General features: G+C 67.9%; 60 protein-coding genes and 1 pseudogene (2 of these 61 only partly in view). 20 read left to right on the top strand and 41 right to left on the bottom strand.

Annotated elements, in window-relative coordinates; all coding sequences use genetic code 11:
• Positions 1-115, bottom strand: partial view of a phosphotransferase gene (locus ABT313_RS21320; RefSeq protein ID WP_350856338.1) — the beginning only. The gene continues 185 nt to the left of window position 1, outside the view; only the first 115 of its 300 coding nucleotides appear in the window; the start codon lies at positions 113-115; its stop codon lies off the left edge, out of view.
• 746 nt (positions 116-861) lie between these two features.
• Here ABT313_RS21320 and ABT313_RS21315 point away from each other — a divergent pair.
• Both ABT313_RS21315 and ABT313_RS21310 read left to right on the top strand, forming a co-directional pair.
• On the top strand, positions 862-1,641 hold the full coding sequence (locus tag ABT313_RS21315) for a class I SAM-dependent methyltransferase (protein WP_350856335.1): 780 nt from the start codon (positions 862-864) through the stop codon (positions 1,639-1,641).
• Positions 1,595-2,383 (top strand): class I SAM-dependent methyltransferase, encoded by a 789-nt coding sequence (locus tag ABT313_RS21310; RefSeq protein ID WP_350856333.1) that lies wholly within the window; start codon positions 1,595-1,597, stop codon positions 2,381-2,383. The genes ABT313_RS21315 and ABT313_RS21310 overlap by 47 nt, the downstream gene beginning before the upstream one ends.
• Before the next feature lie 21 nt (positions 2,384-2,404).
• On the opposite strand, the gene ABT313_RS21305 is transcribed toward ABT313_RS21310, so the two are convergent.
• The 7 genes from ABT313_RS21305 to ABT313_RS21275 form a co-directional block, all read right to left on the bottom strand.
• Positions 2,405-3,127, bottom strand: coding sequence for a class I SAM-dependent methyltransferase (locus ABT313_RS21305; protein ID WP_350856330.1), 723 nt, complete (start codon positions 3,125-3,127; stop codon positions 2,405-2,407).
• Between the two features lie 66 nt (positions 3,128-3,193).
• The gene (locus ABT313_RS21300; RefSeq protein WP_350856327.1) at positions 3,194-3,691 is read right to left on the bottom strand and encodes a GNAT family N-acetyltransferase; all 498 of its coding nucleotides are present in this window, start codon (positions 3,689-3,691) and stop codon (positions 3,194-3,196) included.
• Positions 3,688-4,134: a hypothetical protein gene (locus tag ABT313_RS21295; protein WP_350856324.1), complete on the bottom strand. Its 447-nt coding sequence runs from the start codon at positions 4,132-4,134 to the stop codon at positions 3,688-3,690. The genes ABT313_RS21300 and ABT313_RS21295 overlap by 4 nt, the downstream gene beginning before the upstream one ends.
• Positions 4,135-4,173: 39 nt before the next feature.
• On the bottom strand, positions 4,174-4,668 hold the full coding sequence (locus ABT313_RS21290) for a DinB family protein (protein WP_350856321.1): 495 nt from the start codon (positions 4,666-4,668) through the stop codon (positions 4,174-4,176).
• A gap of 2 nt (positions 4,669-4,670) precedes the next feature.
• Positions 4,671-5,369, bottom strand: a complete 699-nt coding sequence (locus ABT313_RS21285; protein WP_350856318.1) for a class I SAM-dependent methyltransferase — start codon at positions 5,367-5,369, stop codon at positions 4,671-4,673.
• Between the two features lie 18 nt (positions 5,370-5,387).
• Complete coding sequence (locus tag ABT313_RS21280; protein WP_350856315.1) at positions 5,388-5,843, bottom strand: GNAT family N-acetyltransferase; 456 nt, start codon at positions 5,841-5,843, stop codon at positions 5,388-5,390.
• Positions 5,844-5,892: 49 nt separating this feature from the next.
• Complete coding sequence (locus tag ABT313_RS21275) at positions 5,893-6,678, bottom strand: helix-turn-helix domain-containing protein (RefSeq protein ID WP_350856312.1); 786 nt, start codon at positions 6,676-6,678, stop codon at positions 5,893-5,895.
• 108 nt (positions 6,679-6,786) lie between these two features.
• Between ABT313_RS21275 and ABT313_RS21270 the strand changes: the two genes are divergently transcribed.
• A complete protein-coding gene (locus ABT313_RS21270; RefSeq protein WP_350856310.1) occupies positions 6,787-7,197 on the top strand; it encodes an Ohr family peroxiredoxin in 411 nt (136 codons plus the stop codon).
• Here ABT313_RS21270 and ABT313_RS21265 read toward each other — a convergent pair.
• The 11 genes from ABT313_RS21265 to ABT313_RS21215 all read right to left on the bottom strand — a co-directional run bounded on the left by ABT313_RS21265 (position 7,187) and on the right by ABT313_RS21215 (position 16,173).
• Positions 7,187-7,804 (bottom strand): HAD family hydrolase, encoded by a 618-nt coding sequence (locus ABT313_RS21265; RefSeq protein WP_350856307.1) that lies wholly within the window; start codon positions 7,802-7,804, stop codon positions 7,187-7,189. The genes ABT313_RS21270 and ABT313_RS21265 overlap by 11 nt on opposite strands.
• Positions 7,797-8,192, bottom strand: a complete 396-nt coding sequence (locus ABT313_RS21260; protein WP_350856304.1) for a VOC family protein — start codon at positions 8,190-8,192, stop codon at positions 7,797-7,799. Before ABT313_RS21260 ends, ABT313_RS21265 begins: the two co-directional genes overlap by 8 nt.
• Positions 8,189-8,332 carry a hypothetical protein gene (locus ABT313_RS21255; protein WP_350856301.1) on the bottom strand — a complete coding sequence of 48 codons (144 nt, stop codon included), beginning with the start codon at positions 8,330-8,332 and terminating at the stop codon, positions 8,189-8,191. Before ABT313_RS21255 ends, ABT313_RS21260 begins: the two co-directional genes overlap by 4 nt.
• On the bottom strand, positions 8,332-8,676 hold the full coding sequence (locus ABT313_RS21250) for a VOC family protein (RefSeq protein WP_350856298.1): 345 nt from the start codon (positions 8,674-8,676) through the stop codon (positions 8,332-8,334). The genes ABT313_RS21255 and ABT313_RS21250 overlap by 1 nt, the downstream gene beginning before the upstream one ends.
• A gap of 85 nt (positions 8,677-8,761) precedes the next feature.
• Positions 8,762-11,122: an ATP-binding cassette domain-containing protein gene (locus tag ABT313_RS21245; RefSeq protein WP_350856295.1), complete on the bottom strand. Its 2,361-nt coding sequence runs from the start codon at positions 11,120-11,122 to the stop codon at positions 8,762-8,764.
• A 24-nt stretch (positions 11,123-11,146) separates the two neighbouring features.
• Entirely contained in the window at positions 11,147-11,557 is a 411-nt protein-coding gene (locus tag ABT313_RS21240; RefSeq protein WP_350856292.1) for a VOC family protein, read from the bottom strand.
• Between the two features lie 9 nt (positions 11,558-11,566).
• Entirely contained in the window at positions 11,567-12,010 is a 444-nt protein-coding gene (locus ABT313_RS21235) for a helix-turn-helix transcriptional regulator (protein ID WP_350856289.1), read from the bottom strand.
• A gap of 71 nt (positions 12,011-12,081) precedes the next feature.
• Entirely contained in the window at positions 12,082-12,528 is a 447-nt protein-coding gene (locus ABT313_RS21230; RefSeq protein WP_350856286.1) for a DinB family protein, read from the bottom strand.
• Positions 12,525-13,460 carry an endonuclease/exonuclease/phosphatase family protein gene (locus ABT313_RS21225; RefSeq protein WP_350856283.1) on the bottom strand — a complete coding sequence of 312 codons (936 nt, stop codon included), beginning with the start codon at positions 13,458-13,460 and terminating at the stop codon, positions 12,525-12,527. The genes ABT313_RS21230 and ABT313_RS21225 overlap by 4 nt, the downstream gene beginning before the upstream one ends.
• Positions 13,461-13,550: 90 nt before the next feature.
• A complete protein-coding gene (locus tag ABT313_RS21220) occupies positions 13,551-15,122 on the bottom strand; it encodes a hypothetical protein (RefSeq protein ID WP_350856281.1) in 1,572 nt (523 codons plus the stop codon).
• Between the two features lie 67 nt (positions 15,123-15,189).
• Entirely contained in the window at positions 15,190-16,173 is a 984-nt protein-coding gene (locus tag ABT313_RS21215) for an NAD(P)H-binding protein (RefSeq protein WP_350856278.1), read from the bottom strand.
• Between the two features lie 71 nt (positions 16,174-16,244).
• Here ABT313_RS21215 and ABT313_RS21210 point away from each other — a divergent pair, with 71 nt between their 5' ends.
• From ABT313_RS21210 to ABT313_RS21195, 4 genes are all read left to right on the top strand, one after another.
• Entirely contained in the window at positions 16,245-17,180 is a 936-nt protein-coding gene (locus tag ABT313_RS21210; protein ID WP_350856275.1) for a helix-turn-helix domain-containing protein, read from the top strand.
• A gap of 10 nt (positions 17,181-17,190) precedes the next feature.
• Complete coding sequence (locus tag ABT313_RS21205; RefSeq protein WP_350856272.1) at positions 17,191-17,610, top strand: VOC family protein; 420 nt, start codon at positions 17,191-17,193, stop codon at positions 17,608-17,610.
• A 6-nt stretch (positions 17,611-17,616) separates the two neighbouring features.
• Complete coding sequence (locus ABT313_RS21200) at positions 17,617-18,495, top strand: AraC family transcriptional regulator (RefSeq protein ID WP_350856269.1); 879 nt, start codon at positions 17,617-17,619, stop codon at positions 18,493-18,495.
• A 70-nt stretch (positions 18,496-18,565) separates the two neighbouring features.
• Positions 18,566-19,327, top strand: coding sequence for an SDR family NAD(P)-dependent oxidoreductase (locus ABT313_RS21195; RefSeq protein ID WP_350856266.1), 762 nt, complete (start codon positions 18,566-18,568; stop codon positions 19,325-19,327).
• Here ABT313_RS21195 and ABT313_RS21190 read toward each other — a convergent pair.
• The 3 genes from ABT313_RS21190 to ABT313_RS21180 all read right to left on the bottom strand — a co-directional run bounded on the left by ABT313_RS21190 (position 19,315) and on the right by ABT313_RS21180 (position 21,820).
• Positions 19,315-20,253: a small ribosomal subunit Rsm22 family protein gene (locus ABT313_RS21190; RefSeq protein WP_350856264.1), complete on the bottom strand. Its 939-nt coding sequence runs from the start codon at positions 20,251-20,253 to the stop codon at positions 19,315-19,317. The genes ABT313_RS21195 and ABT313_RS21190 overlap by 13 nt on opposite strands.
• Before the next feature lie 248 nt (positions 20,254-20,501).
• Complete coding sequence (locus ABT313_RS21185; RefSeq protein WP_350856261.1) at positions 20,502-21,086, bottom strand: 4a-hydroxytetrahydrobiopterin dehydratase family protein; 585 nt, start codon at positions 21,084-21,086, stop codon at positions 20,502-20,504.
• Positions 21,083-21,820, bottom strand: coding sequence for a DinB family protein (locus ABT313_RS21180; protein WP_350856258.1), 738 nt, complete (start codon positions 21,818-21,820; stop codon positions 21,083-21,085). Before ABT313_RS21180 ends, ABT313_RS21185 begins: the two co-directional genes overlap by 4 nt.
• Positions 21,821-21,937: 117 nt before the next feature.
• Here ABT313_RS21180 and pyrH point away from each other — a divergent pair, with 117 nt between their 5' ends.
• Positions 21,938-22,645 (top strand): UMP kinase, encoded by a 708-nt coding sequence (gene pyrH, locus ABT313_RS21175; RefSeq protein ID WP_350856255.1) that lies wholly within the window; start codon positions 21,938-21,940, stop codon positions 22,643-22,645.
• 159 nt (positions 22,646-22,804) lie between these two features.
• Positions 22,805-24,769, top strand: coding sequence for a GTP-binding protein (locus tag ABT313_RS21170; RefSeq protein WP_350856252.1), 1,965 nt, complete (start codon positions 22,805-22,807; stop codon positions 24,767-24,769).
• On the opposite strand, the gene ABT313_RS21165 is transcribed toward ABT313_RS21170, so the two are convergent.
• From ABT313_RS21165 to ABT313_RS21155, 3 genes are read right to left on the bottom strand one after another with little or no spacing between them, the layout of a single operon-like run.
• Entirely contained in the window at positions 24,754-25,518 is a 765-nt protein-coding gene (locus ABT313_RS21165; protein ID WP_350856249.1) for a putative protein N(5)-glutamine methyltransferase, read from the bottom strand. The genes ABT313_RS21170 and ABT313_RS21165 overlap by 16 nt on opposite strands.
• A gap of 8 nt (positions 25,519-25,526) precedes the next feature.
• Positions 25,527-26,474: an SDR family NAD(P)-dependent oxidoreductase gene (locus ABT313_RS21160; RefSeq protein ID WP_350856246.1), complete on the bottom strand. Its 948-nt coding sequence runs from the start codon at positions 26,472-26,474 to the stop codon at positions 25,527-25,529.
• A 34-nt stretch (positions 26,475-26,508) separates the two neighbouring features.
• Positions 26,509-27,399 (bottom strand): LysR family transcriptional regulator, encoded by an 891-nt coding sequence (locus ABT313_RS21155; protein ID WP_350856244.1) that lies wholly within the window; start codon positions 27,397-27,399, stop codon positions 26,509-26,511.
• Between the two features lie 71 nt (positions 27,400-27,470).
• On the opposite strand from ABT313_RS21155, the gene ABT313_RS21150 reads away from it, so the two are divergent.
• The 8 genes from ABT313_RS21150 (at position 27,471) to ABT313_RS21115 (ending at position 34,527) form a co-directional block, all read left to right on the top strand.
• Positions 27,471-28,496 (top strand): hydroxyacid dehydrogenase, encoded by a 1,026-nt coding sequence (locus ABT313_RS21150; RefSeq protein ID WP_350856241.1) that lies wholly within the window; start codon positions 27,471-27,473, stop codon positions 28,494-28,496.
• An 11-nt stretch (positions 28,497-28,507) separates the two neighbouring features.
• Positions 28,508-29,650 (top strand): mandelate racemase/muconate lactonizing enzyme family protein, encoded by a 1,143-nt coding sequence (locus tag ABT313_RS21145; protein ID WP_350856238.1) that lies wholly within the window; start codon positions 28,508-28,510, stop codon positions 29,648-29,650.
• 8 nt (positions 29,651-29,658) lie between these two features.
• The gene (locus tag ABT313_RS21140; RefSeq protein WP_350856234.1) at positions 29,659-30,981 is read left to right on the top strand and encodes an ABC transporter substrate-binding protein; all 1,323 of its coding nucleotides are present in this window, start codon (positions 29,659-29,661) and stop codon (positions 30,979-30,981) included.
• Positions 30,982-30,986: 5 nt separating this feature from the next.
• The gene (locus ABT313_RS21135) at positions 30,987-31,940 is read left to right on the top strand and encodes a carbohydrate ABC transporter permease (protein WP_350856231.1); all 954 of its coding nucleotides are present in this window, start codon (positions 30,987-30,989) and stop codon (positions 31,938-31,940) included.
• Complete coding sequence (locus tag ABT313_RS21130; RefSeq protein WP_350856228.1) at positions 31,930-32,781, top strand: carbohydrate ABC transporter permease; 852 nt, start codon at positions 31,930-31,932, stop codon at positions 32,779-32,781. Before ABT313_RS21135 ends, ABT313_RS21130 begins: the two co-directional genes overlap by 11 nt.
• Positions 32,782-32,784: 3 nt before the next feature.
• A complete protein-coding gene (locus ABT313_RS21125) occupies positions 32,785-33,567 on the top strand; it encodes a sugar phosphate isomerase/epimerase family protein (RefSeq protein ID WP_350856225.1) in 783 nt (260 codons plus the stop codon).
• Positions 33,568-33,658: 91 nt separating this feature from the next.
• Positions 33,659-34,102, top strand: a complete 444-nt coding sequence (locus ABT313_RS21120; protein WP_350856222.1) for a carboxymuconolactone decarboxylase family protein — start codon at positions 33,659-33,661, stop codon at positions 34,100-34,102.
• 71 nt (positions 34,103-34,173) lie between these two features.
• Positions 34,174-34,527, top strand: coding sequence for a YciI family protein (locus tag ABT313_RS21115; RefSeq protein ID WP_350856219.1), 354 nt, complete (start codon positions 34,174-34,176; stop codon positions 34,525-34,527).
• 629 nt (positions 34,528-35,156) lie between these two features.
• On the opposite strand, the gene ABT313_RS21110 is transcribed toward ABT313_RS21115, so the two are convergent.
• Positions 35,157-36,206 carry a LacI family DNA-binding transcriptional regulator gene (locus ABT313_RS21110; RefSeq protein ID WP_350856216.1) on the bottom strand — a complete coding sequence of 350 codons (1,050 nt, stop codon included), beginning with the start codon at positions 36,204-36,206 and terminating at the stop codon, positions 35,157-35,159.
• 57 nt (positions 36,207-36,263) lie between these two features.
• Positions 36,264-36,971 (bottom strand): SDR family NAD(P)-dependent oxidoreductase, encoded by a 708-nt coding sequence (locus ABT313_RS21105; RefSeq protein ID WP_350856213.1) that lies wholly within the window; start codon positions 36,969-36,971, stop codon positions 36,264-36,266.
• Between the two features lie 54 nt (positions 36,972-37,025).
• Between ABT313_RS21105 and ABT313_RS21100 the strand changes: the two genes are divergently transcribed.
• Both ABT313_RS21100 and ABT313_RS21095 read left to right on the top strand, forming a co-directional pair.
• Positions 37,026-37,556, top strand: a complete 531-nt coding sequence (locus ABT313_RS21100) for a MarR family winged helix-turn-helix transcriptional regulator (protein ID WP_502884007.1) — start codon at positions 37,026-37,028, stop codon at positions 37,554-37,556.
• Between the two features lie 91 nt (positions 37,557-37,647).
• A pseudogene (locus ABT313_RS21095) lies at positions 37,648-39,907 on the top strand (ATP-binding cassette domain-containing protein).
• Here the strand turns inward: ABT313_RS21095 and ABT313_RS21090 are convergent.
• The 11 genes from ABT313_RS21090 to ABT313_RS21040 all read right to left on the bottom strand — a co-directional run bounded on the left by ABT313_RS21090 (position 39,908) and on the right by ABT313_RS21040 (position 51,783).
• On the bottom strand, positions 39,908-40,723 hold the full coding sequence (locus ABT313_RS21090) for an SRPBCC family protein (protein WP_350856207.1): 816 nt from the start codon (positions 40,721-40,723) through the stop codon (positions 39,908-39,910). It abuts the pseudogene before it with no gap.
• A 32-nt stretch (positions 40,724-40,755) separates the two neighbouring features.
• Positions 40,756-41,745 carry a winged helix DNA-binding domain-containing protein gene (locus ABT313_RS21085; RefSeq protein WP_350856204.1) on the bottom strand — a complete coding sequence of 330 codons (990 nt, stop codon included), beginning with the start codon at positions 41,743-41,745 and terminating at the stop codon, positions 40,756-40,758.
• 115 nt (positions 41,746-41,860) lie between these two features.
• Complete coding sequence (locus tag ABT313_RS21080; RefSeq protein WP_350856201.1) at positions 41,861-42,646, bottom strand: SGNH/GDSL hydrolase family protein; 786 nt, start codon at positions 42,644-42,646, stop codon at positions 41,861-41,863.
• Between the two features lie 125 nt (positions 42,647-42,771).
• Entirely contained in the window at positions 42,772-43,812 is a 1,041-nt protein-coding gene (locus tag ABT313_RS21075) for a mandelate racemase/muconate lactonizing enzyme family protein (protein WP_350856198.1), read from the bottom strand.
• Between the two features lie 4 nt (positions 43,813-43,816).
• Positions 43,817-45,136, bottom strand: a complete 1,320-nt coding sequence (locus ABT313_RS21070; protein WP_350856195.1) for an ABC transporter substrate-binding protein — start codon at positions 45,134-45,136, stop codon at positions 43,817-43,819.
• 22 nt (positions 45,137-45,158) lie between these two features.
• Entirely contained in the window at positions 45,159-46,241 is a 1,083-nt protein-coding gene (locus tag ABT313_RS21065) for a mandelate racemase/muconate lactonizing enzyme family protein (RefSeq protein ID WP_350856192.1), read from the bottom strand.
• Positions 46,242-46,243: 2 nt separating this feature from the next.
• Positions 46,244-47,098 (bottom strand): carbohydrate ABC transporter permease, encoded by an 855-nt coding sequence (locus tag ABT313_RS21060; RefSeq protein ID WP_350856189.1) that lies wholly within the window; start codon positions 47,096-47,098, stop codon positions 46,244-46,246.
• Positions 47,088-48,041, bottom strand: a complete 954-nt coding sequence (locus ABT313_RS21055; RefSeq protein ID WP_350856186.1) for a carbohydrate ABC transporter permease — start codon at positions 48,039-48,041, stop codon at positions 47,088-47,090. The genes ABT313_RS21060 and ABT313_RS21055 overlap by 11 nt, the downstream gene beginning before the upstream one ends.
• A gap of 4 nt (positions 48,042-48,045) precedes the next feature.
• On the bottom strand, positions 48,046-49,473 hold the full coding sequence (locus ABT313_RS21050) for an NAD-dependent succinate-semialdehyde dehydrogenase (protein ID WP_350856183.1): 1,428 nt from the start codon (positions 49,471-49,473) through the stop codon (positions 48,046-48,048).
• Between the two features lie 27 nt (positions 49,474-49,500).
• Positions 49,501-50,730 (bottom strand): iron-containing alcohol dehydrogenase, encoded by a 1,230-nt coding sequence (locus ABT313_RS21045; RefSeq protein WP_350856180.1) that lies wholly within the window; start codon positions 50,728-50,730, stop codon positions 49,501-49,503.
• A gap of 33 nt (positions 50,731-50,763) precedes the next feature.
• The gene (locus tag ABT313_RS21040; RefSeq protein WP_350856178.1) at positions 50,764-51,783 is read right to left on the bottom strand and encodes an Ldh family oxidoreductase; all 1,020 of its coding nucleotides are present in this window, start codon (positions 51,781-51,783) and stop codon (positions 50,764-50,766) included.
• 135 nt (positions 51,784-51,918) lie between these two features.
• On the opposite strand from ABT313_RS21040, the gene ABT313_RS21035 reads away from it, so the two are divergent.
• Positions 51,919-52,638, top strand: coding sequence for a GntR family transcriptional regulator (locus ABT313_RS21035; protein WP_350856175.1), 720 nt, complete (start codon positions 51,919-51,921; stop codon positions 52,636-52,638).
• Here ABT313_RS21035 and ABT313_RS21030 read toward each other — a convergent pair.
• The 3 genes in view from ABT313_RS21030 to ABT313_RS21020 are tightly spaced (at most 40 nt apart) and all read right to left on the bottom strand, a layout consistent with a single transcriptional unit that may run on beyond the window.
• On the bottom strand, positions 52,596-53,366 hold the full coding sequence (locus tag ABT313_RS21030) for an energy-coupling factor ABC transporter ATP-binding protein (protein ID WP_502884006.1): 771 nt from the start codon (positions 53,364-53,366) through the stop codon (positions 52,596-52,598). The genes ABT313_RS21035 and ABT313_RS21030 overlap by 43 nt on opposite strands.
• A gap of 40 nt (positions 53,367-53,406) precedes the next feature.
• Positions 53,407-54,165, bottom strand: a complete 759-nt coding sequence (gene cbiQ, locus ABT313_RS21025; protein WP_350856169.1) for a cobalt ECF transporter T component CbiQ — start codon at positions 54,163-54,165, stop codon at positions 53,407-53,409.
• A protein-coding gene (locus tag ABT313_RS21020) for an energy-coupling factor ABC transporter permease (RefSeq protein ID WP_350856166.1) crosses the window boundary here: on the bottom strand, positions 54,162-54,772 show its 3' portion. It continues 409 nt past the right edge of the window; 611 of the gene's 1,020 nt are visible here — the last part of the coding sequence; its start codon lies beyond the right edge, outside the window; the stop codon is at positions 54,162-54,164. Before ABT313_RS21020 ends, cbiQ begins: the two co-directional genes overlap by 4 nt.

Here is a 54,772-nt window from a genome sequence, read left to right as displayed (position 1 = left end):
GTCCTTCATCGACCATCACGTTGGACCCGTGCAGATCACCATGTACGAGAACGGGCTCATCGGCGGCGAACAACCGCAGCCGCTCCCGAACCCAGTCGGCAACGTCGGCAAGCATGGGGGAGTCATGCCCGGGTAGCCGCCGAGCAGCCTCGACCCGTTGGAGCGCCGCACTCACCACCGCCGCGCATGCGGAACCTCAGTGCCCGCCAGCAGGCTGACAATTCTGGCCTCATGACGATACGAGTCACGAAACCGCCCAGTACTCACACGTACGACGTATTCATCACCAACCAACACGCGACTGACCCAGCCGACCTTCGCAACCGCCCAGTAACCCGCCAGCCCAGCAGCCGCCAACATCCTCACCAAACCGGATCGACAGCCACCGCGCAGTCGCACACCAGCAAACCCCACACCACACCGTTCCCACAGCAGGAGAGCCCTCCGAAACCCGCTAGTTGACATAATGTCCATTATCGGCACTTAAGACAGATCCCACAGAAGACCTTCCTGCCCACCAAGCAGACGGTCACCTCAGCGAACTCGAGCAGCACCTCGGTGCCATCGTCGTGGCACGAGCCCACGGATGAGCGTGGCCGACCAGGAGGTGACCCAGTTGCTCGGCCATGTGGTGGTCCAGGTCGACGGGCCGGCGCGTCCACGGGTACGTACCGGCGTACTCCTGGAAACGGCGCGGGACGCGGCACCGGCGAACAGGGCCCTCGATGGGTCTTCCGCAGTTACTCCCCCGGACGACACATCCACGGCTCCAGCCTGTGGGAGAGGTGTGCGGGTGCGTCGATAAGCCGTGGAGTGGTCTCGGTTTGATCGAGACAATGGTCCAAAGGAGGGTGCGACTCGATGAGCGCGCAGTTCTACTCGGACGCGAGACTGTACGACCGGTTGTTTCCCGGAGGCGAACGCGCCGTCGACTTCTACAGGGCCGAGGCGGATCGGCAAGGTGGTTCTGTCTTGGAACTCGGGTGTGGGACCGGGCAGAAACTGATCCCGATCGCGTCCGACGGGCATCCGTGCACCGGCCTGGAGCTCTCGCCGGACATGCTTGCCGAAGCTCGGCGCAAGGCGGTCGAGAGCGGCGTGGGGCTGGAACTGGTGCAGGCCGACATGCGCGAGTTCGACCTGGGCCGAACTTTCGACCTGGTGTTCATCGCCGCTAATTCACTGCTCCATCTGCATGAGGCTGAGGACTTGGTGGACTGCTTTCGGTCAGTGCGAAGGCACCTGGCACCCGGAGCGCGGCTCATCTTCGACGTGTTCAACCCGAGCGTGCACATGCTTGCCCAGGCGGACGGCGTTCGACGCCGACGCGACGCGTTGTCGTTCGTGGATCCGGATCGTGGCGTTGTTCATGTCGATGTCGCGGAGACCTACGACGCGGCTGCGGAGGTGACTCGCGGGCGGTGGTACTTCTCGACCGATGCCGAGACCGACTTCCTTGTCGCGCCGCTTGAGATGAGGAGCATCTTCCCCCAGGAGTTGCCGCTGCTGCTGTCGCTCGGCGGTCTCCGGGTTGTCGAACGCTTCGGCGACTGGTCCCGTGCCCCACTCACCACAGATGCGGCGCTCCAACTCTGTGTCTGCGAACCGGACTGTGCCGGAGGTAGTTATGACGAGCTATAACACGCTTGCTGAGGTGTACGAGTGGCTCATCTCGGATGCAAAGCTGGCCCCGGCCGAGTTCGCTGCGTCGTTCGACGACGTACTCAGTCTCCTGCCGTCGAACGCTCACGTCCTCGATTGTTCGTGCGGAACCGGACAGCTGGCGGTCGGCCTCGCCGGTCGTGGCATGCAGGTGGTCGCAACTGACGCCAGCGAAGCGATGGTTCGTCGGACTGCAGAGTTGTCTGAGGAGTACGGGGCATCCGTTCGGGCGGTGCGGGCGAACTGGGACGAGTTGCCTGACCATTTCGAGGACGACACGTTCGACATGGTGTTCTGCGTTGGCAACTCGCTGCACCACGCCGAGGGCGCGACAGGCAGAGTTGCTGCTCTGGAGTCGATGTCACGGCTTCTGCACCCTGGCGGGCACTTGGTGCTCACCTCCCGCACCTGGGAACTCGTGAGGTCTCGAGGTTCCCGGCTCGACATCAGCGACCGTCTTGTCCGCCGGAACGGTCGCGATGCCGTCGTGGTCTACCGCTGGGAGATTGCGTCACAGTGGGAGGAGGAGCACCACATCGAGATTGCGATCGCGCAAGTTGACGCGGCTGGGTCGGTTCTTGTCCGCTCGGAACTGCTGTCGTGCTGGCCCTACCGGTACGACGAACTCGCAGCCGAGTTGCACCAGGTCGGACTCCGGACGGAGCGGAGCACGTACGACCCTGAGGCCGAGAACTACACGGTGGTGGCGAGAAAGGGGTAGCCACCCGCCGCTCCCAGTTGGCTAATGGGATGCCTCGAGCGTGAAGAAGAGGAAGCCGATGAAGCGGGTTGGGTCGTAGTCGCTTGGGGGCAGGAGTTCGGGTGGCGTGTCTGGTGATACCGGTGGCTCGGTGATTGCGGAGATCCTGAAGCCTGCGGCGGTGAACGACTCCGACATTGCGCTCAGCGAGCGGTACCAGATCGTGAGTGTTGCGGAGACGCCGTCGAAGTCGTACTCCTCTTTGTTCGCCACGGTCGCGAAGTAGTCGACCTCGGGGTACAGCACCGGCGGGATAACTGGGTGGTTGACCACCACGACCAACCGGCCGCCAGGCCTCAGTACCCGGCGCAGCTCGGTCAGCGGGCCCGACCAGTCCTCGAGGTAGTGTAGGACGAGCACGGCCAACGCGTCGTCGAAGGCCTCGTTGTCGTACGGAAGCGGCCGGGTCAGGTCGGCAACAGTCAGGTCGGCGTCGTCTCCGAGCCGCTCGCGGGCGAGCCGGATCATCGCAGGGCTCGCGTCGAGCCCGGCCACGTTCGCTCCTCGCTCCTTCAGGTCGGCGAAGAGCGGCCCTGAACCGCAGCCGACGTCCAGGATCCGGCGCCCGGCGACGTCACCCAGCAGGTCCAGCACCGCCGGCCGGGCGTACCACCGGTTGAAGAGGCCGTTCTCGTTTTCGCGCGCATACGCCTCGGCGAACCCGTCGTAGTGATCCGGTTGCTGCTCGGCGGTCTCAGGGGTCATGCCGAGCCAGTCTGCCAGACCCGATGCACTGCCGAGAGGTTGTCGGCCAAATCTGGGTTGAGGGATCTACGGCCGGTGTACGAAGCCGACGTACGGTGCGTCGGCTGGGCCTGGGCGGGAGGTTCCGTCTTGGGTCCAGCCGTGGTGGGTGTAGAAGCGGATGGCTCGGGTGTTGCGTTGCCAGACGTCTACTTCGCCGGTGGCGTTGGACTGGCGGGTGATCGAGATGAAGCGGGTCATGAGGGCGCTACCGACGCCGGTTGACCAGTGGCTGGGGTCGACGAAGATTCCTACGAGGCGGATGCGTTTCTCGTCGGGCGCGTTGGTGGGAAAGACTCCGTTGGCGTCCAGGGTGATTACACCGGCGATGTCGTCGGCCGGGACAGCGACCAGGACGGTGAGTCGGTCGTCGGCCACCATCTTGCGCCACGACTCGCGGTATCTCTGGTCAGGAACCGCCGCGACCTCGTGGCCGCCGGCGCCGTAGTACACAGCCCGCGACCGAGCATGCAACTCCGCAAGCGCGTCTCCGTCGCCCGGGGCAGCGTCTCGGATGTGGATCACCTGATACCGGCCACGTTGATGAGTACGGCGTGGCCGTGGGGCTGGAACCTCGTGTCGGGGGCCAGCTCACCGGTTCCGATCTCGAACTGGAGTCCTGCCAGTGTCCCCTCACTGAGGATCCGGCGTTGGCGGATGTACGTCGCGCTCTCAGCGAACGATCCGATCAGCGAGAACACGGCCGCTCGTACCTGCCCAACGCCTGCCGGCTCGCCGCGCCATTCGAGATCGAGGACAAAGGTGTGCTGGTCGTCGGTCGACGTGGTTCGCACAGCAAGTCGGCCGTCGTCCTGACACCAGCGTTCGACATGCGGCAGGAGATGATCCTCGGGCTGCTCGGCCACCCAGAGCGGTTCCTGGAAGGCCGCGAGGAGATCACTCACGCCAGGGACCAACCGTTCGGCGTCCCCGACGCCGCGTCCGATGTCGTCGCCTTCCCATCGCATATAAGGACGGTACTTCTCCCCCGTCACCCGGCCCACCAACTAGTACCCGCGGGTGCCGTCGAGCTGCTCGCGCAGGAGGTCCAGGTGGCCGAGGTGACGGGCTGTTTCCTCGATCAGATGCGTCAGGATCCACCGCAGCGACACCGGGGTGTACTGCGGCGGCGTGAATTCCTGCATCGTGTCGAGGGGCAATCGAGCGACGATGCGTCTGGACTGCGCGCACGCTGCTTCGTAGTCGTTCAGGAGGTCGCCGATTGCACGACCGCCGGTGGACCAACCTCCGTGCTCGTCACGCTCGAAAGGTTGGTCAGCAAGCGAAGGAAAGCTCCCGGCGAACCAATCGTGCTCGGTCTGACGCAGATGCGAGACGACGCCGGCGACCGTCATCCGCGGAGACGTCTCCAGCAAGGCGCGCTCGGCCAGGTCGCTCGGCAGACCGTCCACCTTTCGACGAACGGTTGCCCGCTGCCAATCAAGGAACCCGGTCAGAACCCCACGCTCGTCGGCGGCTCCGTCAGGAAAGACGCGCTCCACCCTCAGCACGCCTCGAGAACGAAGAAGATGAAGCTGATGAACCTGGTGACGTCCTTCAGATGATCAGGGATGACGTCGCTCGGCGTGTCCGGTGCGATAGGCGGCTCGCTGATCGTGCAGATCCGGAAGCCTGCCGCGGTGAAGGCCTCGGACATGGCGTGCATCGGTCGGTGCCAGTTGGTGTAGACGACGGTACGGCCGGCGTGCTCCGCGTCGTACGAGAACGCCGCGACATCGAAGTACTCCGCGTCGGGATTCAGCGCCGTGTAGACGATCGGGTGGTTGACCGACATGATCAGGCGGCCGCCGGGCTTCAGCACCCGGCGGAGTTCCGCGAGCGGCTTGGACCAGTCCTCCAGGTAGTGCAGGACCAGTGACGCGACCACGTCGTCGAAGGCAGCGTCGGCGTACGGGAGCGGGTCGGCCAGGTCGCCGACGGTCAGGTCGGCGTCCTCGCCGAGGCGTCGACGGGCCAGGTGGAGCATCTCCGCGCTCCGGTCGAAGCCGGACACGATCGCGCCCATGTCGCGCAGGGCCGCTGAGAGCGGACCGGCGCCGCAGCCGACGTCGAGGATGCGACGGCCCGCCACGTCACCGGCGAGGTCCACCATCGCCGGCCGTTCGTAGTGGCCGTTGAGCAGGTTGGTCTCATTGTCGGCGGCGTACGCCTCGGCGAAGTCGTCGTAATCCATCGTCGGCATGCACGAGACCTTACGAGTTCAGGAGGGCACGCGTTCCTTCTGCAGAAGCTGCCGGGACGACGCGAACCCGAGCCGCTCGTACACCGGCACAGCCTTGCGGCCGGAGTGGACCGTCACATGGCCGGCTCCGAGCGCCAACGCGTGATCGGCCGCGGCCTGGACCAGCGCCGATCCGACCCGATTGCCGCGGCACTCAGGTACGACGTACACGCTCTGGATGTCGGCCGAACGTCGGCTCGTCGCACCCGGCCTGGGAACCCGCGCAACGATCGCCAGCCACGCCATCCCGACCAACTCGGACTCGTCCAGCCGCGCCACGAACGCGAAATGTGAGTCGTTGTCGGTCCACCAGGACGCAAGATCGGCGGCGAACGCCTCGACGGACTGCCCGTCGCGCTGCTCAGGAGCGGCGTTCAGCCAGAGTAACCGAGCCAGTTGTGCCACATCGGCCTGACCTGCGAGGCAAATATCCACCTGGCCAATACTCCCCCAGCTCCCCCGCCGCCGGAAAACAATTTCCAGCTCAGCTCATCAGCTTCTGCAGCCGCTCGGCGCTGGTCGTGTCGGCCGGCAGGAACGTCTCGATGGCCAGGCTCGCGGCCGTCACTTCCAGCGGAGCACCGATGGTCGCGATCAACGTGAAGAGGCGGACCGGTCCCAGGCGGGTCTTGAGGTCGAGCGTGACCATCGGCTGCTGGGCCGCGGCCGTCGGCGGGGCGTCAGGCAGGTACGGCTCGACCTCGTCCAGCAGCTCGGCGAGCGCCTCGTCGGCGGTCTCGCGGCTGCGGCGTTTGAGCTGGTGGATGAGCGGGAGACTGCAGGCGGCTGTCATCGACGAGATGCTCGGCAGACCGCCCGAGTGCACCGACAGCCGGAGCATGTTCATCGGCGGCGTCAGCAACGAGGGGTCCACACCGGTCCACAGCAACGACGCCGCAGCATTCGCGTCGATCAGGTTCCACAGGCCGTCGACGATGAGCGCCGGGTTCGGCATATGCGCCGCTAGCAACCGTCCCAGAGACTCGCGCAACGGCAGCATCGCATCGGAGTTGTACGGCTGGTCCAGATAGATCGGCGCGAACCCGCCCGCCAGCAGCAACCGGTTGCGTTCGGCGATCGGCAGGTCGAGATGGTTCGAAAGATGGACCAACAGCTGACGGCTCGGCTGCGCACGACCCGTCTCCACGAAGCTCAGATGCTTCGTCGACACCTCGGCCTCCAGCGCCAACTCCAGCTGACTCAGCCGCCGGTGCACCCGCCAGAACCGCAGCAGCTCACCGGCGGTCTGTGGCTCGTCCAGGACGGTCATAACACCATCAGGGTACGGCGGAACCCGACCGCCCAGCCATTACCCGCGAGGTAACTGCACCAAGGAGGTAATTGAACCTCTCCCCCGGCGCCCCGGATCGTTGACGCCATGAAGCCCACCTACACAGCAGTTGCCACCTCGTCAGGCCGCGAGTCCCGCGCCGTCACCGCCGACGGACAGCTGGACATTCAGCTGGCTTTCCCCAAGGAGATGGGCGGAACCGGCGACGGCATCAACCCCGAACAGCTCTTCGCCGCCGGCTGGTCAGCCTGTTTCTCGACGGTCCTCGGCCTTATCGCCAAGGACTGGGACCTGGACGCGAAGGACGTCGCCGTGACCGCCGAGGTGAGCCTCGTACCCGCGGACGGCAAGTTCGACCTGGCCGCCGTACTGCGGGTCGAGCTGCCCGATCACCTTCACGGCGAGACCGGCGAGAAGTTGCTTGAGGCAACACACGCGACCTGCCCGTACTCCCGCGCCGTCCAGGGCAACATCTCGGTGGAGATCGTCACCGAGTGACGCCGTGCTCCGCGAGGAGCGTCTCCAGCAGGTCGTGGCCCTGGGTGAAGTCCCACAGCTCGGCGCGGAGGCCGGCGGTTCGGGCGCCGGTGATGTTGCGAGGGGTGTCGTCGATGAAGAGGATCGTGTCGGGGTCGGCGCCGATCCGTTGAGCGGCCCGGGTGAAGAACTCCGGGTCGGGTTTCGCGACACCGAGGTCGTACGAGTAGCAGCTCACGTCGAACAGGTCGTCGTACCCGAGGGCCGTCCGCATGTGCGCGCCGCGGTAGCACTCCTGGTTGGTGCCGAGGTGTACGCCGTACCCGCTGCGTTTCAGCGCTTGCACGATCTCGAGCGACTCCTCGACGAGCACGATGTTCTTCCAGACTGCGTCGTACACCTCGGTCGCCGGCGTGCGCACGCCGTACCGCACCAACGACGCCTCGAGCACCGGCAGGTAGTCACCTTCACCCGCGAGCATCGGCAGCTCGTCGGACCAGGTCTCATGCAGGAAGTCCCGCGCCCGCTCCCCCACATACGGCTCCATCGCCGCATACCAGCCCCCCGGCAGATCTTGCAGCACCCCGTCGGCATCGAACAGCACGTGCCGGACCCCGGACTCACCCATGCGAGCGATTCTGCACGAGTTTCAGCTGGTGAGCGTCCGGGTCTCGAAACCACGCGAACCGCAGCCGGTTGTCCGGGGAGTCGACCGGCGGTACGACGGGAGTCGCGCCGGCGGCCAGTGCACGCGCGTAGAAGTCGTCGACGTCCTCGCACCAGAAGACCACCTCGGTGGACGGCGTGCCGGATGCAGCCACCCCGAGGTTGACGAGGTCATTGGCGACCTCGGCGGAGGTGAGGCCTATCCGGACACCGGCGGCATCGAGCTCGACGTGCTGGATCGGGCCGGTCGCCGGTGCGCGGAAGGCTTCGGTCAGGCCGAGGCGGGTGTAGAAGGCCAGGCAGGCGTCCACGTCGGCGCAGAACAGGTTGACCTGGAGTTGGGCGATCACACCGGCGAGCTTAGGACCAGGACCGGTTCGAGGGCTTCGTCGGACGGAGTTTCCTCAGGCAGCGCCTCGGAGTCGGCCGGGTCCTGTTGCTGTACGTCGCCGTAGATGGCGGCGACGTACAGCTTCGGGATCAGGCACATCAGGACGGGTCTTGCAGGATGCCGAGGACGTTGCCGTCCGGGTCGGTCAGCGTGGCGACCAGCCGGCCCCCGCCGACGTCCTTCGGGGCGTCCTTCAGGGTGCCGCCGGCGGCGGTGATCTCGGCGATCTTGGCCTCGATGTCAGTGACGTGCCAGTACGCCGTCGGCGAGGTCATGTCGCTGTTCGGCACCAGGCCGATCTGCTGGCCCTCGGCCTCGAACCCGACGTAGTACGGCGAGTCGGCCATCGGCTCGAGACCGAGCAGCGCGGCGTACACCGGCTTGGCCTTCTCGAGGTCGGTGACCGGGTGCAGGATCGTCTTGACGCCTTGCGTGGAAGTCATGTCAGCATCTCCAAACTCGGGTTTCGCTTACTGACTGTCACGCTAGTCGCCCCCGGACCCGGGGTGCTTCTTGATTCCTGACCGGTTACCCGACGTACTCCGCGAGGTGCTTGCCGGTCAGCGTCTTCGGCTTCTTCACGAGGTCCGCCGGGGTGCCTTCGAAGACGATCTTGCCGCCGTCGTGACCGGCGCCGGGACCGAGGTCGATGATCCAGTCGGCGTGCGCCATGACGGCCTGGTGGTGCTCGATGACGATCACGGACTTGCCGCCGTTGACGAGGCGGTCGAGCAGGCCGAGGAGCTGCTCGACGTCCGCAAGATGCAGGCCCGTGGTCGGCTCGTCGAGGACGTAGATCCCGCCCTTCTCGCCCATGTGCGTCGCCAGCTTCAGCCGCTGCCGCTCGCCGCCGGAGAGAGTGGTCAGCGGCTGCCCGAGCGACACGTATCCGAGCCCGACGTCCGCCAGCCGCTCGAGGATCTTCTCCGCGGCCGGCGTGCGAGCGTCGCCCTCAGCGAAGTACCCCAGGGCCTCCGACACCGGCATCGCGAGCACCTCCGCGATGTTCTTCCCGCCGAACGTGTACTCCAGCACCGCAGCCTGGAACCGCCGCCCCTCGCACTCCTCACACGGCGACTCGACCGTCGCCATCACGCCGAGCTCGGTGTAGATCACGCCCGCGCCCTTACACGCCGGACACGCACCCTCCGAGTTCGCGCTGAACAGCGCCGGCTTCACCCCGTTGGCCTTCGCGAACGCCTTCCGGATCGGCTCGAGCAGCCCGGTGTACGTCGCGGGGTTGCTCCGCCGGGACCCTCGGATCGCGCCCTGATCGATCGCGACCACGCCTTCACGATCGGCGATCGACCCTCGGATCAACGAGCTCTTCCCGGAGCCGGCCACGCCGGTCACGACGACCAGCACGCCGAGCGGTACGTCGACGTCGACGTTCTGCAGGTTGTTCAACGACGCGCCACGCACCTCCAGCGCGCCCGACGCCGACCGCACCGACGACTTCACCGAAGCCTTGTCGTCCAGGTGCCGTCCCGTCAGCGTCCCGCTCGTCCGCAGCTTGTCGAGCGTCCCCTCGAACACCACCTCGCCACCGCCGGACCCGGCGCCCGGGCCGAGGTCGATGACGTGGTCGGCGATCGCGATCGTCTCGGGCTTGTGCTCCACGACCAGGACGGTGTTGCCCTTGTCGCGCAACTGGAGCAGCAGGTCGTTCATCCGCTGGATGTCGTGCGGGTGCAGCCCGATCGTCGGCTCGTCGAACACGTACGTCACGTCGGTCAGCGACGACCCGAGGTGACGGATCATCTTGGTCCGCTGCGCCTCACCGCCGGACAGCGTGCCCGCGGGCCGCTCGAGCGACAGGTACCCCAGCCCGATGTCCACGAAGGAGTCGAGCGCCTCACCCAGCGCCTTGAGCAACGGCGCGACCGAAGGCTCCTTCAACGCGCGGATCCAGTCGGCCAGGTCGGTGATCTGCATCGCGCACAGGTCCGCGATGTTCTTGCCCTTGATCTTCGACGACCGCGCCTCGGCGCCCAGCCGGGTCCCGTTGCAGTCGGGACAGGTCGTGAACGTCACCGCCCGCTCGACGAACGCGCGGATGTGCGGCTGCATCGCGTCGACGTCCTTGGACAGGAACGAGCGCTGGATCGCCGGGATGAGACCGTTGTAGGTGAGGTTGATGCCGTCGACCTTGATCTTGGTCGGCTCGCGGTAGAGCAGGTCGTGCAGTTCCTTCTTGGTGTACTTCTTGATCGGCTTGTCCGGGTTGAAGAACCCGGAGCCGCGGAAGATCCGCCCGTACCAGCCCTCCATGCTGTAGCCGGGGATGGTCAGCGCGCCCTCGTTCAGCGACTTGTTCTCGTCGTACAGCGCGGTCAGGTCGAAGTCGGTGACCGAGCCCATGCCCTCGCAGCGCGGGCACATGCCGCCGGCGTACACCTGCTCGCGGACGACCTTCTTCTCACCGGCGCCCTTGTCTGCGGTCATCGAGCCGGTCGCGGTCCGCTTCGGCACGTTGAACGAGTAGGCCGTGGGCGGTCCGACGTGCGGTTTCGCGATCCGGCTGAACAGGATCCGGAGCATCGCGTTCGCGTCGGTCGCCGTACCGACCGTGGAGCGCGGGTTGGCGCCCATCCGCTCCTGGTCGACGAGGATCGCGGTGGTCAGGCCGTCGAGTACGTCGACCTCGGGGCGGGCCAGCGTCGGCATGAAGCCCTGCACGAACGCGCTGTAGGTCTCGTTGATCAGCCGCTGCGACTCGGCCGCGATCGTCCCGAACACCAGCGAGCTCTTGCCCGAGCCGGACACGCCGGTGAACGCGGTCAGCCGGCGCTTCGGGATCTCGACGCTGACGTCCTTCAGGTTGTTCACCCGCGCCCCGGTGACCCGGATCATGTCGTGGCTGTCGGCAACGTGCTCGTCGGAGCTCATGTCGGTATCTCCCCCAGGGTCGGTTCAGGAAGCTTGGTTGATCCGGATGTGGTTGCCGGCCGGGTCGCGGAACGCGCAGTCGCGGACGCCGTACGGCTGGTCCATCGGCTCCTGGATCACCTCGGCGTCGGTCGCCTGCAGGCGCTCGAACAGCCCGTCGAGGTCGTCGGACTGCAGCACCAGCGTCGCGTACGTGCCCTTCGCCATCATCTCGGCGATGGTACGGCGCTCGTCCTCGGTCAGCCCGGGGTCGACGGCCGGCGGCGTCAGCACGATCGAGGTGTCCGGCTGCCCGGGCGGGCCGACGGTGATCCAGCGCATCCCCTCGTACCCGACGTCGAGGCGGACCTCGAAGCCGAGCAGATCGCGGTAGAAGGCGACGGACGCCTCGGGATCGGTGTGCGGCAGGAAGCTGGCGTGAATCTTGATCTCCATGGCGTCAAACTAACTGCCGGAGGTCGGGGATGCTTCTCGATTCCTGATCGGTCGCGTCACCTGTTTCGCGACACACGACGGGATGCCGAGGGTGGCGTCGCCGGCGCGGTCCTTGTAGACGCTCGGCGGCATCCCGACCAGCTCGGTGAAGCGGGTGCTGAACGTGCCCAGCGACTGGCAGCCGACCGCGAAGCACACGTCGGTGACGCTCATCCCGCCGCGCCGCAGCAGCATCATCGCCCGCTCGATCCGCCGCGTCATCAGATACCCGTACGGCGACTCTCCGTAAGCACGCTTGAACTCGCGGCTCAGATGCCCCGACGACATGTGCGCACCCCGCGCGAGCGCGTCGACGTCCAGCGGCTGCGCGTACTCCCGGTCGATCCGGTCCTTCACCCGCCGCAGCCGCGCCAGATCCGCCAGGCGCTGCTCGTCCGTCGTCCCGTTACTCACGGTGCAGATCCTGCCAGGTCAGGCAACCGAAGTCACCCGCCCCGCCCAGCGCGTCGTTCCACGCCCCGGGGCTAGCGGCCGGTGGTGCCGTCGAGTTGTTCGCGGATGATGTCTGCGTGGCCGGCGTGGCGGGAGGTTTCACCGATGACGGCGAGGACGGCCCAGCGGAGGTTGTGGGTCTTGCCGTTGCGGGTCACGGGAGACTCCGGGTCGCCGAGTTTGGCGATGATCTCGTTGGAGGCGGCGCAGGCGGCCTTGTACTCGGCCCGCAACATCGTGAGGGACACGCCGGGATCGACCTGCATGGAACGCTTGCCGCGCGTCGCCTTGCCGCCGCCCACGACCTCCTCGATCCACAGGGACTCGACGAAGGTCAGATGCTGGATCAGGCCGGCCACGTTCGTCCCGGACCCGACCGTACTGCGGCGTGCGTCCGCCTCGCTCAGACCTGCCAGCTTCTTCAGTACGCCGGCCCGCAGCCCGTCGAGCGTCTCCACCAGTTGTTCGAGCTCGGTCATGGCTTGCACGGTCCGATCGTTGCCACGAGTCCATGATGGTCCGACTTCGGCACCTGGAACCACCCGGTGTCGTCCGAGCACCAGCCTGGTTTCACGAACAGCTGATCGATGCGGACGAACAGCGCCGACCAGCGGCCGATCTGCGACGGCCGGCCCCACCCGTTCAGCATCGCGTCCTTCAGCGGACCGGCCAGCACCCGGTAGTCCCGGCCGCGGTCAGTCGTGTTCATGTCGCCGGAGATCACCACCGGGTGGTCGTCGCGGGCCGCTCGCTGTGCGATCTGCTCGATCAGCCGGTGATGGTTCGCGACGGTGGTCTCGTACGGAATCGTGTCGGCCGGCGTGTTGTACGACGACCCGCCGGACTTGTACCACGCCTTCGGCACATGGACCGCGAGCAGATCGAAGTCACCCGACGGCGCGTGGACCCGGAGCATGTACCCCGGCAGATCCGGTCCGGGCTCTTCGAGCACCGTCATCGGCCAGCGGCTGAAGACCCCGACCGCCGGCCCGTTCCAGTACGCGACGTGCTCCGGATACGCCTCGGACAACCGCTCGGTCAGCGGCTGCCCGATCTCCGAGATCACGAGTACGTCGGCCTTCTGCGCGATCAGGTCGTCCGCGCCCTCGAGTTCGCCGGCGCCGATGTTCGCCGCGGCGAACCGGATGCCGCGACTCGGGTCGACCGTCCCCGAGCCGTGCGGGACCCACGGCCCGACCGTACCGACGATCCCGACCAGAAGCGTCGACACCGCGAACGACACCGCAACCGCCAGGACTGTACGGTGTCGGCGCGCGAGCACACCCACCAGCAACGCGACCACGGCCACGACCACCGCCAGCATCGGCAGCAGGATCGACAGCACGTCCGTCACCACGCCGAGCCGGTCCCGCAGCAAGAACCATGCCCACGGCAACAATCCGGCGATCACGATCCCGGCGTACCGCCCCGTCCGAGACGGAGCACCCCCTACCCCTACCTCAGTCCCCTCCACCCCACCAGGCTATGCCACGTCCCGAAACTAGCGGGCCCAGTTCAGGTAGGCGACATTGGCAAGGAGCCAGCCGAAGCCGATGGCCTGCTGGCCGTCGCGTTCCGGAGTCGGTTGGTAGCGGTTGTAGAGGGCCAGGCATCGGGCGTGGACCTGCGGGTCGAACTGGTTCGCCTGCATCCAGCGCGGCGCCTGCGCCGCGACCGACGGCCCGCCGAGCGTGGCGCCACCGACTGTGGTGTGGATGACCGGCAGCCCGTCGGCGTCGGTGGCCATGACGTTCTGCGTGAACGTCCGGGCGATCCGCGCCATGTCGTGCCCGGTGAACGCGAGCCGCGCCCGAAACGCCCGGACGGCGAACTCGACGTCGATCGCGCCGTGGCTGATGTCCTCGAACTGGCGGGCCGGGCCGCCGGACGGTGTGAAGATCGACACGTCGGTCTCGGGGTCGCCGGTCTTCACGAACCCGTCGTAGATGCGGCCGCCCGTCGGCCAGTAGTGCCACAGGTAGGCGTCGCCGGCGTCAACGGTGAACTGCCCGGTCAGCATCCGGCCCATCGCGGCAACCTTCTGCCGGTACTCGCGGTCGCCTGTCGCGAGGGCGAGTTCGACCAGGGTCTGGCCGAGACCGACCGATTGGTTGAGCGGCTGCTCGCATCCGTCGTACGCGAGCGGCTGGGTCTTCGGCCAGATCAGGTAGCCGCCGTCGCGGTACTCCCAGTCGTGGACCGCGACCGCCTCCCGGCAGGCGGTGAGGTATTCGATCGCCTTGCGCAGGTAGCGCCGGCGCAGGGTCGGCGAGCTCAGCACGATCCGGGCGAAGCTAGCGATTGGATACGTAATCATGCCGGTGTGGACGGCGAAGATCACCGGCTCGCAGTGCATCGGGTACGAGCCTAGCCGGGGTACGTCGCCGGCGCGCGGGACCGCTCGACGGTCGAGCGCGGTCAACTGGAGAGGTCCCGGGGCGGCCGCGTAGATGCGGCTGACTGCGTAGTCGGGGCTGGCCGGGTCGAGGCACAGATCGGTGTGCGTGACCGTCCGGTTGTTGAAGGTGTTGACGAGCTGGACCGTGAACGTGTCGGGGCGCGTCCCCGCGGTGACGGTGATCGTGGTGTCTTCGGCGTACGAGAGGGCTTCGCGGAGGTCGAGCAGCGGCTGACCGTTGCCGTCGGCAAGGGTTGCGTAGCCGGTGGTGTACGGGTGGTCGGCGCGCCAGGCGGGTAGCGACAGGCCGCGGTAGTCCTGCACGCCGCGTTCGCTGTCGCGGACCGAGAGCACCTGGTCGATGTTGTCGATCAGCCGGTCGAGGTAATGCGTGTCGCGGTATTTCTCGTACATCCGGACCAGCCCGAGCAGCACGTACGACTGGCTCCACGCGAGCATCCCGGAGCGGCCGTCGCGATTGGTGTTGTCGTTCGGCTGGTCGGGCTGGCCGGGGCCGCCTTGCTGGAACAGGCGGTCCCAGTCGTCGAAGGTCTTGCGGGCGGTGTAGTCGATCTCGTCGGCGTACGCCGGGACCGCGGTCAGGCTGGTCGCGGCGACAGCACCGGCTGCTGTCAGGCGGAGAACAGCACGACGGGACGGGCGGATATCAGGCATGGCGGGCGGCCTCCAGCTGATGATGGGCGGTCAGCAGGGGACCTACATTGTCCCGCAGGGAATCGATTTACGGCAGGTCGAGCGTGAGTGGTAAATCATTGAGGAAGTCGACGGCGTCGAACATCGCACCGGCCGACGCCACCCCTCGAACGCGGCCGGCCCCGTCCAGGATCCGCCGTACGGCGCCGACCGCGAGCGGTGCCGAGATCGCGTAGATGTCCTGCCCGCTCGCCGTTGCCCGCCGCTCCTCACCGTCGGTGCGGACCCGGACGTCGACGACGAACGTCTGGTCCGAGCGGCCGGCGTCGTCGACAGCGACCGGCGCCGGAGTGTCCGCGTCCGCGAGATCGCCGGCGGCCTCGACCGTCATGTAAGTGCGGACCTCGGGTACGGCGAGGTGGCTCGGGATCGTGACGACATCGGCCATCGTGAACTCGGGGATGACGCGCCGCCGGCCGAGCGGCTCCGGGAACGTCCAGTCCGCCAGGGCAGGCTTGTCGTCGTGGTACTGCAAAGCGCCGTCGGTGAAGCGGAGCCGGCGACCGTTGCGCCGGTCGTGCGAGACCTGACCGGCGGCGCGCGTACCCGGGGTCGGGTGCCAACTGGTCAGTCCGTACGCGACGTGTACCTCGTCGGCGCTCGTCCGCTCCCCCAGCGCCGCGGTCGTCAGCAGGTCGCCGAGGCCGCCGAAGAACGCCATCGCCGGCACGACCGGGGTGTCGCTGTGCCTGGCGTACGTCGCCACGTTCGCCTCGATCTCGGCGGCCACGTCGACGTACGGGATCCCGGCGCGGATGGCTGCGTCGATCATCGGGTCCGCGGTCGCGGCGAACGGGCCGGCGCAGTTGATCACCGCGGCGGCGTTCTTCAGCGCTTGGTCGAGGGCGTGCGGATCGTCGACGGCGGCCGGGCGGATTTCCAGGTCCCAGAGGGCTTGGAGTGCACTGGAGTTCCGGCCGGACGCGATGACCGGAAGACCTTGGCGCAGCAGCTCCTCGACGACGAAACGGCCGGTGTGACCCGTTGCTCCATAAACCACGACAGCGTTCATACGTCGAGTCTCGCCGTACCGGAGGTGAGGGCGAGAGAGTCCGGAACGACACTGTTCGTACACTTTCGGACATGCACACTGTCGCGCTGGCGACCGCCGGGCACCTGCTGCACTTCGAGCTCGGCATCGCGTACGAGATCTTCGGCAACCCGCCGCTCGGGTCCGACGAGTGGTACGACGTACGCCTGTGCGGACCGGGATCGATCCGCGTCGGCCCGTTCACCGTGGAGCCCGACGACGACCTGGACTTCCTCGCGCAGGCAGACACCGTGATTGTCCCCGCCCTGGCTGATGTCGACGAACCCCTGCCGCTTGAGCTGGTTGATGCGGTCCGGTCCGCCTACGAGGCGGGTGCACGAATCGCGTCGCTCTGCACCGGTGCGTTTGTCCTCGGCGCGGCCGGTCTGCTCGACGGCCGGCGTGCGACCACACACTGGGGACACGCGGGCGCCCTCAGCGCCAGGTATCCGGAGGCGACCGTCGACCCCGACGTCCTCTACACCGACAACGGCAACATCCTCACCGCGGCCGGCAAAGCAGCCGCGGTCGACCTGTGCCTCCACCTCATCCACCTCGACCATGGCGCGACAGTCGCGAACACGGTTGCCCGGCGTCTCGTCGTACCGCCGCATCGCGCCGGCGGCCAGGCGCAGTTCGTCTCGACGCCCGTCCCGGTGAGCGGCGATCACACGCTCGCGGAGCTGCTCGCGTGGGCGCAGGAGCGGCTGGACCAGCCGTTGACCGTCACCGACCTGGCCCGACGCGCGAACACCAGCCCGCGCCACCTCGGCCGGCAGTTCCGCGCGGTCACCGGCCAGACGCCGCTCCAATGGCTGCTGACGCAGCGCGTCCGCCGCGCCCAACAGTTGCTCGAGGCCACCAACCACAGCATCGAGTCGGTAGCCGCCGCCACCGGCCTGGGCACCGCCACCACCCTTCGCCGCCAGTTCAAGCGCGTGGTCGGCATCCCGCCCAACACCTACAGAACCTCCTTCCGCAGCCCGTAAGGTGACCGCCATGGACAGCTATCCACGGCGGATGCACACCGCGCTGGATGCGGCAGATTCGCGAGGCTTGGCGGAGTTTTACCGGGTCCTGCTCGGGCTGCGGTACCGGCCTGGGGACGAGGCGCCGGTGGACGGCTCCGAAGATGACGCCAGCTGGCTGGTGCTCGTCGACGAGGACGGGAACCGGCAACTCGCCGTACAGCAGGTTGACCAGTTGACGCCGTCCACGTGGCCGTCGACCGAGGTGCCGATGCAGTTGCACATCGACTACGCCGTACCGTCGGTCGAGGAGCTCCACCGGCATCGCGAGCGGGCCGAGCAGCTCGGCGCGCGGTTGCTGTACGACCGCGAGGCGGAGGAGAACGAGCCGCTCTACGTCATGGCCGATCCGGCCGGCCATCCGTTCTGTCTTCTGGTCGGACACGTCTGACTCGTCATGGACCGGGCATTGGCGGAGTTGCGGGAGTTGATCGTTGGCGCGGTTGGGCGTGAGGACGCGATCGATGGGTTGCTGTTGTCGGTTGTCGACGCGCCGACTCCGCCGACGGCCGGGCTCGCGTCGCCGACGTTCGCGCTGGTCGCGCAGGGGCGGAAGCGGTTGGCGCTCGGCGACCAGGTCTTCGAGTACGGCGCCGGCGACTACGTGATCGTTTCCGTGGATCTGCCGGTGACAGGGCACTTCGTCGAGGCCTCGAAGGACGCGCCATGTCTCGGCGCCGGGCTCGAGTTGCGACCGGAGTCCATCGCCTCGCTCCTCCTCGACGCGAGCGAGAAGCCCGGCGGCGCGGTCCGCGGTCTCACCGTCGATCACGCACCGGCCGAACTGGTCGACGCGATGATCCGCTTGCTCCGCCTGGTCCACCAACCTGACGACGCGCCCGTACTCGCGCCACTCGTACAGCGCGAGATCCTCTGGCGTCTGCTGCGCAGCCCGCAAGGCGCCGCGGTCCGCGAGATCGGGCTCGCCGACAGCAGCCTGTCGCACGTCGCGCGTGTCATCGGCTGGATCCGCAAGCACTACACCGAGCCGTTCCGGGTCGAGGACCTGGCCGCGATGGCCGGCATGAGTACGTCGGCCTTCCACCGCCACTTCCGCACCGTCACCGAGCTGACCCCGATCCAGTTCCAGAAGAAGATCCGGCTGCATGAGGCCCGGCTCCGCGTGGTCGGCCTGGGCGAGGACGTCACGAGCGCCGGGTACGCCGTGGGCTATGACAGCCCGTCCCAGTTCAGCCGCGAGTACCGCCGCGAGTTCGGTACGCCGCCTAGCCGCGATCGAGCAGGATCAGGCAAGCTGACGCCAGAATTGATCTAACCGAATCCCAGTCCCAGCACGTCTACTGGTGTGGTACTTGTTCCTGAGCCAGTAGGAGTTGTGCACGATTATGCAAATAGCTGTGATCACCGGCGGAAGTTCCGGTATCGGCCAGGCCGCCGCGTTCGAGCTCGCGAAGCGCGGCACAGCCGTCGTCGTCACGTACCGCGGCAGCCGCGAACGCGGCCTCGACACGGTCGAGCGGATCGAGAAGGACGGCGGTACTGCGGTCGCGCTGCCGCTGGACGTGTCCCAGCCGGCGACGTTCGGGGAGTTCAGGGCCGCGCTGACCGACGTACTCGCGAAGTGGGACCGGACGACGTTCGACTTCCTGGTCAGCAATGCCGGAGTCGGGCAGCCGCCCGTGATGTTCGAGGAGACGACCGAGGAACTGTTCGACCAGATGGTCAACGTCCACCTGAAGGGCCCGTACTTCCTGACCCAGACGCTTCTCCCGTTGATCGCCGACAACGGCTCGATCGTCTACACGACCAGCACGTCGGCGCTCCAGTCGGCTCGACCGTCGCCCGGATACTCGGTCTACGCGAGCGTGAAGGGGGCGCAGATCGTCCTCACCCGGTACCTCGCCAAGGAGCTGAGTGTCCGCGGGATCCGGGTCAACGCCGTGGCTCCTGGCGTGACCCGGACCCGGCTCGGCGGTGACGCGTTCTCCGAGCATCCCGAGTGGATTCCCCCGATCGCGGAACGGACCGCGCTCGGCCGGATCGGCGAGTCCGAGGATCTCGGCAAGGTCATCGCATTCCTCGGCTCGCCCGACTCGGCCTGGATCACCGCCCAGACCGTCGAGGCTTCGGGCGGCTACGAGCTCTGATCCCAGGCGTCTCCCCAGCTGATGCCACGGGCGACGCGGTAGGCGTTGTCCGACTTGGGCACGATGAGCTGTCGTGCGCTGCCGGCCGACGTACAGAGCTCGAGAACGACGCGGCCTTTCGGTCTGGCCGGCCTGCGAATCACGCGCGCCGGCGCAGGCCGGACCGTGTGACGCGTCGCGACGAGGTAGCTGAATCTCTCTTCCTCGTAGTTGCGGGTGCCGTCCTTCAGCACGCGATGGAGTTCGGTGCGGGGCAGACGGGCGGCGAAACGGCACCAGTCGGTCGGGCACTCGCCTTGATGCGGACAGGGAGCCGCGATCGTGAAGCCGTGGCCGATCAGCTGGTCACGGGCTTCGAGCGTACGGCGGTGGCCGTGAGGTGTGCCCGGTTCGACGAGGACGATCGTCTTCGCGGACCGGGATGCCGCGTGGATCACGATGCGCCGGGTCTCGGCGGACAGCTCGTTGAGTACGTAGCCGATCGTGACCAGGTCCACCGGGTCGGGCCTGCTCCAGCGGTTCAGGTCTGCGATCGTCCAGCGCCAGCGGTTGCCTGCGGCAAGCTGTTGGCCGAGGCGGACGGCAGCCGGTTGGCGTTCGACGATCTCGGTGCTGAGTTCCGGCCAGAGTGACGCGGCGGCCCAGGCGGCTGCGCCGGTTCCGCCGCCGAGGTCGAGGTGGGTGGTGAAGGATGCGTCGACGTGACGCGCGGCCGCGGAGAGTGCCGCGTACAGGGCGCGCGAGGTCGCCGGCATGCGGATGACGGCGTACGCGAGGGCGTCGAGGTGATCGCGCATCCCGGGAGCGGAGTCGTCGACCTGCTCGGTGCGGTAGCGGTGCGAGAGCGCGTCGACCCGGCGTCGCAGCTCGTGGTGCGGAACGCCATCGAGAGCACGTGCGAGGGCAGCATGAAGTTGGGTGTCCATATCGGACATGGAGGACATGCGGAAGCTCCGGTTCGATCGGCACGGAGTGCGCGCTGGTGAACTCAGCGCGCACGTGATCCGCGGCCAGACGCCGCGACGCACCAATCGGTCCGGAGAGAAGCTGTCTGCGACCTATCAGCAGGCAGCGGAGGAGGGAATGGCGCGGAACCGGATAACCTTGCAAGCCATCACGCACCTCCTAGGATTCAGCCCGACCGTAGCAGAGCCGCTCTCATCGCGCGGCCTATTTATCGGCCCTCCGACGTGCACAGGCAGACCTTGTTGCCCTGCGGGTCCGCGAGCACTGTGAACGCCGGCGCCTCGTCGTCGTACACGACCGTGCCGCCCGCGGCGAGACCTGCCTTGATGCGATCCGGGACGACCTCCGGCGGCAGCCAGAGATCCAGGTGGAACCGCTGCCTCGGCGCCGAATGCGGTGAGGTGCCCTGGAACCAGAGGGCCGGAACGCGCCTCGTCGGGTCCAAGATGTCGTTGCCTTTGAACGAGTCCGTGCTCCCGGTCAGCACCGCCGCCCAGAACGGCCCGATCTCGGCCAGGTCAGCCGTGTCCAGCGCGATCTCCAACTGCGCCACCGCGCTCGGATCTGCCGTCAGACCGTGCTCCGCGGCGATCGCGCTGATCCGCTCCGCCACCCCTTCGTCCCGGCTCGAGACGTCGACGTACGTCGCTCCGAGGCGCAGCTCAGGCACGTGGTCGGCGTCCGAGCAGGCCTCACCGACCGCCTGCACGAACCGCGCACCCTCGGCCAACGAGGCGGTCACGAACCTCGCCTGCTGCGCCTGCACCATCTTCCGCCAATCCGTGTTCTTCACCCCCGCAGTATCGCCAGGTCGCGCTCGGCGTACATCCGGTGGTGCCACTCCTCGCTCAGGATGCAGCCGAGGCACCGGCTCACCTTGAAGCTCTGGGACTCCGGATACCCCGGCTCGGTCACCGGCACCGTCATCTCGTCCAACTGCTCATCGGTCAGCCCGGCGAACACCTCACGCACGGTCCCCATCCGGTCGGCCCGCAACGCGAGCACCTCGTCGAGCGACGGCCGGACGCCGCGATCGCGCGGAACAACCGGTACGTCGGTCATCTCGTCGTGGGGCAGATCGAGCGGGTCCCACGGCGCCGGATCGCCCAGGAACGCACGACGTACCCAGGCATCGGTCGCGAAGACCAGGTGCCGCTGCGTCTCGATGAACGACCACTCGCCGTCGACCGATGCGTGCAGCGACTCCGCCGGCATCGCCCGAGCCCGCTCGACGGTCTCGGCCCACAGCCGCTCGAGCAGCTCCCACGCCTCCCGATAGCCGTCCGCGTCAGTCGGACTCATCTTCGCCCGATCGGGATGCCGCCGGTTGAGCTCGGCGTCGACCAGCGGTACGACGTCCACGCCCCAGACCCGCAGATTGTGGATGTCCCCGTCGATCGACACATCCACCACCCGGGCGTTACGGATCGTCACCCCGGTCAGGTCGACGTTGTCGAACACCGCGTCCCGCAATCGCACGTCCTCGAACCGTGCCGCACTCAGATCCTGCTGCTTGAACTCGGCCACCGACCCACCTTCGCGCGCGGCCGCCCGGGGTGACAAGGCGTCCGGTGTTACCGGGTCCGTGATAAACCTGCTGGCGGTTGTCGGCGCCACGACACCTTTTGATCGGAACGGAGCGGCATGTACCGCAGGCTCGTGCTCAAGTTGTCGGGGCAGGCGATCGCCGGCCCGGACGAGTTCGGTTTCAACAGTGATCGGCTCACGCACCTGGCCAACGAGGTGATCGCGTTGCGTGCCACCGGCGTACAAGTCGCCGTCGTGGTCGGCGGCGGGAACGTGTTCCGCGGGAACCGCGCCGACGACTGGGGCATCGACCGCGTCGAGGCCGACAACATCGGCATGCTCGGCACGGTCATCAACGCGGTCCTACTCCGCGGCCGGCTGGCCGCGCTCGGGGCACACGGCGTACGGCTGATGACGGCGATCCCGATCGAGAACCTGGCCGAGCCGTACATCCGGCTGCGCGCACTGCGGCACCTGGAGAAGGGCTCGATCGTCCTGCTTGCCTGCGGTAACGGGCAGCCGTTCACGACGACCGACTACCCGTCGGTCCAGCGGGCCGTCGAGCTCGAGGCCGACGCCCTGCTCGTCGCGAAGAACGGCACCGACGGCGTGTACGACGCCGACCCGAACAAGCACGCCGACGCCAAACGCTTCGACCACCTCACCTACACCGAGGTCATCGACCGCGGCCTCGGCGTCATGGACCAGTCCGCGTTCATCCTCGCCCGCGACCACCACCTGCCGCTGCACGTCTTCGACATCGACCGCACCGGCGCGGCCTCGTCCATCGTCAACGGCACCCAGGTCGGCACCCTCATCAAGTAGTGGAGGTTGTAGGGGTGCGCTAAATGGTTTGTGGTGGTTCACGCTGGGTTGGTGTACTCGGGGCGTACGAGCAGGTGCCTAGTAAGGAGTCCGTCATGCGATCTCGCTTCATGTCTGTTGCTGATCGGACTGTCACCTGTTCAAAGGACATGAAGCTGCGTGGAAGTACTGAATCTCGGGATCCTGGCGCATGTTGACGCCGGAAAGACCAGCCTGACCGAGCGGCTGCTGTACGCCGCCGGAGTCATCGACGAGGTCGGTAGCGTCGACGACGGGAACACCCAGACCGACTCTCTCGTGCTGGAGCGCCAGCGCGGGATCACGATCAAGTCCGCGGTCGTCTCGTTCGCGATCGGCGACCTGACGGTCAACCTGATCGACACCCCGGGCCACCCGGACTTCATCGCCGAGGTGGAGCGTGCGCTGAGCGTGCTCGACGGCGCGGTCCTGGTGATCTCGGCCGTCGAGGGTGTGCAGGCGCAGACCCGTGTCCTGATGCGGACCCTGCAACGGCTGCGCATCCCGACGCTGATCTTCGTCAACAAGCTCGACCGGCCGGGTGCGCAGTACGACGGTGTGCTCGGTCAGATCGCGACGAAGCTGACGCCGGCGATCGTGCCGATGGGCGAGGCGACCCACCTCGGTACGCCCGAGGCGACGTTCAAGCCGATCGTGCAGGAGACCGCTCTGCTGGAGGTCCTGACCGAGCGCGACGACGACCTCCTCGAGCGGTACGTCGAGGGCGAACCGCTCGCACTCGACGAGGCCTTCACGGCTCAGATCCACCGGGCCAGGGTGCACCCGGTGTACTTCGGATCCGCGATCACCGGCGCCGGCACGGAAGCCCTCAGTGACGGCATCCGCGACCTGCTCCCCCGCGCGCGCACTACCGACGGCCTACTCGACGGCAGGGTCTTCAAGGTCGAGCGCGGACCGGCCGGCGAGAAGATCGCCTATGTACGGATCTTCGACGGTACGGCGCACGTCCGCGACCGGATCCGTTTCGGCGACCACGACGCGAAGATCACCGCGCTGGAGGTGTACGGCGCTGCCCACATAGCGGGCGCCGGCCGGATCGCGAAGCTCTGGGGCCTCGCCGAGGTCCGCATCGGCGACCGGATCGGCGATCTCCGGAACCTTTCCGGCACCGAGCGCCCAGAAGCTTCCGGAAAGGCTGCCTTCTTCGCGCCGCCGACGCTGGAGACGGTGATCTCAGCGCGGAAGCCGTCGGACAAGGGCAACCTCCGCGTCGCGCTGACCCAGCTCGCCGAGCAGGACCCGCTGATCAACCTGCGTCAGGACGACTTGCGCCAGGAGACCTACGTGTCGCTGTACGGCGAGGTACAGAAGGAGGTCATCGAGACGACGCTGGCGACCGAGTTCGGGATCGAGGTCGACTTCCGCGAGACGACCACGATCTGCGTCGAGCGGCTGGTCGGCACCGGTGCGGCGGTCGAGTTCAAGAAGAAGGACCTGAACCCGTTCCTCGCCACGATCGGTCTGCGGGTCGAGCCGGCACCGATCAACGCCGGCGTGAGTTTCGAACTCGAGGTCGAGCTCGGCTCGATGCCGTACGCGTTCATCAAGGCCGTCGAGGAGACCGTCCGCGAGACGCTGCAGCAAGGCGTCCACGGCTGGCAGATCCCCGACGCGCACGTCGTGATGACGCACTCCGGCTACTCCGCCCGCCAGAGCCACGCCCACGCGGTGTTCGACAAGAGCATGTCCAGCACGGCCGGCGATTTCCGCAACCTCACCCCGCTCGTGCTGATGACGGCGCTGCGGCAGGCAGGTACGACGGTGCTCGAACCGATGCACCACTTCCAGCTGGAGATCCCGACCGACACCACGCGCGCCGTCCTCGCGACCCTCGCCCGCCTCCGGGCGATTCCTCAAGTACCTGCACTCGCCGCCGAAACCTCAACCCTGGAAGGAGAAATCCCCGCCGCCGCCGTGTACGAGCTCGAGCAGCAACTCCCCGCCCTCACCCGCGGCGAAGGCGTACTGGAGTCCGCGTTCGAGCGCTACCAACCCGTCACCGGCCCGATCCCGGAGCGGCCGCGCACCGACCACGACCCGCTCAACCGCCGCGATTACCTCCTGCACGTTCAGCGGCGGGTATAGATGCCGTGCACAACGGTCGCGCCGAGGTCGTCGTCCTCGACGATCTCGGCGGCCAGGCCGTGCTCGACCATCACGGCCTGCGCGACCGGAGCCTGGCGTTCGCTCATCTCGACGAAGAAGTGACCGCCGGGCACCAGCCAGTCCGTTGCCTCGGCAGCCACCCGCCGGAACGTCGCCAGCCCGTCGGGTCCGCCGTCCAGCGTGACGTGCGGTTCGTACAGCCGCGCCTCGGGCGGCAGCAGGCGGATCTCGTCCGTCGGCACATACGGAACGTTCGACAGCAGTACGTCGACCTGCCCGCGCAGCCGATCCGGTAACGCCGTGAACAGATCGCCCTCGTACACAGTCCCGCCGTGCGCGAGCAGGTTCCGGCTCGCGCACTCGACTGCGGCCGGCTCGATGTCGGCGGCGTACAACGTCACCTCGCGCTGGGCCGCGACGGCCGCGCCGAGAGCGCCCGTGCCGCAGGCGAGGTCAACCACGACCGCCCCAGGAACGGTGACTCCCAACGCCTCCGCCACCAAGAACTCGGTACGCCGACGCGGAATGAACACGCCGGTGTCGACGGCGATCCGCAGCCCGCAGAACGACGCCCAGCCCACGACGTACTCCAACGGCAACCCGGCCACCCGCTGGTCGACCATGGCGGCAAGCTCGGCCTCGTCCCGCGCGGACTCGGCGATCAGTGCCGCCTCGTCCTCGGCGAACACCGAACCCGCCGCACGCAGCCGCTCAACAACAGTGGTCACAAGGCAGATTATCCGAAGGCGTTCACTCCGGTGAGCTCCGCCGACACCGTCCACAACCGCGCTGCCGAGACCGGGTCGATCGCATACGGCCGTACGCCGGGAGCGTCGTCGGTCGACACCTCCGCGATCTCGCAGTCCTCGCAGAACACGCCGCCGAGACCGTCCAGCTGCGGCGAGGTCGCGGCCCACACCTGGGTCGCAGCACCCTGCTCCGGCGTCTTGAACCCGACGACCGGATTGCCGTCCTCGTCGAGCCAGCCGTAGCCGGCCATCTCCTCGCGGGTCAGGTGCCGCTGGAGCGGAGTCATGATGCCGCCCGGGTGCAACGCGAACGCCCGGACGCCGGAATCCTTGCCAAGGGCATCGAGCTGGACCGCGAACAGCACGTTGGCCGTCTTCGCCTGCCCGTACGCCTGCCACTTGTCGTACCCGTTCCGGAACTCCAGGTCGTCCCACCGGATGTCCGACCGGCGGTGCCCGGTCGACGACACCGACACGACCCGTGCGCCGCCGTCGGCCACCAGCGCCGGCCACAGCCGGTTCACCAACGCGAAGTGCCCCAGGTGATTGGTCGCGAACTGCGCCTCCCACCCCGGCCCGACCCGCGTCTCCGGCGAGGCCATGATCGCCGCGTTGTCGATCATGATGTCGACCGGCCGGCCCGAGGCGAGGAACCGGTCCGCGAACGCCTTCACGCTGTCGAGGTCACCGAGGTCCAGCTCGTCGATCTCCACACCGTCCACACCGGCGAGCGCCTCGCGCGCCGCATCCGGCCGCCGGGCCGGTACGACGACCTTCGCACCGGCGCGCGTCAGCGCCTTCGTGGTCGCGAGACCGAGACCGGAGTACCCGCCGGTGACGATCGCGAGCTTGCCGGTGAGGTCGATCCCCGCGAGGACCTCGTCCGCGGTGCTGTCGTGCCCGAACCCCGAGCCGATCTTGTGCTGTTCACCCATGATCAGCAGCCTACGAATTTGAGTGCGCTCAAAGTCAAGCCCCGAGGTGGGGATCCTGCCGCAGCGACTCCGCCAGCCGCTGCAGCGCCGGGTTCGGATTGTCCGGACTCCAGCACGCGTGCAACGTCACCGAATGCGCATCGGCCGCATCCAGTTCCCGGTACCGCACGCCCTCGACCCCCATCGCCATGATCGACCGCGGGATCAGCGCACACCCCAGTCCGGCCCGCACCAGCGCGAGCATCGTCGGCACCTGCGAGGCGAGCTGGCTGACGGCGTACCGATCCATCCCGATCATCGCGGCACAGATGTCGTGCAGGTACTGCGAACCCTCCGGGCTGTAGCCGATGTAGTCGTCGGTCGCATCCACCAGCGAGACCGTCCCGTCCCCGTCGGCCAGCGGATGGGACGCCGGTACAGCGAGCACGAGGTCCTCGGAGTGCACGAGCATCGACTCGAACCGCTCCGGGATCGGCGGCCGCACGAGGCCGAGGTCGATCTCCAGATTCGCCAGCGCCTCGAACTGGGCCGGGCTCACCAGCTCGGTCAGCTCCGCGGTCACCCCGGGCGTGCGTTTGCCGACCATGGTCAGGAAGTCCGCGAGTACGGCGTACGCGCCGATCGCCGTGAACGCGAGGCGCAGCGTGCCGGTCGTTCCGTCGGCCGCGCGGCGAGTCGCCTCCGGAGCGACTTCGAGCAGGGCCAGGACCCGGCGGGCGTGCTCGAGGAACACGCCACCCGCCGCCGTCAGCCGGACGCCGCGGCCGGTGCGGTCGAACAGGCGGACGTCCAGCGTCCGCTCCAGGCCCTGGATCTGGCGAGTGAGCGGCGGCTGGGTCAGATTCAGGCGCTCGGCAGCGCGGCCGTAGTGGAGTTCCTCGGCGACCGCGACGAATCCGCGGAGCTGCTGCAGGGACAGATCCATGCTCACACGGTATCGGTTCATCCAGAAATGGGCTTGGACCTGCATAGCGGAACGCGCTTACCGTCGGTTCCATGCCGAAACTCGCCGCTCTCTTCTCGCCCGAACGTGCCGCCGATGTCGTCGACGCCGGCACCCGACAGCTGCTCGAGGACCGCTTCGACGTGGTCTGGGCGACCTCGGATCACGCCGCCGGCCCCGGGTCCGCGGCGAAACCGCCGGCGCTCGACCCCGCCGCCGTACCCGAGCTGGCCAAGGGCGCCGACGTGCTCCTCACCAGCTGGGGTACGCCGCATCTCGGCAAGGAGCTGTGGTCGGACGGGAACGGCCCGAAGGTCGTCGCGCACGCGGCCGGCACGGTCAAGAACCTGATCGACCCGGTCATCCTCGACCAGGGCGTCGCGGTGTTCTCGGCCGGTCCGCGGATCGCCTGGTCGGTCGGCGAGTACTGCCTCGCGTCAATGCTCACGCTGGCACGCCGCCTGCCGCGCTTCGACGGCGCGGTCCGTGCGGGCGGGTGGAAGCAGACGGAGTACCGCGGTCACGAGCTGGCGGGCGCGAAGGTCGGCATCATCGGCGCGAGCAGTACGGCGCGGGCGCTGATCACCCTGCTCAAGCCCTTCGGCTGCGACCTGGCCGTCTACGACCCGTACCTCAGCGCCGAGCGCGCCGCCGAACTCGGCGTCCGGAGCACCACCCTCGAGGACGCAGCCGCTGCACGGTTCCTCAGCATCCATGTCCCGAACGTTCCCGAGACCAAGGGCATGATCACCCGCGCGCTGATCGAGGGGCTGCCAGACGGCGCGGTCGTCGTGAACTCGTCCCGGGGACCAGCCGTCGACCAGCAGGCGATGCTCCAGCAGGCGCTGGACGGGCGGATCTACGCGGCGCTCGACGTCTACGACCCCGAGCCGCCGCAGTTCGACAAGACCGTGCTGAACGCGGAGAACCTGCTGCTGACACCGCACATCGCCGGAGACACCGCCGAAGGGCACCTCGCGCTCGCGGGCTACGTGCTGACGGACACACTTCGATGGCTCGACGACGGCACGCGCGGACCGAGCTTCGTCGATCCCGCCTCGTGGTCGATCGCCGCGTGAGAGGAGATCTCATGTCCCGCATCACCCAGGTCGAGGTCTTCCCGGTCGCCGTACCGTTCGCGCGCCGGTTCGTGCTCGGCAGCGGCGCTGTCGGCTCCCCGGACGCGGCGCCCGACCAGGCCGGCGCGGTGCTCTTCGTGAAGCTCACCACCGAGGACGGTGTCGTCGGTTGGGGCGAGCAGCGCGCGCTGCCGAGTTGGAGCTACGAGACCGCCGAGACGATGGCGGTCGTGATCCGGCGGCATCTCACGCCGATCCTGCTCGAGCTCACGCCGTTCGACGTCGAGCTGTTCCACCAGCGCGCCGCCAAGAGGCTCAGTCCGGCGGTGTCGAACGGGTTCCCGTTCGCGCGGGCCGCGATCGACGTGGCGATGCACGACGCGGCCGGCAAGCTGGCCGGCGTACCCGTGCATGCCTTGCTCGGCGGCAAGATCCACGACGAGATCCCGCTCTGCTCGGCGATCGGCGTCGGCGACCAGGACGCCGTCCGCGAACATGCGATCCAGTCGTCGGACTATGCGGCGTACAAGGTCAAGATCGGCGGCGACCTCGACGCGGACACCGCCGCCATCGAGACCGTCGCGGAGGTTGCCGACGGCAAGCCGCTGTGGCTCGACGCCAACCAGTCCTACCGTCCCAGCGCGCTCCGGCAACTGCGCGACCGGACCGCGGGCATCCACACGATTCATTGCATCGAGCAACCGGTACCCAGCACGGACACGCTGGCGATGGCCCGGCTGCGCGAGCTGATCGACCTCCCGATCGCGATCGACGAAGGAAGCTTCTCGGCCCACGACCTCGCCCGTGCCATCCGTCTGGACGCCGCCGACCTGGTTGTGGTCAAGGTCTGCAAGTCGGGCGGACTGCGCAACGCACTCAAGACCGCCCAGACCGCCCTGGCCGGCGGTCTCGAGATCCTGGCCAGCGGTCTGACCGACTGCGGAGTCGCGTTCGCCGCCGCGCTGCACGTGTTCAGTCAGCTCGAGCTCGCCCTGCCCGCCGAGCTCAACGGGCCGGAGCTGCTGACCGATCTGTACGTCGAGGGGCTGAGCATCACCAAGGCCGTCGCAACGGTCCCCACCGCCCCTGGACTGGGCGTTCAGGTCGACGAGGAGCGAATCCGCGCCGAGTCGATCGACCTGCTCTACCGGTGAGGAGAACCATGGAAACACAGCTGTCCCGCCGCGGCTTCCTCGGAATGACCGGCTTCGCCGGCCTGGGGATCGCCGCGGCCGGAACCCTGGCCGGGTGCTCGTCCGGGCCGCCGTCCGGCGCCGCCACCTGGTCCATGTGGTCCAGCAGCGCCGCCGAGAAGAAGGTCTGGGAGGACTTCGGCAAGTACGTCGAGCAGCAGCTCAAGGTCAAGTCGGTCGCCAGCCTGACACCGTCGGGCGGCTACCCGACCAAGCTCGACCTCCAGCTGGTCAGCGGTACGGCCAGCCTGGTGACCGCGCTCAACGGCACCCTGATCCCGACGTACGCCGCCCGCGGCGCGCACCGGCCGCTCGACGACCTGATCGCCGCCGACCCCGACTTCTCGCTCGACGACTTCTACGACACGAGCCGGCGGATCGGGAGCTTCAACGGCAAGACGTACGCGATCGGCTTCGACATCGCGCCGACCGTCATGTACTACAACAAGGACCTCCTGAAGAAACAGGGCATCCCGCTGCCGTCCCGGACCGAGCCGATGTCCTGGGCAACATTCCGCGACCTGTGCAAGCAGCTCACGAAACCCGGCCAGCAGTACGGCTTCACCTGCGCGCCGGCCATCGACGACCTGGTGTCCTGGATCTACTGCGCCGGCGGCAACGTGATGAGCGACGACGCCAGCCGCAGCACGCTCGGTGATCCGGAGGCGATGGAGGCGCTGCAGTACGTCATCGACCTGTTCGTCAAGGACAGGGTCACCCCGCCGATCAAGAACCTGGTCACCGAGAGCTCGCTGTCGAACTTCATGCAGGGCAACGTCGCGTTCATGCAGAACGGCCCGTGGCAGGTCGTCAACGCGCGCAAGGCGAAGTTCGACTGGGACATCATCCCGTTCCCGGCGGGCGCGGCCGGGAGCAAGCCGCGGGTCTCCGGCTCCAGCTTCGCGATTCCATCGGGGGTGCGCGAGGGTGCCGCGCTCGACCTCGCGTGGAAGCTGATCAAGACCCTGACCAGCACCGGGGCGCTCGACATCTACGCCAAGGCCGGCCGCAACAACCCGGCCCGGCTCAGCGCCGGCAGCGCGTTCCAGCCGCCGCCCGACAACCTCGGCATCGTGCAGGAGATCCTGGCCGGCAAGCTCGCCGGCGGTCACGCCTTCGACGTCACCACGAACTGGAACCAGGTCAAGCAGCTGCTCGGCCAGGACCTGCCGCGGACGTTCCTCGGCCAGGTCAGCGTCCCGGACGCGATCAACGGGCTCACGCCGCGCCTCGACATCCTGATGCGCCAGCACCTCGACACCGTCCGCCAAGCCACCGCCAGGAAGGGGTGATCACCATGGCTCTTTCGACAACAGACGTAGCTCCAGCGGTCACCGCCCCCACACCGTCCCAGCAGACGTCCAGACCGACTCCGCGCTGGCGCAGCCGCGAGGCGCTCACCGCCTGGCTGTTCATCCTGCCCAGCCTGATCGGCTTCCTGATCTTCACCGCCGGACCGGTCGTTGCCGCAGGCGTCATCTCGCTGCTGAACTGGAACCTGTTCAGCGCACCCACCTGGGCCGGTCTGCACAACTTCGCCCGGCTCGGCCCCGACCCGACGTTCTGGTCCGCGCTCGGCAACACGGCGTACTTCACGCTGGTCAGTGTGCCGCTGACGATCGTCGTCAGCCTGGCCCTGGCGCTGCTGCTCAACCAGGGCGTCCGCCGGGTGGCCGTCTTCCGGTCGCTCCTGCTGTTGCCGTACGCAACCATCACGGTCGCGGTGGCGTTCGTCTGGATCTGGCTCTACATCCCGCACGACGGTCTGGTGAACGCCGTGCTCGGCTGGTTCGGCATCAGCGGGCCGGCGTGGCTGATCTCCGACAACTGGGCGATGCCCGCGCTGATCCTGATGAGCGTCTGGAAGAGCTTCGGTTTCGGCATGGTCGTGTTCCTCGCCGGTCTGCAGGCGATCCCGCAACAGCTCTACGAAGCCGGCCGCGTCGACGGTACGTCGCCGTGGGCCAGCTTCCGCCACATCACGCTGCCGATGCTCTCCCCCGCCCTGTTCTTCGTCATCGTCACGTCGGTGATCGGCTCGTTCCAGGTCTTCGACCAGGCGCTGATCATGACCAACGGCGGTCCGGGCACGCGCACCACCACGCTGGTCATGTACATCTACCGGACCGGCTTCGAGAACTACGACCAGGGGTACGCCGCGGCCCAGTCGCTGGTGCTGTTCGCGTTCATCGTGGTGATCACCGCCGGTCAGTTCCTCTTCCAGCGGAGGCTGGTGCACTATGACAACTGAAGCCATGCCCTTGGTCCACGACAAGCACTTGCAGCGCAAGCTGATCGTGTTCGGGTGCTTCCTGGTCACCGCGCTGACGCTGATCCCGGTCGTGATGATGGTCCTGGTCGCGTTCCAGTCCGACGCCGAGTCGATGGCGGCCAAGCCGTCGTTCTGGCCGAGCAGCTGGCACCCGGAGAACCTGACGCGCGCGTTCGACCTGGTCCCGCTCGGCAAGTACCTGCTGAACACGATCTACTTCGCGGCCGGTACGACGATCCTCGAGACGGTCACCGCCGCGCTCGCGGCGTACGCGTTCGCCCGGCTGAACTTCCCCGGCCGGAGCTGGCTGTTCGGGATCTACCTGGCCACGCTGATGATCCCGTCGCAGGTGACGCTGATCCCGCAGTTCGTACTGGTCGCGAAGCTGCACGGGATCGACACCTGGCCCGGGATGATCCTGCCGCACGCGTTCACCGCGATCGGGGTGTTCCTGCTGCGGCAGTTCTTCCTCGGCATCCCGCGGGACTACGAGGAGGCCGCCCGGCTGGACGGCGCGAACCGCTGGCAGGCGTTCGTCCGGGTGATCGTGCCGCTCGCGGTCCCGGCGATCGCGACGCTGGCCGTGTTCAAGTTCATCGGCCAGTGGAACAACCTGCTCTGGCCGCTCGTCATCTCCAACAGCGACGCGACGCGGACGGCGTCGGTCGGCCTGCAGGTCTTCCAGGACACCAACGGCACCCAGTGGAACTTGTTGCTGATGGCAGCGACCGTCACCACGATCCCGTTGATCATCCTGTTCTTCCTCACCCAACGCTGGTTCGTCCGAGGCATCACCATGAGTGGTCTAGGAGGCCGCTGAACAATGACCTACCTCTGGTCCGTCTTCACCAAACCCTGGGCCGGCCTTCCCGGCGACGAGCTCGGCCGGCTCGTCGCCGGGATCGGGTTCGGCGGCGCCGAGATCCCGGTCCGCGACACGGCGTACGTCACCGCGGCGAACGCCGGCGCCGAGCTGCCGAAGTTCACCGCGCAGTTGCGGGCCGAAGGCATCGAACCGATCAGCGTCGCCAGTGACCTGTCCGAGCCGGTGTTCGCGGCCTGCGCCGAGGCCGGGGTGCCGATGATCCGGATCATGGCCGAGCTCGGCCCCGACGGGTACGCCGCCTCCGTCCAACGCAACCGGGTGCTGCTCGAGCAGGCCGCCGTACTCACCGAGCAGTACGACGTGCAGATCGGCGTGCAGCCGCATCACGGGCGGTTCGTGTCGTCGACGCTCGGCGTACTGCAACTGCTCGAAGGACTGCCCGATCGGTACAAGCTCGTTTGGGATGCGGCGCATGACGCACTGGCCGGTGACCATCCCGCGGTGACGCTCGAGCTCGGCGCGGACCGGCTCGGGATCGTGAACCTGAAGAACGTCCACTACCTGCACACCGACGGTGGCTGGAAGACGAACTTCGTCGAGGCCGAGGACGGACTCGCCGACTGGCCGGCCGTCTTCGCGGCGCTCCAGCACATCGGCTACACCGGCCCGGTCTGCCTGACAGGTCAGTATTCCGACCCCGCGGTGCCGGTCGAGCGGCGGCTCGAAAAGGATCTGCGGTTCGCTGTCACATCCGCCGCGCAGCATCCGTCAGGAGAGTGAAACCAACACAAACAAAGGCACCCACCCCTCGCTCCGCTCGGGGCGGGACGGGTTGCACGAACCTGATGGAGAACCTCCCATGCAAGCACGGATGACTAACCCGGCGGAGATCCTGCCCGATGCCACCAAGGGCATTCAGAACATCTACAAGGCGATCGGCCAGTCCGGGACGGACGGCAAGATCCTGGAGCTCGTGCACCTGCGGGCCAGCCAGATCAACGGCTGCTCCCCGTGCGTGTTCGGCGGGATCAAGTCGGCGCTGAAGAACGGTGAGACCGACGAGCGGCTGCACCAGGTCGCGGCGTGGCGGGACTCCGACCTGTTCACCGACGCCGAGCGCGCCGCGCTCGAGATGGCCGAGGCCGCGACCCGGCTGGCCGACAACCCGACCTCGGTCAGCGACCAGATCTGGGCCGCGGCGAGCGAGCACTTCGGCGAGAAGGAACTGTCCGCGATCGTGCTGATGATCGCGCTCACCAACATGTTCAACCGGATCAACACCACCGTGCGCCAGCCCGCCGGCGCCACCTGGTAGTCGCTAACGTGGGCCCCGGATGTCGAGAAGGCGTCCGGGGCTCCGACGTACCGGGTGAATGGAGGCGAGCGATGAAATACATGCTGCTGATCTACGGGAACGACGAAACGTGGAACACCCTGCACGCCAACGGCATCGACGAGGTGATGGAACAGCACCGCAAGCTGACCGCGGAGCTGCAGGCGAGCGGTGAGTTCGTCGACGGCCTCGGCCTGACCACGACGAATGCGCGGGTGGTCAGGGTGGTCGACGGGACGGCGGCGGTCACGGACGGACCGTTCACCGAGGCCAAGGAAGTGCTGGCCGGGTACTACGTCGTCGACTGCGCCGGCCTCGAACGGGCCGCCGAGATCGCCGCTCGGCTGCCGGAAGCGCCGTACTCACCGATCGAGATCCGGGAACTGATCGATCCGATACCCGACTAGATCACGCTGCCGGGTGCGGTCGGCAGGGAAGCGGGTCGAACAACTTGCCGGCCTCAGCTGGGCGTCGACACCTGAGACCGGCGAGTCGCTGACTCAGACCGTTGACGTCCGGACAAGCCCGCTGGACGCGAGGATGACCCCACCTGAGGCAGGCTGGTCACCCATGCCCCGGCCACCTTGGACGAAAACAGTGCTACCCGGCGCAGGCGCCGTGGCACCCTCGCCGAGTCGCAGCGTGGTCGTCATTCCGTTGCTCAATCTGAGCATCGCCACGCGTCGCGGACGCACCGGGCTGCTCGACGAGGTCACCTCGTGGATGCCGGTACAGACCGCCGGTTGGATCGCGGCTCGGCCGAGCCCTGCATTGCCGTGACTCCTCACATCACGGCATTGCTCGGCGAGCCTTCTCATCGCTGACACACTTCCCCCTTCTCATCGTGAACTGCCCCCGAGTGGCGGTGGACGCGGTCGTGCGACCGCACACTCCCCGTCCTCCCCGCACCCGGAAACGACGCGGAAGTGATCAGGCAACCCTTGCTGAGAGTGACGACGTTTTCAAGGGATCGTGATCGGAATCCCGCGTATCGAAACTTATGTCCACGCCTCGTTCCGTAAGTACGCGGCGGTCGTCAGCGTCCGGTGCTGGTGCGCTCGACGACGCTGTGGGGAATCATCACCCTGCGTGCCGGCGCATCCTTGTCGGCCATCCGCTCGGCGAGCAGATCCAGGGCCGCCGCGACGAACTCCCGCCGGTCGAAATCGATCGTGGTCAGCGGCGGGATCATGAACTGGCTCTCGAGGATGTTGTCGAATCCGGCGACCAGCGTCTGCTGCGGTACGGCGATGCCCGCGCCCCACAGCGCGGCCAGTGCGCCCGAGGCGAGCGAGTCCGTGAAGCAGAAGAACGCGTCCGGCAGTTCATGGTCGGCCAGGTACTTCCCGACCACAGTCGCCGCGCCCTCGGGCCGCCAGCGGTCGAGGCTGATCTCGAGCGCCGGATCGTTCGGTATGCCGGCTTCCTCGAGCGCCTGGTGATATCCGGCGGTCCGCAGCCGCGATGCCGCCGTACCGGGGTTTTCGGCCGAGCCCCCGAGGACGCCGGCGCCGGATGATCCGCGCGGGACCTCCGGCGTACCGACGACGGCGATCCGGCGGCAGCCGCGGGACAGCAGGTGCTTGGTCATGTCCCGCGCGGCCGCGACGTTGTCGATCGCGACCTGGCTCACGACGTCCTGGTCGACGTCACCGATCAGCACGACCGGCGGCAGCGGGCCGGCCGACATCACCGCGCTGTCGTCGAGGTTGACCGGGTTCAGGATCAGGCCGTCGACGAGATACGCGCGGGCCTTCGAGAGCAGCTCGAACTCCCGCTTCGGCTCGGCCGCGGTCTGCTCGATCTGCACACCCCAGCCCCGCTCGTGGGCCAGCTCGACGACCAGGTGGACGATCTCGGCGGAGTACGGCCGGAGCAGGTCGGGCAGCGCGAGCGCGATCATGCCCGAGCGGCCGTTGCGCAGGCCGCGGGCGCTCATGTTCGGCACGTAGTCGAGCTCGGCCAGCGCGCTCTCCACCCGGGCCCGCGTCTCGGGCCGCACGAAGACCACGCCGTTGATCACGTTCGACACCGTCTTCGGCGACACCCCGGCCAGCTTCGCGACATCTTTGACGGTGGGACGCATGCCGCCCATTGTCACACCTGGCACACGTTGTCACGCAGCGTGGATCGAGATGCAGGTCTAGCGCGTGATCAGGGCGCCGCCGTTCACGTGCAGGACCTGGGCGGTGAGGTGGCGGGCGGCGGGTGAGGCGAGGAAGTGGATCGTGCCGGCAATGTCCGCCACTTGGCCTTCACGCTTGGTCAACGTTGCCTCGAGCAACGTCTCGCGGCGCTGGTCGGTGAGGCGGCCCTGGAAGAACTCGGTGTCCCCGGTGAAACCCGGCGCGACGACGTTCGAGGTGATCCCACGCGGGCCGAGCTCGGCGGCGATGTCGGCGTTCCACAGTGCGAGCGCGGCCTTGGCAGCGCCGTACGAGCCAGGTCCACGGGCGCCGGCGATCGAGCCGAGGTGGACGACCGCCGTGGTGAGTCGCGGGGCAAGCGCCGTGGTGGTGAGGACGGCGCTGATCAGGTTCGCCTCGAGGTTGGCGAGCCAGTTCGCCTTCAACTGCTCGAGATCCCCGTCCGGCCGCCCGAAGTCGGTATTGCCGCCCGCGTTGTTCACGAGTACGTCGACCCGCACCGGCAACTCGTCGACCAAGCGCTCGATCTGCGCCGGATCCGTCGCGTCGCACACCACTCCCCTGGCCCCGAGATCCGCCGCCGTCTTGGCCAGTACGTCGGCACGCCGACCGGTGATCACCACCTCGTCGCCGTCCGCCCGGAACCGCTCCGCGGTCGCCCGCCCGATCCCGGTCGCCCCGCCGGTCACCACGATCGTCCTCATGCCACACCTCACGTTTAGGTCTAAATGTTTAGGTCTAAACGTACCATGGGTCTCGTGGCCGACAACTATCCGCTCGATTCCCCGAGTCCGTATCCCGCGGCGGAGATCGCGCGCGCCTGGCAGCGGGAACGCCCCGGTACGCCGACGGACTCGATCGAGATCGTCACCCCGTTGTGGAGGCTGGCCAAGTTGTTCGCGGACGATCGGCGACGGGTGCTCGCCGACGCCGGCGTCGATCCGGCGACGCTCGATCTGCTGAGCGTGCTGCGGCGCGCGGGTTCGCCGTACGAGCTGACCACCCGCGAACTGTCCCGCCGCACCCTCGTCACCGCCGGGGCGATCTCCCAGCGCGTCGCCCGCGCCGAGGACAGCGGACTCGTCACCCGCCGCAGCGCCGACGACGGGACCCGTGCCGTACTGGTCGCCCTCTCCCCCACCGGCCACGACCTCATCGAACAAACCGTCGACCAGGTCCTCACCCGCGAATCCGAGCTCGTCGCGTCCCTCTCCCCCACTGCCCGCACCCAGCTCGCCGCCCAGCTCCAAGCCCTCCTCGACGACGTGACGAAGCTGGCAACCAGTTGAACCTTCCTGTCGGTGTTGAAGGTTTCCGCAAGACCTCTGCGGCGGACGACGACTGAAGTTCTTACAGGCGGTTCAATGACACCATTGAAGGATGTTTCCTGCTGACAGTCATGACGTCATCCAGGTGCGAGGCGCTCGGGAGAACAATCTCGGCGGGGTCTCGCTCGACATTCCCAAACGACGGCTCACCGTCTTCACCGGAGTCTCCGGGTCCGGCAAGTCGTCACTCGTCTTCGACACCATCGCGGCCGAGTCGCAGCGGCTCATCAACGAGACCTACACCGCGTTCGTACAGAACTTCATGCCGAGCCTCGGCCGCCCGGACGTGGACGCCCTGCGCAACCTGTCCGCCGCGATCATCGTCGACCAGGAGCGGATCGGCGCCAACGCTCGCTCCACCGTCGGCACCGCGACGGATGCGCACACCATGCTGCGGGTGCTGTTCAGCCGCGCGGGTACGCCGTACGCCGGGCCGCCGTCCGTGTTCAGCTTCAACCGCGCCGAGGGGATGTGCCCGGTGTGCGAGGGGCTCGGCCGGTCCACCGAGTTCAACCTCGACGAACTCGTCGACCGCGACAAGAGTCTGAATCAAGGGCCGATCAAGGCGCCCGGCTACACGGTCGACAGTTGGCACTGGCAACTGATCGCGAACTCCGGGCTCTTCGATCCCGATCTGCCGCTGAAGGACTACCCGGCCGAGGCGTGGCAGCAGTTCCTTCATCAGGAGCCGGTGAAGGTGAAGATCGGCAAGAGCAATCTGACCTTCGAAGGGCTGATCACCAAGCTCAAGAGGCAGTACCTCGCGAAGGACCCGCAGTCGATGCAGAGCCAGGCGCGCGTTCGCCGAACGCGCGATCCGGCAACAGATCTGCGCCGGGTGCAACGGCGTACGGCTGAACGAAGCAGCCCGGAGCGTCACGGTCGACGGGCGCACGATCGGTGAGTGTTCGGCGATGCAGATCAGCGACCTCGCCGAGTTCATTGCCGGGGTCAACCATCCCGGCGTCGGGCCGATGCTCGAGGGGCTCCGGCACGCACTCGACTCGTTCGTGACGATCGGACTCGGGTATCTCAGTCTCGATCGCGAGTCGTCGACGCTGTCCGGCGGCGAGGCGCAGCGGGTGAAGCTGGTGCGTCATCTCGGCTCGAGCCTGAGCGATGTCACCTACGTTTTCGACGAGCCGACGGTCGGTCTGCACCCGCACGACATCCAGCAGATGAACGACCTGCTGCTGCAGTTGCGGGACAAGGGCAACACGGTGCTGGTGGTCGAGCACAAGCCCGAGACGATCCGGATCGCGGATCACGTCGTCGATCTGGGTCCGGGCGCGGGTCTGGCCGGCGGACGGCTCTGTTACGCGGGCGAGGTCGCCGGGCTGAAGGCGTCAGGCACGCTCACCGGGCAGTACCTCGACCATCACGTCAGCGTGCGTGACGACGTACGGCGGCCGACCGGGAAGCTGTCGATCTCGAACGCCACCTTGCACAACCTGCGCGATGTCAGCGTGGACATTCCGCTCGGCGTACTCACGGTGGTCACCGGGGTGGCCGGGTCCGGGAAGAGTTCGCTGATCCACGGGTCGCTGGCCGGGCGAGACGGCGTGATCATCGCGGGTCAGGAACCGATCCGCGGATCGAAACGCAGCAACCCGGCGACATACACAGGACTGCTCGATCCGATCCGGGCCGAGTTCGCGAAGGCGAACAAGGTGAAGCCGGGGCTGTTCAGCGCGAACTCGGTCGGGGCGTGCCCGACGTGCAAGGGCATCGGGCTGGTCTACACCGACCTCGCGATGATGGCCGAGGTCGCGTCGGTGTGCGAGGACTGCAACGGCGCGCGGTTCACGGCCGAGGTGCTTGGATACCGGCTGCGCGGCAAGAACATCAGCGAAGTACTGCGGATGACCGTCGCCGAGGCGCGGGAGTTCTTCGGACGCGGTACGGCGCGATCGATCCTGGACCGGCTGGCGACCGTCGGACTCGGGTACGTCGGCCTCGGGCAACCGCTGACGACTCTGTCCGGCGGGGAACGCCAACGGCTCAAGCTCGCGATCAACATGGGCCGGACAGGGTCGATCTACATCCTCGACGAGCCGACGAGCGGACTCCACCTGGCCGACGTGGACCAATTGCTCGGCATGCTCGACACGTTGGTTGACCAAGGCAACACGGTGATCGTCATCGAGCATCACCAGGCGGTGATGGCGCATGCCGACTGGCTCATCGACATCGGCCCCGGTGCCGGCCACGCGGGCGGCCAGGTCGTCTTCACCGGCACGCCGGCCGACCTCGTCGAAAGCAGTCCGACCCTCACGGCGGAACACCTCCGCGAGTACATAACAGCCGCCTAGCTACTGGGCCGCTCGGGTGGCGAGGGATTCGATCAGGTCGCGCCAGGCGGTGAGGTCCTCCTCGGTGGCGTCTGTCTGGGTCAGCACCAGGCGGGCGCCGCCGTTGCCGTCGCGCAGGGCCCACGTGACGACGCCTCCGGTCGAGCTGTAGCTGAGGAGTACCGGCTCGTCGAGCTCGGCGACCGGGCCGGCGTCGATGCCCTTGGCCACGAAGCCGTCCGGCGGCGGGCTCCCGACGGTCGCGGTCCGCCCGCCGGACAGCAGCTTCCACACGACGTCTTTCGGCTGCGTCAGTTGGCGCTCGAACCGCAGTAGGCCGTCGTCGGAGACTGCTCCCTGATCGAGACCGAATGCTTTGATGAAGTATTCGTGGAGTTCGCGGTAGTCGCGTTCCGGGACGGTGTCGCCCAGCACGCGGTCGAGTGCGTCCAGACACAGGGTCCAGCCGCCGGCGAAGCTGGCCGAGCCGGCGCGGTCGTCGTACGTGGCCGTCAACTGGAGGGTGCAGCCGGCCGCGGTGGGCTCGAGTTCCCAGCGGAGTACCTCTACTCCCCAGGTGTACTCGATCAGGTGCGGCGGTTCGTACGCGCGGATGACGCCGCTGCTCTGCTCGTCGACGGGCGCGCCTGGATCCTGTTCGAACGTGAACCTGACCGGCCCGTCGAGCCTCAGATCCAGCTCGACCGCAGCCGGGAACCACCCGGCCAGCTGGGTCGGGTCGGTGATCGCTCGCCAGACCTTCTCTGCCGGGTGCCGCAGATCTCGCCGCATCCGCAGGACGGTCCGGCCGTTCTCAGAGCTCAGCGTCTCGGTCATGGATCTATATATACCCGATCCGGCATATACGATCAACCGGCGAAGCGAGCCAGGTCCTCCAGTTCGGCGGACAGGTCCGGCCGGCCGTCGAACACGTCGACCGACAGGTCGGCATGCGTCCAGGAGCCGATGGCCCGGCCGGCTTCGATGACGGCTGGGCGGAGCATGCCGCCGCCGGGGAAGATCGCGGCGGGCAGCTGCTGGAAGCGGCTCTGGTAGCCAAGGAGGTACGCGTCGAACTCCCCCAGCATCCGGACCTCACGACAGCCAGGCAGGTCCTCGACCGCAGCCAACTCCACAGATTCCATGTCGAAGTACGTCGTGGCGACCGCCTCCACGGCGCGACGAGCGGCAGGAACCGGCAGGCCGGACCACGTCGCGAAATCGCGGGCGGTCGCGGGGCCGTAGGCAGCCAGGTAGCGAGAGGCCAGCTCCTCCACGTCGCCCGACAGCTCGAGAGGCTTCCCGAGCCAGTCCCGTACGGCGACCCAGGTCTCCCCTGGTCCGTAGCAGACCCGGCCGAGCAGCCCGGCGTACCGGATCAGCGCGTAGACAGCCTGCCCCTTCGGCTCGGCGATCAGCCCGGCCGCAACCAGTACGTCGGCCAGCTCGGCGCGGTTGCACGAACCGTTCGCCAGCAGATGCTCCTCGAGCAGATCAGCCGCTGCCGAGCGGATGCGTTCGGGCAGGCCGAGCTCGCCGTACCGGCGTTCGGTGTCCTTGATCAGCTTCGGACCGAGCAGGCCCAGCAGCGGACCGGCGTCCTCGACGGCGACGAGTTGGAGGGTGCCGCGCATGAACCAGCCGCGGACGACCGAGCGGTCGACCTGCTGGGCGCGGGTGACATCGGCGAGCGTGGTCGCGGTCGATCGGGCCCGTACGGCGTACGCGGCGCCACGCCAGGTCTGCGCCTGCAGGCCCCCCGTCCGGCGTACGACGTCGGCCACCCCTCCGGGGCCGGCCTCGTTCACCGGACGCGCCAAACAGTTCGCCTGCATCCTGGCCGCCAGTAACCAGTCCACAGACCTCTGCGCCACTCCAGCATGACACCACGAACCGGACGAGTCCGCATCCCGAAATACGAAACCGCCCCGGCTCACACCGGGGCGGCACTGCACACAACTGCAAAAGCGCAGGTCAGAGCGCCGGCTGGACCAGATCGGCGAACGCCGCCTGGCCGGTGACGTTCGGGTGGTACGACTCGCTGATCGGGTTCGACAGGCCGTTGATCCACTCCGGGTTGCCGCACACGGAGTGACCGATGAACTTCGACGTCGGGTTGACGAACGTGAACCCGGCCGCGCTCGCCGCGGCCGAGAGCTTCGAGTTCAGCAGGTCGGCGGTTGCGTTCAGCCGGGTCATCTCGTCGGGGCTGAAGAACGTGCCGGCGTTGCAGTCGGTGCCGTTGAACAGGCGCGGGTACCCGACGACCACGACCTGCGCCGACGCGGCACGGCTCCGGATCGAGGAGTACAGCGTGTTCAGGCGGCCGGGCAGCGTGTTGTTGATGATCGTCTGCGCCCCGGCCACCGCGCTGGTGCAGTCGCCGAGCCATGACGGCTTCGCGCACTCGGTGATGACGGAGGAGAAGCCGGCGTCGTTTCCGCCGACCTGGACGGAGACGATGCTGGTCGAGCCGGTCACCGACGGCAGCTGGTTCGCCGTGACATCGGCGACCTTGGCGCCGGAGCAGGCCACGAACGTCAGGTTGGCACCGATCCGGCCGGCGTCGATGTACGCGTACGCCCTGGTCGACCGCTGGCAGGACCCGCTGCTGGAGATATAGGTGCGGGTCCCGACACCGGAGGCGTACGAGTCACCGAGTGCGACGTAGTTCGGAGCCGCCGCGTGCGCGACTCCCGGGCTGAGAAGCATCGCGGCGCCGAGGGCCGCGGCGGACAGCAGACTGGCGAAGGACTTCATGGGCGGACCGCCTTTGTCAGCGAAGGGTGGCGACTGAAGTACTCAACGTCACCTTCGCTGACTGGCGAGTAACACACAAGGTCCTGGTAACAAATTCACCGTAGATTCCCGGTGCCGGTCAGCTTCTAGCCGTTCCAGGAGGACAGCCCCGGTCCGGTCGGCAGCGGATAGCACCCGTCCTCGAGCTGTACGCCGGCCGGCAGCAGACCGCTCTCCACGTAGATCGTGTTCGGCAGCGCGGCAAGCACATGGATGTGCGCGCCACCGCCGTGCGACGCGTACGGCACCCCGAACCCGGCCGCCATCAACCCGATCTCCAGACAGTCGGTCAGTCCGCCGGCCCGACGCAGATCAGGTTGTACGACGCCGACGCCACCCCGCGCGATCAAGTCCCGGAAGGCTGCCTGCCCGTACCGGTTCTCCCCCGTTGCGATCGGGATGTCCAGCTTCTCGGCCAGTCGGACATGGGCGTCGGTGTCGGCCGCCGGCAGCGGCTCCTCGAACCACCGGCAGTCGAGCTCCTCGTACACCCGGCCGCGTCGCAGCGCCTCGGAGTACCCGAAGGCCTGGTTCGCGTCCACCATCAGCGGCGCGTCCGGCCCGATGATGTTGCGGACCGCCTTGATCCGCTGCACGTCCTCGGTCAGCGGCCCGCCGCCGACCTTCATCTTCACGCCGCGGAAACCCTGCTCCATCGCCTTCGCCGACACACTCTCCAACCCCGGGACGTCCAGCTCCAGCCAGCCGACCATCGCGTACGTCGGGATCGCGGTCCGCTGCGCCCCGAGTAGCTTCCACACCGGGACATCCAGCGACTTGCCGAGCAGGTCCCACAACGCCAGGTCGATCGCCGAGATGCCGTACGACGACAGCCCGGCGGTGCCCTGGTAATCGGTCAGCGTCTGCAGCTTCTGCCGGATGCCCCGGATCAGCGTGGGGTCCTCCCCCACGATCGCCGGCGCCAGCTGCTCCTCGACCAGCTTCCCGAGCACGGCGGGTGAGCTCTCGACCCGGCCGAAGTACGTCGTACTGACGCCGCTCACACCCTCGTCGGTATCGATCCGCACGCGGGTGTGGCCGTTGCGGTCGAGCAACTGGATCGCGTCGCGGACCGCGTGCGCCTTCGGTTCGGAGGTGACTTCGACGCTGATATCGGTGATCTTCATCCGGTCATCCCTTGCCTGCGAGTACGTCTTCGACTTTCTGCTTGACGCTGCCCAGCGCCGCTTCGGCGGTCTTCTTGCCGCTCCAGACGTCGTCGAGCACCGGCCGGTAGATGGTCCGGGCGCGCTCGATGTAGCGGCTGAAGTTCTCGTTGACCGCGCTGCCGAGCGCCTGCGTCACCAGCGCAAGATTCGACGGCGCGTTGTCGTCGGGCACGAACAACGACGACGAACTCTTCGCCACCGGCATGAACCCGCGCGACTGCGCGAGCAGCTTCGCAGACTCCGCGCCGACCGCGTACTTCAGGAAGCTCCACGCAGTGTCGGGGTCCTTCGACGCCTTCGGGATCGCAAGCACGGTGAGCGTGTTGACCGTGGTCCGGCTGACCTTCATCGGGGTCGGGAAGATGTCCCACTTCACCTTCGCGTTCTTACGCAGGTACGGGACGCCGCTGGTGAGCCCGAGCAGCATCGCGACCTTGCCGGTACCGAGCTGGGCCAACGCCCAGTTCGGCGTCTGCTTGCCGGCCGTCACGGTGGCGAAGTCCGGGTGCACCTTGTGCACGAGCGACAGGTCGGCGACCCACTGGATCGCCTCGGTGCCCTGCGGCTCGGCCAGCGTGAACCGGGTCGCGTCCTTGGAGTAGATGCCGTCGCCGCCGTTGCTGGTCGGGAAGACAGTCTCGAGCGAGCTGTCGGGGAAGACCAACGCACCCCAGCGCTCACCGTTGGGCTTGGTGAGCTTCTTGGCTGCCTCGAGGAAGTCGTCCCAGGTCCAGCCGCTCTTCGCCCAGTCCTTCGGCGGCAGCTCGACCCCGGCCTCGGCGAACGCGTCGGTGTTGCAGTAGAGGATGCCGGGGTTGGTCATGATCGGCCAGGCGGCGTGCGCGCCGTCGGGCTGCTTGGCGAAGTTGTACGCGACCGGGAAGTAGTCGTCCGGCTTGATCCCGTCCTTCTCCAGGTACGGGCGCAGGTCGAGCAGCGAGCCCTCCGCGTAGTACCCGCGGACGTAGTCGTCGTTGATCCGGATCGCGGTCGGCGCCGCGCCGGACGACAGCACGGTCCGGAGCTTGGTGTCGTAGTCGTCGCCAGGGATCGACTGGATGTCGAGGGTCTTGCCGGCCTGCTTGGCCCAGTTCTGCGCCATCGTGTACATCGGGGTACCGCTCTCGGTGTCCCAGGTCATCCAGGAGGCGTTACCGCCGCCGCCTCCTCCCCCGCTGCCGTTGCTGCCGCACGCGGCGAGCGGGATTCCGGCGGCGAGCGCGCCGCCGCCGATGCCGAGGGCCCGGAGTACCGACCGACGGGAGATCTCTGATGCGGGCATGGTCGTTCCTGTTCTCTTCAAGTTAATTGGTCCGCAGTTTGGCGACCGCGTCGTCGTCCAGCTCGATGCCCAGACCGGGCAGGTCCCACGGCGTGATCTCGCCGTTCACCGGGACGAGCGGGTTCTTCCAGATCGGTACGTCGTCGAGGATCGGGTTGTGCTCGATGTTGTACTCCTGCGGGTAGACGCACGACGGCGTACTGACCCACAGGTGCGCGTGTGCCGACGTACCGATCGTCTGTTGCGTGTTGTGCACCGTGATCGGCTTGGTGAAGGTGTCGGCGAGCACCGCGATCTTCTTGAACTCGGTGATGCCGCCGCACTTGATCACGTCGGGCTGCAGGATGTCGACCTTGCCGTCCAGGATCAGGTCCCGGAACTGCCAGGTGGTGTACTCCTGCTCCCCGGCCGCGATCGGGATGTCGACCGCGTCGGCCAGCCGTCCGTACGCCGCGTAGTCGTGGGCGGCGAGCGGTTCCTCGAAGTGCCACACGCCGAGGTCCTCCAGCGCGTGGGCCAGCTTGATCGCGGTGTGTTCGTAGTACGCGTTGTTGACGTCGACCAGGATCGGGAAGTCGTCCCCGACCAGCTTGCGCACCGCGGTCACGGTGGCGATGGTCTGGTCGAAGCCGTCGTCGTGCATCCACGGCGTCGACGAGTGGATCTTGTAGCCGTGGAAGCCCTTCTCCTGGAAGGACTGCGCGCGCTCGGCCTCCTGCTCCGGTGTCATGCTGCGCGACATCGAGCTCGCGTAGACCTTCGCGCTCTGCCGGTACTTGCCGCCGAGGAGCTGGTACGTCGGCAGCCCGGCCGCCTTGCCGAGCAGGTCCCACAGCGCGATGTCGATACCCGCGATCGCGTTCAGCTGCGCGCCGCCGGGGCCGAGCTTGTACGGCTTGGTGTAGAGCCGGCGCCACAGCCGCTCGATGTCGGTCGCCTCCTCGCCGACGAGCAGCGGCGCGAGCGCCTGCTCCACGACGCTGTGCGAGACGTGGGCGTTCATCGGGCTGACCTCGCCGACACCGACCAGGCCCTCGTCGGTGTGCACCTTCACGATGTGCAGCTTGTCGAGCAGGATGATCGACTCGATGTTCGTGATCCGCATACTTATCCTTTCAGGCCGGACATCGTGATGCCCTGGACGAAGTACTTCTGGGCCAGCAGGAACAGCAGCAGCGGCGGCAGGATCGTCAGCGTCGCGGCGGCCATCATGAGGTTGGTCTGGGTGAAGTACTCACCCTTGAACAGCGCGAGCGCGATCGGCATGGTCTGCAACCGCGTCGAGTTGAGGAAGATCAGCGGCCCGAAGAGGTCGTTCCACGAGCCCATGAAGGTCAGTGCGCCGACTGCGGCCAGGGCCGGCTTGACCTGCGGCAGCATGATCCGCCAGAAGGTGCCGAAGATCGACGCGCCGTCGAGCTTGGCGGCCTCCTCCAGCTCGATCGGTACGCCGCGGAACGCCTGCCGGAGCAGGAACGTGCCGAACACCGGCGTCAGCACGTTCGGGACCCAGAGCGGGTAGTGGGTGTCGATCCAGCCCATCTGCCGGAACAGCATGTACTGCGGAACCAGGTAGACGATTCCCGGGATCATTGCCGTCGACAACAACAGCGCGAAGGCGAGGTTCTTGAAGGCGAAGTTCAGCCGGGCGAAGCCGTACCCGGCCAGCGACGCGAACAGCAGCAGGAAGCCGACGTTGAGCGCCGCGAGCTTGCAGCTGTTCAGGAAGAACGGCAGCAGGCCGTGGCCGGCTTGGGAGTAGTTGCCCCACTGGAACTCCGACGGGAAGAACGTCGGCGGCGACTGCAGTACTTCGTTCTCGGGCTTGAGCGACGCGCTGATCATCCAGAGCAGCGGCATCGCGAACACCACCGCGAAGAACAGCAGGACGACGATCAGCACGACGCGGCGCGGGATGTGCCGCGGGGGCCGGTTGAAGACGCGCACAGCTTCAGTTGTCATAGTGCACCCACCGCTTCTCCATCCGCCACTGGATCGCGGTGACGACGCCGACGATGACGAACAGCACCCAGCCCATCGCGGAGGCATAGCCCAGCCGGCCGTGCCCGAAGGCGGCCTCGTAGATCTGGAAGATGAACACCGAGGTGGCGTTGTTCGGCCCGCCGGACGTCATCACGTAGATGATCCCGAACACCTGGAACGAGGTGATGAACTGCGTGATCGTGAGGAAGAACAGGCTCGGCGTCAGCAGCGGGAAGACCACCGACCAGAACCGCCGCCAGGCCGACGCCCCGTCCACGGTCGCGGCTTCGATCAGCGACTGGTCGATGCTCTGCAACCCCGCCAGCAGGATCACCATCGGGTAGCCGACGCCCTGCCAGAGCGCGACGATCATCACCGCGATCAGCGCTGTCTTGGTGTCGGACAGCCAGGCCGGTCCGTGGATGCCGATCGTCTTCAGCGTGGAGTTGAACAGGCCGTTGTCCGGGTTGTACAGCCAGAACCAGACGAAGCCGATCGCGACGACGTTGGTCACCGCGGGCGAGTAGTACAGCGTCCGGAAGATCCCGATGCCCTTGACCTTCTGGTTGCACAGAACCGCGAGTCCGAGCCCGATGAAGATCGTCAGCACGACGACCACCAGCGTGAAGATCACGGTGTTCTTCAGCGACGGCCAGAACGTGTCGTCGGCGGTGAACAGCTCCTTGTAGTTGCCCAGGCCGAGGAACTTCGGGGAGTTCAGCCCGGTCCAGTTCGTCAGCGACACCACCAGGGAGGCTGCAACCGGCAGGAGCTGGAAGAACAGCACGCCGAAGATCACCGGGCCGACGAACAGCCAGCCGGCCAGGTTCTGCCGCTTCGGCTTCACCTTCGAGCGTTTGCGCGCCGCGGCCGGACCGTCGACCGCCGGCGGTGACACAGTGGGCAGTACGGCGTTCGCCATCGCCTCACACCTCGATTCCGATGTACTTCTCCTCGAGGAACTCGAGGATCCCCTCGGAGCTGCCTTCCCGGCCGAGACCGGACTGCTTGGTCCCGCCGAACGGCGCGGCCGGGTCGCTGAGCACGCCCCGGTTGACCGCGACCATCCCGGAGTCGATCCGCTGCGCGACCGTGAGCGCCTGCGCGGGATCGCCGTACACGTAGGAGATCAGGCCGTAGATCGTGTCGTTGGCCATCGCGACGGCCTCGTCGACGTCGCTGAAACCAACGATCGCGGTGACCGGTCCGAAGATCTCGGTCTGGTTGATCTCGCTGCCGTGCTTGACGTCGGTCAGGACCGTCGGCGGGTAGAACGCGCCGCCTTCCGGCGGCTCGCCGCCCAGGGTCAGATTGGCGCCCTCGGCAACCGCTCGGTCGACCAGCCCGGCGACCTTGTCGCGTTCGTCCGGTGACACCAGCGCGCCGAGCTCGTTCGAGTGGTCGGCGCCCGGACCCATCGTGATCGCCTTCATCGCCGCGGTGATACGGGTGCTGAACTCGTCGACCAGCGAGTCGTGGACGTAGAACCGGTTGGCGGCCGTACAGGCCGAGCCGCCGTTGCGCATCTTCGCGACCATCGCGCCCTCGACCGCGGCCCCGACGTCGGCGCCGGGCAGGACGACGAACGGCGCGTTGCCGCCGAGTTCCATCGACGAGCTGACGACCTGGTCGGCCGCTTCGTGCAGCAGCACGCGTCCGACCTCGGTGGAGCCGGTGAACGACAGCTTGCGCACCGCGGGATGGTGCAGCATCGCGCTCACCGCGGGGCCCGCCGGCACCGGCGTCACCAGGTTCACCACGCCGGCCGGTACGCCGACACGTCGCAGGACGTCGACGACGTACGCCGCGGTGAGCGGGGTCTGGCTGGCCGGCTTCAGTACGACGGAGCAGCCGGCCGCCAGGGCGGGCGCGATCTTGCGGGTCGCCATCGCGGCCGGGAAGTTCCAGGGCGTGACGAGGATCGAGACGCCGATCGGGTCCCGGCGTACGACGATGGTCTTGTCGCCGGAGGGTGAGAGGCGGAAGTCGCCGCCGATCCGGACCGCCTCCTCGGCGAACCAGCGGAAGAACTCCGTCGCGTACGCCGCCTCGCCGATCGCGTCGGCGTAGGCCTTGCCGTTCTCGGCGGTGATGAGCGCGGCGAGCTGCTCACGTTCCTCGGTCAGTACGTCGAAGGTCGCGCGGAGCAGCTCGGAGCGCTGCCGCGGCGGGGTCGCCGACCACCCCGCCAGGGCGTCGGCGGCCGCGTCGACCGCCGCGAGGCAGTCGGCCTCGGTCGCCGCGGCGAACTGGGCCAGCTCGGACCCGTCGGCGGGGTCGTGGACGGGGAAGCGCCGGCCGTCGGCGGCCGGGCGCCACTGTCCGTCGATGAACAGATCGTGCGGAGAAGTCATCTGGTGGCTCCGGGTATCAGAACTGGTTCAGAACGGGTCGGTTCGGTCGCCGGCGTAGGCGGCTCGGGTGATCTCGAGCAGCGCGTCGACATCGAGCGGGCGGGGGTTGTTGTCGATCAGCCGGGCCGACTGCAGGCCCAGTTCGGCGACGTACTCGAGCTGGTCCTCGGCGAGGCCGAGTTCCTTCAAGGTCGGCGGGATGCCGATCCGGTCCAGCAGTGCGTCGACGGCCTCGATCCCGGCCAGTGCCTGCTGCTGGGTGTTACCGGCTTTCGGTACGCCGAAGAGCTTGGCGATCTCGGCGAACTCGTCGACGCGGGCGGGAGCGTTGTAGCGCATGACGTACGGCAGGAGTACGCCGACACCGACGCCGTGCGCGGTATGAGTGAGTGCGCCGAGCGGGTACTGCAGTGCGTGGGCGGCGGCAGTGCCGGCGACTCCCAACGCGTATCCGCCGGCGTTCGCGGCGAGCATCACCGCGGATCGCGCCTCCTGGTCGTCCGGGTGCTCGAAGGCGATCGGGAGCGCGGTCGCGAGGAGCCCGAGACCCCAGCGGGCGTAGGAGTCGCTGATGACGTTCTTGCCGATGAACACACGGCCCTCGGCGAGTGCCGACGGCGGGCGCTGGACGGCGGTGAACGACTCGACCAGGTGCGAGACAGCGTCCGCTCCAGCGCTCGCCGTGAGGCTGGGCGGGCAGGAGTAGGTCAGCTCGGGGTCGCAGATCGCCACCGACGGGATGAGGTACGGCGAGGATATGCCGGCCTTGAGTTCACGCCGGCTGTCGCTCAGCACGCAGACCGGCGTGACCTCCGAGCCAGTGCCACCGGTGGTCGGTACGGCGATGATCGGGAGCACGGCGCTCGGTACGGCGTTCTCCCCGTAGTACTGGTCGATCGGGCCGCCGTGGGTGAGCATCAGCGCGACGGCCTTCGCGAGGTCCATGCAGCTGCCGCCGCCGACCCCGATGACCACGTCGATACCGGCGTACTCCATCGCGTCGAAGCAGGCGTCGATGTCGGACATCGGCAGCTCCGGGGACGTCTCGCTCCAGACGTGAACGCCGAGACCGTTGTCCTCGAGATCGGCGAGCAGTTGCGCGAACTCGGGTGAAGTGGCCAGTCGCTGGTCGGTGCAGACGAGGGCTGAGCTGCCGTACTCCGCGGCGTAGCGACCGAGCAGAGCGCGCTGGCCGGCGCCGAAGACAACCGTGCGCGGTGCTCGTTGTACGCCAAAGGCAGGGGCGTTGAGGGGCATAGTCGTTGTCCTTGTCTGGTCGTGGGGGCGGTGTCAGTCGGCCAGCACGGCCTCACGCCGGGCGGTGTCTCGCGTGTCGAGAGCGGTCAGCTCGCGCCACAGGTCGTCGGCGATCTCGATGCCATCGGCAACCGACTCGCGGTACCGCGCGCGGGCTCCGTCACCGGGCACCGCCACGGGTGCGGCGGGGTCGGCCCGGCGGCTGTGGCGGACCTGATCCAGGTACTCGGTCGCGGAGTGGCGACCGCCGCTCATCAGGATGAACAGGTCGCCCTTGTTGCTGAGGTGGTCGTCGTCGAGCGTGCCGCCGACCGCGGTGCCGTACGCCGCGCCGGTGAGGAAGGTCACCATCGCGCCCAGGCCGAGCCCGAGACCGTACCCCTTCGCTCCCCCGAACGGCGCGATCGATCCGTCCTTGGCCGCCACCGGGTCGATCGTCTCGTTGCCGCCGGCATCCAACGCCCAGCCCGGCTCCAGCGGTACGCCGCGCAACGCGTGGTCGTGCACCTTGCCCATCGAGATCTGCGAGGTGGCCATGTCCAGCACCAGCGGCGGCCGGGCCGGGACCGCGAGCGCCAGCGGGTTGGTGCCGAGCATCGCCTCGGTGCCGCCCCACGGGTGCACGAGCGCCTCGCTCGTCGTGATGCCGAGGCAGACCAGGCCGCGATCGGCCATCCGGCCCGCGTAGTACCCGAGCATGCCGAGGTGGTTGTTGTTCGTGATCGAGCAGACCGCCACGCCGTACTGCTCGGCGGCCGGGATGATCGCTTCCAGCGCGCGGACCGCGACCACGGGGCCGAGTCCTTGCTGACCGTCGACTGACAGGTAGCAGGGGCTCGTCCACGTGTGGCAGCCGGTGCTGGTCGGGCTCGCAGTACCGTTCGCCAGCCGCCGCAGCAGCCTCGGCAGGCGCAGCAGCCCGTGTGACGGCATCCCCTTCGCCTCGGCGACGACCAGGAGCTCGGCCTGCTGGGCCGCGGCGTCGGTCGGCACACCGGCGCTGATCAGTAGTCGTTCGGCCAGTGCTTGGGCCGTGAGCAGATCTGTGTGCATGTCGACCATCCCAGGGTGGAGTCGCTGCATTCGTATTCATCGCTCGATTTCTTGGGAGGCTAGATCAGATCGGATACGATTCGCAATGGTTGGTGAATACGAATCCACGATTTTCTGCCGACGGATGGACAAGACATGAGCCAGCGCACCACGGAGCGTTCCGGACGGCCCCGGATGAGTGACGTCGTCTACGAGCGACTGCAGGAGTTCCTGCTAGATGGCCAGATCCAGCCGGGCGAACGGATCCGCGTCGACGAACTGAGCCGCCGGCTCGGGGTCTCCCAGACCCCGGTCCGGGAGTCGCTGAACCGGCTCGAGGCCGAGGACCTGGTCACCAAAACACATCTGATCGGATATTCCGCGACGCCGAAGCTGACGCCGCAGCGGTTCGAGGATCTGTTCGAGGCCCGGTTCCTGATCGAGCCGTACTGTTCAGGCCTCGCGGCCGGCCGGCACCGCGGTGACGAGGTCGAGCAGCTCGCGCAGATCGCGGCCGAGATGCGCGGCCGCTACCAGGCCGGCACGATGTCGTACGGCGCCTTCGCCCGCGCGGACGCCGACTTCCACGAAGCCGTCATCGCGGCGACCGGCAACAGCTACTTCGGCGAGATCTTCGCCAAGCTCCACTGCCACCTGCAGCTGTTCCGCCTGCTCCGCGACTCCAGGGTCACCGAGGACGCCATGGACGAGCACGACCTGATCGTCACCGCCATCCGCCGCCGCGACACCCAAGCCGCAGACGCCGCCATGCACGCCCACCTAACAGCCTCCCGCACCCGCCTCCGCTCCGCCTTCGAAGCGGCCCCGGCCGATCAGCGTTCGGGGCCGGGGACTGAGAGGGGGGCGAAGCCGTAGGGGAGTTCGAGGCGGTGGGCCTGCATGAGGTTGGCGTTGCCGAGGAGGTCGCGGGTTTTGCCGTCGGCGACTATGCGGCCGCCGTCCATCAGCAGACTGCGCTCGCAGAGTTGGAGGGCGTACGGGAGGTCGTGCGTGATCATCAGCAGCGTGACGTCCAGGCCCGCGAGGATGTCCGCCAGCTCACGACGAGCGGCGGGGTCGAGGTTGCTGGACGGTTCGTCGAGGACCAGGACCTCGGGGCGCATCGCCAGCACGGTGGCGACGGCGACGCGACGGCGCTGGCCGAAGGACAGGTGATGCGGAGCCAGGTCCGCATGGTCCTGCATCCCGACCTGGACCAGCGCCTCCTGCACTCGGTCGTCGAGCTCGGAGCCGCGCAGGCCCAGGTTGGCGGGCCCGAAGGCGACGTCGTCGCGGACGGTCGGCATGAACAGCTGATCGTCCGGGTCCTGGAAGACCAGTCCGACATTCCGGCGGATCTCGCCGAGGTGCTCCCGGTGCAGGCCGGTCCCACCGATCTGGATGCGGCCGCTTCCGGTGCCGCCGGCAACCGAGCCGAGAATGCCGTTCAGATGCAGGACCAGCGTCGTCTTGCCGGCGCCGTTCGGACCGAGCAGCGCCACCCGCTCGCCGCGCTCGACCGTGAAGTCGACGCCGAACAGTGCCTGCCGCCCGTCGGGATAGGCAAAGACAAGCCGCTCAACCTGAATCGCAGGCCCACTCACCATTCCACCACCCCATCGCCGGCGCGAAGCGCCCGGCTACTCATGCGACGACCAGTCGCGCCGCGACTGCTACTGCCACCGCGGCCAACGAGATCGTCAGTCCCTCGACCCACTGCGCCCGTGACGCGCCCCCGGCGCTCAGCAGCGGCATCCGCCCCGTGTATCCGCGCGACCGCATCGCCAGATGCACCCGCTCCCCGCGCTCGAAGCTGCGCACGAACAGCGCCCCCACTCCCCCGGCCACCGCCTTCAGATGACCGACCCGGCCGCCCGTATACCCGCGCGACTCGCGAGCCACCCGCATCCGATGCAGATCGTCCGACACGACGCTCAGGTAGCGGACCATGAACGACAAGATCGCCACGAGCGTCGCCGGCAACCGCAGCCGCTCCAACCCGGCGAGCAGCTCGCGAGGCGCTGTCGTTGCCGACAGCAAGATCGCGGCGATCACCCCGAGCGTCCCCTTCGCCAGCACGTTCCACGCGCCGAGCACACCCGACTGGGACAGCTCGACACCGAGCACCGACACCTGCGGACCGGTCGCCACGAACGGCAACAGCAGGGCGAACACGATGAACGGCGTCTCCACCGCGAGCCGCCTCGAGACCACGGGAGCCGGCAGCTTGGCCACGGCAACAGCAGCCACGAGCATTCCGGCGTACACGCCGAAGGCCCAGAAGACGGCGGCCGGTGTCGACACGACTGCGAGCACGAAGACGAACAGTGCAACCAGCTTCACCTGCGCCGGGATGCGGTGGACCGGACTGTCCACCGCGACGAGGAGACCGTCGCCACTCACGATGCCTTGTTCGTGCGTAGTGAGGCGAGTTTCGCAATCGCCAGGCCGACGACGATCGTCACGAGTACGCCGATGATCCCCGCCAGCGCACCGGACACCTGCGCATTGCCGATCCCCTGGACGCCGTAGTCGGCCAGCGGGCTGCCCCCGACGGCCGAGTCCTTCGCGGCGCCGTCGAACCCGAGCTTCGCCCCCACGAACTCCAGCCCGTCCGGGTGCGCGCTCGCGAACAGGCTCAGCCCGCCCGCAACCACGAGCGTGACCGCGACGCCGATCCCGAGCGACCGCCCGGCCGGCTTCGCGGCGATGGGCTTGTCCGGGGACACCGTCGAGGTGTTGCCGTCGGCGTCGACCAGCACGAGGTCCTGCTGGAGGTGCCGGGCGGCGTACACGAGGTCCGGCCGGGTCGCGACGACCGCGCTCAGCACGGCCGCGGTGATCACCGCCTCGCCGATCCCGACCAGGATGTGCCAACCGACCATCGCCGTCGCGAGCTTGCCGAGCGGGATGTCGACCGCCCCGCCGATCGCGTACAGCCCGGTGAACGCCAGCGCCGCGACCGGCACCGACACCAGCGCGCCGACAGTCGCCGCCGGTACGACGCTGC

It is taken from the genome of Kribbella sp. NPDC000426, from assembly GCF_040300265.1.
GTDB lineage: Bacteria > Actinomycetota > Actinomycetes > Propionibacteriales > Kribbellaceae > Kribbella.
This window is presented reverse-complemented; position numbering and strand designations above follow the sequence as displayed.

What these genes read in the sequence shown, in the direction of transcription:
- ABT313_RS21210 (WP_350856275.1), top strand. Translation starts at nt 16,245, where the DNA reads ATGCACACTGTCGCGCTGGCGACCGCCGGGCACCTGCTGCACTTCGAG.
- ABT313_RS21230 (WP_350856286.1), bottom strand. Translation starts at nt 12,528, where the DNA reads ATGACCGAGCTCGAACAACTGGTGGAGACGCTCGACGGGCTGCGGGCC.
- ABT313_RS21035 (WP_350856175.1), top strand. Translation starts at nt 51,919, where the DNA reads ATGAGCCAGCGCACCACGGAGCGTTCCGGACGGCCCCGGATGAGTGAC.
- ABT313_RS21220 (WP_350856281.1), bottom strand. Translation starts at nt 15,122, where the DNA reads ATGCCTGATATCCGCCCGTCCCGTCGTGCTGTTCTCCGCCTGACAGCA.
- ABT313_RS21135 (WP_350856231.1), top strand. Translation starts at nt 30,987, where the DNA reads ATGGCTCTTTCGACAACAGACGTAGCTCCAGCGGTCACCGCCCCCACA.
- ABT313_RS21215 (WP_350856278.1), bottom strand. Translation starts at nt 16,173, where the DNA reads ATGAACGCTGTCGTGGTTTATGGAGCAACGGGTCACACCGGCCGTTTC.
- ABT313_RS21160 (WP_350856246.1), bottom strand. Translation starts at nt 26,474, where the DNA reads ATGGGTGAACAGCACAAGATCGGCTCGGGGTTCGGGCACGACAGCACC.
- ABT313_RS21200 (WP_350856269.1), top strand. Translation starts at nt 17,617, where the DNA reads ATGGACCGGGCATTGGCGGAGTTGCGGGAGTTGATCGTTGGCGCGGTT.
- ABT313_RS21055 (WP_350856186.1), bottom strand. Translation starts at nt 48,041, where the DNA reads ATGGCGAACGCCGTACTGCCCACTGTGTCACCGCCGGCGGTCGACGGT.
- ABT313_RS21285 (WP_350856318.1), bottom strand. Translation starts at nt 5,369, where the DNA reads ATGCCGACGATGGATTACGACGACTTCGCCGAGGCGTACGCCGCCGAC.
- ABT313_RS21105 (WP_350856213.1), bottom strand. Translation starts at nt 36,971, where the DNA reads ATGAGGACGATCGTGGTGACCGGCGGGGCGACCGGGATCGGGCGGGCG.
- ABT313_RS21250 (WP_350856298.1), bottom strand. Translation starts at nt 8,676, where the DNA reads ATGACTTCCACGCAAGGCGTCAAGACGATCCTGCACCCGGTCACCGAC.
- ABT313_RS21270 (WP_350856310.1), top strand. Translation starts at nt 6,787, where the DNA reads ATGAAGCCCACCTACACAGCAGTTGCCACCTCGTCAGGCCGCGAGTCC.
- ABT313_RS21130 (WP_350856228.1), top strand. Translation starts at nt 31,930, where the DNA reads ATGACAACTGAAGCCATGCCCTTGGTCCACGACAAGCACTTGCAGCGC.
- ABT313_RS21315 (WP_350856335.1), top strand. Translation starts at nt 862, where the DNA reads ATGAGCGCGCAGTTCTACTCGGACGCGAGACTGTACGACCGGTTGTTT.
- pyrH (WP_350856255.1), top strand. Translation starts at nt 21,938, where the DNA reads ATGTACCGCAGGCTCGTGCTCAAGTTGTCGGGGCAGGCGATCGCCGGC.
- ABT313_RS21145 (WP_350856238.1), top strand. Translation starts at nt 28,508, where the DNA reads ATGTCCCGCATCACCCAGGTCGAGGTCTTCCCGGTCGCCGTACCGTTC.
- ABT313_RS21050 (WP_350856183.1), bottom strand. Translation starts at nt 49,473, where the DNA reads ATGACTTCTCCGCACGATCTGTTCATCGACGGACAGTGGCGCCCGGCC.
- ABT313_RS21060 (WP_350856189.1), bottom strand. Translation starts at nt 47,098, where the DNA reads ATGACAACTGAAGCTGTGCGCGTCTTCAACCGGCCCCCGCGGCACATC.
- ABT313_RS21255 (WP_350856301.1), bottom strand. Translation starts at nt 8,332, where the DNA reads ATGTGCCTGATCCCGAAGCTGTACGTCGCCGCCATCTACGGCGACGTA.
- ABT313_RS21045 (WP_350856180.1), bottom strand. Translation starts at nt 50,730, where the DNA reads ATGCCCCTCAACGCCCCTGCCTTTGGCGTACAACGAGCACCGCGCACG.
- ABT313_RS21155 (WP_350856244.1), bottom strand. Translation starts at nt 27,399, where the DNA reads ATGGATCTGTCCCTGCAGCAGCTCCGCGGATTCGTCGCGGTCGCCGAG.
- ABT313_RS21140 (WP_350856234.1), top strand. Translation starts at nt 29,659, where the DNA reads ATGGAAACACAGCTGTCCCGCCGCGGCTTCCTCGGAATGACCGGCTTC.
- ABT313_RS21205 (WP_350856272.1), top strand. Translation starts at nt 17,191, where the DNA reads ATGGACAGCTATCCACGGCGGATGCACACCGCGCTGGATGCGGCAGAT.
- ABT313_RS21070 (WP_350856195.1), bottom strand. Translation starts at nt 45,136, where the DNA reads ATGCCCGCATCAGAGATCTCCCGTCGGTCGGTACTCCGGGCCCTCGGC.
- ABT313_RS21195 (WP_350856266.1), top strand. Translation starts at nt 18,566, where the DNA reads ATGCAAATAGCTGTGATCACCGGCGGAAGTTCCGGTATCGGCCAGGCC.
- ABT313_RS21295 (WP_350856324.1), bottom strand. Translation starts at nt 4,134, where the DNA reads ATGCGATGGGAAGGCGACGACATCGGACGCGGCGTCGGGGACGCCGAA.
- ABT313_RS21125 (WP_350856225.1), top strand. Translation starts at nt 32,785, where the DNA reads ATGACCTACCTCTGGTCCGTCTTCACCAAACCCTGGGCCGGCCTTCCC.
- ABT313_RS21110 (WP_350856216.1), bottom strand. Translation starts at nt 36,206, where the DNA reads ATGCGTCCCACCGTCAAAGATGTCGCGAAGCTGGCCGGGGTGTCGCCG.
- ABT313_RS21150 (WP_350856241.1), top strand. Translation starts at nt 27,471, where the DNA reads ATGCCGAAACTCGCCGCTCTCTTCTCGCCCGAACGTGCCGCCGATGTC.
- ABT313_RS21275 (WP_350856312.1), bottom strand. Translation starts at nt 6,678, where the DNA reads ATGACCGTCCTGGACGAGCCACAGACCGCCGGTGAGCTGCTGCGGTTC.
- ABT313_RS21240 (WP_350856292.1), bottom strand. Translation starts at nt 11,557, where the DNA reads ATGGAGATCAAGATTCACGCCAGCTTCCTGCCGCACACCGATCCCGAG.
- ABT313_RS21305 (WP_350856330.1), bottom strand. Translation starts at nt 3,127, where the DNA reads ATGACCCCTGAGACCGCCGAGCAGCAACCGGATCACTACGACGGGTTC.
- ABT313_RS21245 (WP_350856295.1), bottom strand. Translation starts at nt 11,122, where the DNA reads ATGAGCTCCGACGAGCACGTTGCCGACAGCCACGACATGATCCGGGTC.
- ABT313_RS21090 (WP_350856207.1), bottom strand. Translation starts at nt 40,723, where the DNA reads ATGACCGAGACGCTGAGCTCTGAGAACGGCCGGACCGTCCTGCGGATG.
- ABT313_RS21190 (WP_350856264.1), bottom strand. Translation starts at nt 20,253, where the DNA reads ATGGACACCCAACTTCATGCTGCCCTCGCACGTGCTCTCGATGGCGTT.
- ABT313_RS21115 (WP_350856219.1), top strand. Translation starts at nt 34,174, where the DNA reads ATGAAATACATGCTGCTGATCTACGGGAACGACGAAACGTGGAACACC.
- ABT313_RS21265 (WP_350856307.1), bottom strand. Translation starts at nt 7,804, where the DNA reads ATGGGTGAGTCCGGGGTCCGGCACGTGCTGTTCGATGCCGACGGGGTG.
- ABT313_RS21120 (WP_350856222.1), top strand. Translation starts at nt 33,659, where the DNA reads ATGACTAACCCGGCGGAGATCCTGCCCGATGCCACCAAGGGCATTCAG.
- ABT313_RS21040 (WP_350856178.1), bottom strand. Translation starts at nt 51,783, where the DNA reads ATGCACACAGATCTGCTCACGGCCCAAGCACTGGCCGAACGACTACTG.
- ABT313_RS21065 (WP_350856192.1), bottom strand. Translation starts at nt 46,241, where the DNA reads ATGCGGATCACGAACATCGAGTCGATCATCCTGCTCGACAAGCTGCAC.
- ABT313_RS21075 (WP_350856198.1), bottom strand. Translation starts at nt 43,812, where the DNA reads ATGAAGATCACCGATATCAGCGTCGAAGTCACCTCCGAACCGAAGGCG.
- ABT313_RS21080 (WP_350856201.1), bottom strand. Translation starts at nt 42,646, where the DNA reads ATGAAGTCCTTCGCCAGTCTGCTGTCCGCCGCGGCCCTCGGCGCCGCG.